43 protein-coding genes and 2 pseudogenes are annotated in these 49478 nt (G+C 66.1%); 20 read left to right on the top strand and 25 right to left on the bottom strand.

Annotated features, from left to right (window positions below):
* Window positions 1-1066: 1066 nt before the first annotated feature.
* Together JTJ31_RS22510 and JTJ31_RS25275 are read right to left on the bottom strand one after the other, a co-directional pair.
* Entirely contained in the window at window positions 1067-1258 is a 192-nt protein-coding gene (locus JTJ31_RS22510; protein ID WP_207540992.1) for a hypothetical protein, read from the bottom strand.
* 77 nt (window positions 1259-1335) lie between these two features.
* Window positions 1336-1896, bottom strand: a complete 561-nt coding sequence (locus tag JTJ31_RS25275) for a cold-shock protein (RefSeq protein ID WP_328805803.1) — start codon at window positions 1894-1896, stop codon at window positions 1336-1338.
* 203 nt (window positions 1897-2099) lie between these two features.
* Here JTJ31_RS25275 and JTJ31_RS22500 point away from each other — a divergent pair, with 203 nt between their 5' ends.
* The 4 genes from JTJ31_RS22500 (at window position 2100) to JTJ31_RS22485 (ending at window position 4677) form a co-directional block, all read left to right on the top strand.
* Window positions 2100-2579 (top strand): response regulator, encoded by a 480-nt coding sequence (locus JTJ31_RS22500; RefSeq protein WP_207540990.1) that lies wholly within the window; start codon window positions 2100-2102, stop codon window positions 2577-2579.
* Window positions 2580-2742: 163 nt separating this feature from the next.
* The gene (locus tag JTJ31_RS22495) at window positions 2743-3141 is read left to right on the top strand and encodes a NucA/NucB deoxyribonuclease domain-containing protein (RefSeq protein ID WP_207540989.1); all 399 of its coding nucleotides are present in this window, start codon (window positions 2743-2745) and stop codon (window positions 3139-3141) included.
* A 537-nt stretch (window positions 3142-3678) separates the two neighbouring features.
* Complete coding sequence (locus JTJ31_RS22490) at window positions 3679-4140, top strand: PEP-CTERM sorting domain-containing protein (RefSeq protein WP_207540988.1); 462 nt, start codon at window positions 3679-3681, stop codon at window positions 4138-4140.
* Between the two features lie 42 nt (window positions 4141-4182).
* Window positions 4183-4677: a hypothetical protein gene (locus JTJ31_RS22485; protein WP_207540987.1), complete on the top strand. Its 495-nt coding sequence runs from the start codon at window positions 4183-4185 to the stop codon at window positions 4675-4677.
* 265 nt (window positions 4678-4942) lie between these two features.
* Here the strand turns inward: JTJ31_RS22485 and JTJ31_RS22480 are convergent, their stop codons facing one another.
* Window positions 4943-5305, bottom strand: a complete 363-nt coding sequence (locus JTJ31_RS22480) for an H-NS family nucleoid-associated regulatory protein (RefSeq protein WP_207540986.1) — start codon at window positions 5303-5305, stop codon at window positions 4943-4945.
* A 313-nt stretch (window positions 5306-5618) separates the two neighbouring features.
* Here JTJ31_RS22480 and JTJ31_RS22475 point away from each other — a divergent pair, with 313 nt between their 5' ends.
* Together JTJ31_RS22475 and JTJ31_RS22470 are read left to right on the top strand one after the other, a co-directional pair.
* On the top strand, window positions 5619-6032 hold the full coding sequence (locus tag JTJ31_RS22475; protein WP_207540985.1) for a low affinity iron permease family protein: 414 nt from the start codon (window positions 5619-5621) through the stop codon (window positions 6030-6032).
* Window positions 6033-6692: 660 nt separating this feature from the next.
* A pseudogene (locus tag JTJ31_RS22470) lies at window positions 6693-7199 on the top strand (nucleotidyltransferase family protein).
* Between the two features lie 213 nt (window positions 7200-7412).
* Here JTJ31_RS22470 and JTJ31_RS22465 read toward each other — a convergent pair.
* From JTJ31_RS22465 to JTJ31_RS22440, 6 genes are read right to left on the bottom strand one after another with little or no spacing between them, the layout of a single operon-like run.
* Window positions 7413-8162 (bottom strand): SDR family NAD(P)-dependent oxidoreductase, encoded by a 750-nt coding sequence (locus JTJ31_RS22465; RefSeq protein ID WP_207540984.1) that lies wholly within the window; start codon window positions 8160-8162, stop codon window positions 7413-7415.
* Window positions 8163-8176: 14 nt separating this feature from the next.
* Window positions 8177-10516 carry a xanthine dehydrogenase family protein molybdopterin-binding subunit gene (locus JTJ31_RS22460; RefSeq protein WP_207540983.1) on the bottom strand — a complete coding sequence of 780 codons (2340 nt, stop codon included), beginning with the start codon at window positions 10514-10516 and terminating at the stop codon, window positions 8177-8179.
* Entirely contained in the window at window positions 10513-11277 is a 765-nt protein-coding gene (locus JTJ31_RS22455) for an N-acyl homoserine lactonase family protein (RefSeq protein WP_207540982.1), read from the bottom strand. The genes JTJ31_RS22460 and JTJ31_RS22455 overlap by 4 nt, the downstream gene beginning before the upstream one ends.
* Window positions 11274-11738: a (2Fe-2S)-binding protein gene (locus tag JTJ31_RS22450; protein ID WP_207540981.1), complete on the bottom strand. Its 465-nt coding sequence runs from the start codon at window positions 11736-11738 to the stop codon at window positions 11274-11276. The genes JTJ31_RS22455 and JTJ31_RS22450 overlap by 4 nt, the downstream gene beginning before the upstream one ends.
* The gene (locus JTJ31_RS22445) at window positions 11735-12598 is read right to left on the bottom strand and encodes an FAD binding domain-containing protein (protein ID WP_207540980.1); all 864 of its coding nucleotides are present in this window, start codon (window positions 12596-12598) and stop codon (window positions 11735-11737) included. The genes JTJ31_RS22450 and JTJ31_RS22445 overlap by 4 nt, the downstream gene beginning before the upstream one ends.
* The gene (locus JTJ31_RS22440) at window positions 12595-13053 is read right to left on the bottom strand and encodes an acyl-CoA thioesterase (protein WP_328805802.1); all 459 of its coding nucleotides are present in this window, start codon (window positions 13051-13053) and stop codon (window positions 12595-12597) included. Before JTJ31_RS22440 ends, JTJ31_RS22445 begins: the two co-directional genes overlap by 4 nt.
* A 189-nt stretch (window positions 13054-13242) precedes the next feature.
* Here JTJ31_RS22440 and JTJ31_RS22435 point away from each other — a divergent pair, with 189 nt between their 5' ends.
* The 4 genes from JTJ31_RS22435 (at window position 13243) to JTJ31_RS22420 (ending at window position 18878) form a co-directional block, all read left to right on the top strand.
* Window positions 13243-14148 carry a winged helix-turn-helix transcriptional regulator gene (locus tag JTJ31_RS22435; protein WP_207540979.1) on the top strand — a complete coding sequence of 302 codons (906 nt, stop codon included), beginning with the start codon at window positions 13243-13245 and terminating at the stop codon, window positions 14146-14148.
* An 80-nt stretch (window positions 14149-14228) separates the two neighbouring features.
* Window positions 14229-15443, top strand: a complete 1215-nt coding sequence (locus JTJ31_RS22430) for an ABC transporter substrate-binding protein (protein WP_207540978.1) — start codon at window positions 14229-14231, stop codon at window positions 15441-15443.
* The gene (locus tag JTJ31_RS22425; protein ID WP_207540977.1) at window positions 15440-16945 is read left to right on the top strand and encodes a class I adenylate-forming enzyme family protein; all 1506 of its coding nucleotides are present in this window, start codon (window positions 15440-15442) and stop codon (window positions 16943-16945) included. The genes JTJ31_RS22430 and JTJ31_RS22425 overlap by 4 nt, the downstream gene beginning before the upstream one ends.
* A gap of 1021 nt (window positions 16946-17966) precedes the next feature.
* Complete coding sequence (locus tag JTJ31_RS22420) at window positions 17967-18878, top strand: LysR substrate-binding domain-containing protein (protein ID WP_207540976.1); 912 nt, start codon at window positions 17967-17969, stop codon at window positions 18876-18878.
* Between the two features lie 3 nt (window positions 18879-18881).
* Here JTJ31_RS22420 and JTJ31_RS22415 read toward each other — a convergent pair whose 3' ends face one another.
* From JTJ31_RS22415 to JTJ31_RS22375, 9 genes are all read right to left on the bottom strand, one after another.
* Window positions 18882-19865, bottom strand: a complete 984-nt coding sequence (locus tag JTJ31_RS22415; protein WP_207540975.1) for a Bug family tripartite tricarboxylate transporter substrate binding protein — start codon at window positions 19863-19865, stop codon at window positions 18882-18884.
* 38 nt (window positions 19866-19903) lie between these two features.
* Window positions 19904-20632: an enoyl-CoA hydratase/isomerase family protein gene (locus tag JTJ31_RS22410; RefSeq protein WP_207540974.1), complete on the bottom strand. Its 729-nt coding sequence runs from the start codon at window positions 20630-20632 to the stop codon at window positions 19904-19906.
* Window positions 20633-20655: 23 nt separating this feature from the next.
* On the bottom strand, window positions 20656-23064 hold the full coding sequence (locus tag JTJ31_RS22405; protein ID WP_207540973.1) for a xanthine dehydrogenase family protein molybdopterin-binding subunit: 2409 nt from the start codon (window positions 23062-23064) through the stop codon (window positions 20656-20658).
* Window positions 23057-23545 carry a (2Fe-2S)-binding protein gene (locus JTJ31_RS22400; protein WP_207540972.1) on the bottom strand — a complete coding sequence of 163 codons (489 nt, stop codon included), beginning with the start codon at window positions 23543-23545 and terminating at the stop codon, window positions 23057-23059. The genes JTJ31_RS22405 and JTJ31_RS22400 overlap by 8 nt, the downstream gene beginning before the upstream one ends.
* A gap of 11 nt (window positions 23546-23556) precedes the next feature.
* Window positions 23557-24444 carry an FAD binding domain-containing protein gene (locus JTJ31_RS22395; RefSeq protein ID WP_207540971.1) on the bottom strand — a complete coding sequence of 296 codons (888 nt, stop codon included), beginning with the start codon at window positions 24442-24444 and terminating at the stop codon, window positions 23557-23559.
* Window positions 24445-25114: 670 nt separating this feature from the next.
* A complete protein-coding gene (locus JTJ31_RS22390; RefSeq protein ID WP_207540970.1) occupies window positions 25115-25786 on the bottom strand; it encodes a dioxygenase family protein in 672 nt (223 codons plus the stop codon).
* A gap of 1091 nt (window positions 25787-26877) precedes the next feature.
* Window positions 26878-27396, bottom strand: a complete 519-nt coding sequence (locus JTJ31_RS22385; protein WP_207540969.1) for a YqhA family protein — start codon at window positions 27394-27396, stop codon at window positions 26878-26880.
* Between the two features lie 50 nt (window positions 27397-27446).
* The gene (locus tag JTJ31_RS22380) at window positions 27447-28610 is read right to left on the bottom strand and encodes a potassium channel family protein (RefSeq protein ID WP_207540968.1); all 1164 of its coding nucleotides are present in this window, start codon (window positions 28608-28610) and stop codon (window positions 27447-27449) included.
* 247 nt (window positions 28611-28857) lie between these two features.
* A complete protein-coding gene (locus JTJ31_RS22375; protein ID WP_207540967.1) occupies window positions 28858-30258 on the bottom strand; it encodes a phenylacetate--CoA ligase family protein in 1401 nt (466 codons plus the stop codon).
* Between the two features lie 116 nt (window positions 30259-30374).
* Here JTJ31_RS22375 and JTJ31_RS22370 point away from each other — a divergent pair, with 116 nt between their 5' ends.
* Window positions 30375-30824, top strand: a complete 450-nt coding sequence (locus JTJ31_RS22370; protein ID WP_207540966.1) for a hypothetical protein — start codon at window positions 30375-30377, stop codon at window positions 30822-30824.
* A 24-nt stretch (window positions 30825-30848) separates the two neighbouring features.
* Window positions 30849-33065 (top strand): PBP1A family penicillin-binding protein, encoded by a 2217-nt coding sequence (locus tag JTJ31_RS22365; protein WP_328805801.1) that lies wholly within the window; start codon window positions 30849-30851, stop codon window positions 33063-33065.
* 131 nt (window positions 33066-33196) lie between these two features.
* Here the strand turns inward: JTJ31_RS22365 and JTJ31_RS22360 are convergent, their stop codons facing one another.
* The 6 genes and pseudogenes from JTJ31_RS22360 to JTJ31_RS22330 all read right to left on the bottom strand — a co-directional run bounded on the left by JTJ31_RS22360 (window position 33197) and on the right by JTJ31_RS22330 (window position 38241).
* Complete coding sequence (locus JTJ31_RS22360) at window positions 33197-33826, bottom strand: hypothetical protein (RefSeq protein ID WP_207540965.1); 630 nt, start codon at window positions 33824-33826, stop codon at window positions 33197-33199.
* A 788-nt stretch (window positions 33827-34614) separates the two neighbouring features.
* A complete protein-coding gene (locus JTJ31_RS22355; protein WP_207540964.1) occupies window positions 34615-35085 on the bottom strand; it encodes a hypothetical protein in 471 nt (156 codons plus the stop codon).
* A 9-nt stretch (window positions 35086-35094) separates the two neighbouring features.
* Window positions 35095-35574: pseudogene (locus JTJ31_RS24845) on the bottom strand (lactonase family protein).
* 35 nt (window positions 35575-35609) lie between these two features.
* Window positions 35610-35765, bottom strand: a complete 156-nt coding sequence (locus JTJ31_RS22340; RefSeq protein WP_207540962.1) for a hypothetical protein — start codon at window positions 35763-35765, stop codon at window positions 35610-35612.
* A 222-nt stretch (window positions 35766-35987) separates the two neighbouring features.
* A complete protein-coding gene (locus JTJ31_RS22335) occupies window positions 35988-37301 on the bottom strand; it encodes an omega-aminotransferase AptA (RefSeq protein ID WP_207540961.1) in 1314 nt (437 codons plus the stop codon).
* Between the two features lie 34 nt (window positions 37302-37335).
* A complete protein-coding gene (locus JTJ31_RS22330; RefSeq protein ID WP_207540960.1) occupies window positions 37336-38241 on the bottom strand; it encodes a GntR family transcriptional regulator in 906 nt (301 codons plus the stop codon).
* 115 nt (window positions 38242-38356) lie between these two features.
* Here JTJ31_RS22330 and JTJ31_RS22325 point away from each other — a divergent pair, with 115 nt between their 5' ends.
* From JTJ31_RS22325 to JTJ31_RS22300, 7 genes are all read left to right on the top strand, one after another.
* Window positions 38357-39475: a C45 family autoproteolytic acyltransferase/hydolase gene (locus JTJ31_RS22325; RefSeq protein WP_207540959.1), complete on the top strand. Its 1119-nt coding sequence runs from the start codon at window positions 38357-38359 to the stop codon at window positions 39473-39475.
* Window positions 39475-41019, top strand: coding sequence for an ABC transporter substrate-binding protein (locus JTJ31_RS22320; RefSeq protein ID WP_207540958.1), 1545 nt, complete (start codon window positions 39475-39477; stop codon window positions 41017-41019). Before JTJ31_RS22325 ends, JTJ31_RS22320 begins: the two co-directional genes overlap by 1 nt.
* Window positions 41016-41960, top strand: a complete 945-nt coding sequence (locus JTJ31_RS22315) for an ABC transporter permease (RefSeq protein ID WP_207540957.1) — start codon at window positions 41016-41018, stop codon at window positions 41958-41960. The genes JTJ31_RS22320 and JTJ31_RS22315 overlap by 4 nt, the downstream gene beginning before the upstream one ends.
* Entirely contained in the window at window positions 41957-42760 is an 804-nt protein-coding gene (locus JTJ31_RS24840; protein WP_236020549.1) for an ABC transporter permease, read from the top strand. The genes JTJ31_RS22315 and JTJ31_RS24840 overlap by 4 nt, the downstream gene beginning before the upstream one ends.
* The gene (locus JTJ31_RS22310) at window positions 42757-44343 is read left to right on the top strand and encodes an ABC transporter ATP-binding protein (RefSeq protein WP_328805800.1); all 1587 of its coding nucleotides are present in this window, start codon (window positions 42757-42759) and stop codon (window positions 44341-44343) included. The genes JTJ31_RS24840 and JTJ31_RS22310 overlap by 4 nt, the downstream gene beginning before the upstream one ends.
* 269 nt (window positions 44344-44612) lie before the next feature.
* On the top strand, window positions 44613-44765 hold the full coding sequence (locus tag JTJ31_RS22305) for a transposase (RefSeq protein WP_207540955.1): 153 nt from the start codon (window positions 44613-44615) through the stop codon (window positions 44763-44765).
* A 293-nt stretch (window positions 44766-45058) separates the two neighbouring features.
* On the top strand, window positions 45059-47326 hold the full coding sequence (locus JTJ31_RS22300) for a hypothetical protein (RefSeq protein WP_207540954.1): 2268 nt from the start codon (window positions 45059-45061) through the stop codon (window positions 47324-47326).
* Window positions 47327-47428: 102 nt separating this feature from the next.
* Here the strand turns inward: JTJ31_RS22300 and JTJ31_RS22295 are convergent, their stop codons facing one another.
* Window positions 47429-47917 (bottom strand): Na+/H+ antiporter NhaA, encoded by a 489-nt coding sequence (locus JTJ31_RS22295; protein ID WP_207540953.1) that lies wholly within the window; start codon window positions 47915-47917, stop codon window positions 47429-47431.
* A 250-nt stretch (window positions 47918-48167) separates the two neighbouring features.
* On the opposite strand from JTJ31_RS22295, the gene JTJ31_RS22290 reads away from it, so the two are divergent.
* Window positions 48168-49478 (top strand): right-handed parallel beta-helix repeat-containing protein (locus JTJ31_RS22290; RefSeq protein ID WP_207540952.1); only part of this gene is annotated, 1311 nt, incomplete at its 3' end.

Raw genomic sequence — 49478 nt, 5'->3', positions numbered from 1 at the left:
GCATCGTAGTCAAGACGAAGGGGAAGCGGCTGACCCATGGCAAGGCTCCGTTGCTCCGCACCTTGAATCAGATCCGGGCCGCGTCGGGGAAGCCCCCTCGTGAGTCAGCCTCACCGAGACTTGGTATAAGTCGGGGTCTGAGGCGTGGCTTGTTGCAGCATTGCTTGGATTACGCATCATTCAGGTGCACTAGAGGCGCGAATTTCATGGCGAAAGCCAGCGTTGAGGTTCAGCCTATTGATGGCCATGGGCGTTCCCGTTGCACAAGCTTTCACTGACACTGACGCCTCCGCGGCTGTCGGAAGCCGAACCCACTGAAGCATCTGGAGATCTATGTCTGACATCGACCATGTCTTCGCCCGTCTGGGCGGAGGAAAGCTCGCTGGCAGCGAGCAGCGCGAAGTCATGAGTATTCCGCGCAAGGGTCACGCGGCTGGCATCCGAGCCGTGGAGGTGGTGCGTTTACCATCCAGAAGCGCAGCTTCGAGTTCAACGTGTTCTGATGGAAACGGTCACAGGGGCCCGGCGCAGACATGGAAAGAGGGGTCTCCCACCAAGTCCATACCCTCCTCACCGCAAGAGCCCGCTGAAGCTGGGAAGAGGGATGCGGTCGCTCACATCATGCCGATGTGGACGCCAACGCCGAATAAATCTGAAAGCGAACCAGTGCTGGCTACGTCAGGCGAAATGGCGCAGCCCATCGAGCCGCTGGCACTGGACCCGCGCCCTAAGCAGCGGGCTGCATCGCGACACGTTGCCAACCCATTTGACGCGAACGACGACGGGGCGAATTGCCTGCGCTGTGGCTATGTTATTGAGCCGATGCGCGATCGACGCGGACTGAGGACCTGCGCGAAGTGTGGATAGTCCAAAGTCCGGCGGAAACGGCACCCACCGCCTAGGGGCACCGTTACGGTAGCCAATGAGTAAGGTTGCTTTGAACTCACCGCGCGCCAGGTCTACTGGCTCAACCTAGCTCGGGCTCGCCTTCCAAGAAGATCACCATGGGACCCTCATCAATCGGTCATGTGGGCCTAGGACGGTGAAATCGGCGCTGGAGCGCGCCTCAGTCGCTCGCTGACCCATCCAGTTTTGCTCTTGCATCCTCAGCGAGATCAAAGCGCTCTCCTGCCGAAGGGGCTGCTGTCTCCCGACCAGCCACGCTCCTTGCCGCACGCTTGTCCGCCTTCGCCGCGGCCTTGGTCTGCTTGGCGCGCTCGCGGTCCTTGCGTTCCATTCCGTAGTTCGGCTTCCGCATCACTGCTCCCCATCAATCGGCAAACATCCCGCCTGGACGGTCTTAGCGTACCAAGGCGTTTCGCTATCCCCGCTCTCCTAATCGGAGGAGATCGTGGAAGCCTCAGGTCCTCTGCGCCCCTGCACGACCTGCATCCGGACGCTTTGCCCCTCGCTCAGCGACTGCAGGCCGCTTCGCTCGAGAGCGGTGGCATGTACGAACACGTCCTTCCCGCCATCCGCTGGCGCCACGAACCCGAAGCCCTTCGCAGGATCGTACCACTTCACGGTTCCCTGCATCTCCTGAGCCTCGCCCGAGGGCGGCATCGAGGGGCGTGGGTCCCTGGAGCGGGGTGGCGGACGCTCTCCGCCACGCGGTGAGGCTCCCTCGGCAACACTGAGCACCTCAGTGACCTGCAGCCCCTTCTGGCCTGGACCTGTCCGGACCCGCAGAACGGCTCCAGGCTCGACCTGCTTGGTGCCGGCTCGCTCCAGGACGCTCGCGTGGAGGAAGGCATCGCCACCGCCGCCCGCGATCTCGACGAAGCCGAAGCCCTTCTCGGCGTTGAACCATTTGACGGTCGCCTCGCTCTCCGGGCCAAAGCCTGCAGGAGAGTAGGCTGACGCGCCGCGGCCGGCATCGCGGGGAGGCGACCACACGCCCCCAAAGCCCTCGTCCTCGGATCGGCCTCTGCCACGGGACTTGCGGTCCCTTCCTCCATCTCGCCTCAAAGCCACAGTTCTCCTCAGGGCTCGTTACCAGTAGCCGGGTAGCCGTGCATGGACCGAATAGGTACCCATGAGGCCCCGGCTTCGCCGTCCACAGCCTAGCAACCTATAGGTTCGTGACGAAGGCGATCTAGATGCCTTGGCATGATTTCGGCCTGAAATCTCAGGAAGCAACCGGAGGCACCACCATATCCCAAATTGGAATGCTGATGCGGCGAGCTATCCTGGTCGTCGAGGATGAGTACCTCATTGCCCGCGATCTGGCTGAAGAGCTGGAACACGTTGGCGTCAAGGTTCTAGGCCCCGTTGCCACGCTCAGCGCGGCTCTGCGCCTTGTCGCGCGCAGTGGGCGCATCGATGCGGCCGTGCTCGACGTGAAGCTGGGGGCGGAAAGCGTCTATCCCGTGGCCGATGCCCTCAGGCGTCGCGGCATCCCGCTTGTCTTCTGCGCCGGCTACAACCGCGGCGCCCACGCCCCCGCCTTTCGCGGCGCCCTCTTGTATGAGAAGCCGAGCGACCCCGCCGCCATACGCGCTGCCTTAGGGATGGCGCGAATGCGGGATGGGTCTCGCCAGCGCTGCTTGGTTGCGCTTCGTGCCGTACGCACCGGTTAGTCACCCGAGCGGGCAGTGATGCACGCACATCGGCTTACCGGGCTGTTTGACCGAAGGCGCTCTTCCGCCTCGTTGAGCTTGACCTACTGCCGGACATAGTTCCTCTCGGGGTTCCTTGGCGCACACTTCAGCGGCGAGGCGGAGCCGCAAGCAGAGCCTGCCCGTGTTCGAGGTCGACGGAAGGGCCGACAGAACCCTCGCTGAGAACATCTGGCATGCGCAGCAGGCTGGCTGGCCAGACGTCCTTACTTACGACCCGGAAAAGGACCAAAACCGACGGAAGCAGGTGATGTCCTGCCCCGAGGGGCACGTTCCGGCGATCAACGGTAAGCGGCTTCACCGCGACGAATACCCATTCTTTTGCACCAAGGAGAACACCTACTCTGCGTGGATTGGGCATTTGGTCGCCGAAGAAAGCCTGTCGCAGGGAGGCCAGCTCAAGGCCTTCCTGCGGGCGAATGGAGTCTACAACGGATACACAAACTTCGAAGACAGCAAAGGCAAGCATTTCAAGTTCGTCGTCAGGGTGAAGAACTGGCCTCCGCCGAAAACTGGCAGGTAGGCCCCGCGACGAGCGTCACTTTGACATTCACGAGCGCATCGCACGCCATCGAGGCTTCGCCGTATTACACCGACCGCACCGGGCGTCCGCGCCCCGGAAGGCGCGGACGCACCCATCACGCCAGGGCAATCCGATCTGTCGCGCCAAGATATATGCAGGAAGCCCCATCAGGCATCATTGCATTTCGGGTCCCGTTTGTGCGTGACTTCTCCTTGCCGGATGAGCTGGGGAGATTTGCATATGTGCTATCCGACGCTTTCACGGCGTGCGCGCCACAGCTGGCTCCTCCTTGCCGCGGCGGTGCCACTGGCGGTTGCCCTTGCGCTCCCGCCTGATCCCGCTCAGGCGGCTCCGGTCATCGGTCAGGTCGACACATTCGAGAGTGGCACGACGAGCGGTTGGTTCGCAGGCCTTGGCCCGTTTGGCCAAATGCCGCCGGTACCACCGCAAGTCGTGGCGGACGGCGGACCTACCGGAGCTGGAGATGCATACCTGCAGCTCACTGCCAACGGCGGCAGCGGGCCTGGCAGTCGGCTCGTGGCTCTCAACGCGGCGCAGTGGGCCGGCGATTACGCGGCAGCGGGCGTGGGCGCCATCGAGATGGACCTCCGCAACCTGGGTGCCGCGGATCTCGTCGTGCGCCTGCTTTTGGAGAACCCAGTGCAGGCGCCGCCGACCGACGAGGCGGTCACGCTCTCGGGGGCGCAACTCCCGGCGGGCGGCGCCTGGACGCGCGTGGTGTTCCCGCTATCAGCGACGTCGCTCGCGCCCACGATTGGAGACCCGACCCAGCTGCTGAGTGGAGTGACGATTCTGCGCATCATCCACAGCGTTGGCGCCGACCAAGCTGACCCGATCGCGGGCGTGCTTGGCGTCGACAACATCCGGGCACTGGCCGCCCCGGTCGCAGTTCCAGAACCGGCGACCGCACTGCTGTTCGGGGTCGGCCTGCTCGGCCTTGGCATGGCACACCGACGCAAGGCCGCGCGCGCAGCCTAGACTTGAGGACAGCGGGGCGACGTGTCGGACAAGCAGCTGTGAGTGGAGCTGAAAAGCCGCGAGCAGCCCTGCGTGCTTGCGGTACGCTCCAACGAGCGCCGGATAACGGAGACGTGGTCGAAAGCGGTAGCAATAACTCTCGCCGGAAGGAGAGAAGCCATGCTGCGGTTGCTAGCTGCCGGGATCCTGCTGACCCTTGTTGCGTGCGCGCCGGACGGCCCGAGCGGGGGTGGCTCTCCCTTCGACGGCATCTACTCGGGGAGCGGGCGCGTCGTCGAAGGGCCGCGGTATTGTGGCGATGCGACCGGCGAGGCAGTGGCGATGGTGGTGAGAGGCGGTCAAGCGCGCATCGCGCTAACGTCGAACGCGATCGAGGGGCCGGTTGGCTCCGACGGCGACCTCAGCGCCCTGCGCTGGAGTGGGCGCGAAACACTCTTCAGGCCTCCCTCGAGCCAAGGACGCATAACGGGCAATGCCTACAGGCTGCGCTACACGCACGACCACTGCACCTACGAGATGGAGGGACGCCGTCGTTGAGCAGCAAGAAGGGTACTGTTAGGGTTCTGCCTGATCAAACGCTTGCTGTCCGAGGCTTCCTCATTCTTGCCGCCAACTACCTCTCTGCCGTCGAGCTTGCGTTCATCATTAGCTTCTGGAGCTGAACGAGGCCGGACTGGGTCCGTCACACGTTTTAGAGCCCTGCCATCACGGCGAACGGCGAGTTTGCTGACTGAGTGCGCCAGGAAACCCTGGCGTTTCGAGGGCTTCCGGGGATCCCCGGAGGCCCTTTCTCTTTCCTGGCTTAACTGCCTCCGCTCCAAAGCTCCCCGCCCGGTCCCCGGTACTTCGGCGCAGGCCCCTCGGATCCGGCTTTCCTGCCAGACCTTCCCCGACCACGGCCGGCCGCCTGGACGGGTTCGCCAAAGAGATCGCGAAGGCTGATGCCCAGATCGGCGGCCTGGCGCTCGATCTCCTCCTTCAGGGATCTCTTCTCGTCCTCGCTCTTCCGCTGGATCAAGCCTTCCGCCGTGCTGATGATCTGGCGCAACTGCCCGACACCCATCTCCTGGAGCGCAGCCATCACTCGGTCGGCGGCTTGTGTGCCTTCGTGTCCCGCCTCGCGCCCGCGCGGCCGGGATTTGGATTCAACTTCATGATCTGACATGGAAATCACTCCTACGCAGAATGCGGCCCGTGTTGTTCAAGTCATTCGAGGCAAGGCTGCAAACTCTCATCCCCCAAATATGGCTGGATTAACACGGGTCAATGTCCGTGTTCTGCTTTGCAGCGCGCCATTGATAAGCCTTGGGCCGAGCTTGGAGATTGGTTTCTTGTGATGGAGCATCATTTAATTCGCTATCATTTTCTGGTCTTTTTCTAGCCGGGGCGTTGGCAATTTGAGAGATGGGGCCCAGTCCGACGATCCATGAAATTGTCGCAAGGTTGACGCCCAATGTACCGAAAAGCGTTCAACGGCCATGGACGTGCAGAATTTTTTTGCGCAGCTCGCGCAGCGCACCGCTCATGAGACCGGACGCCCTTGGGTCTTCTTCCTGGCCGTTGGCACCGTCCTGGTTTGGGCTTTGACTGGACCGATCTTTGAGTACAGCGATGCGTGGCAGCTTGTGATCAACACGGGCACAACCATCGTCACCTTTCTGATGGTGTTCCTGATCCAGAATGCCCAGAACCGCGATACCCAGGCCATCCAGTTGAAGCTGGATGAATTGATCCGGGCCACCGAGGGCGCGCACAATCGCCTCATCGCCCTCGAAGGGCAGACCGATGAGGTGATGGAGGAAGTGCGCGCCGAACTCGCCTCATCCTGCGAGCCCGCGCCCCTCGTCTCGCAAGCCTCTCAAGAAGGTCGGCAGGCTGCTGCCCCGCAGTGACATAACCGCAGCAAGTCTTGAGAGGTCTTTGACGCCCTGCCGAAGCGCTATGGGGCAAGCCTTCTGGCGGATTACGCAAGGCTCAAATCTCCTGCGTCACCGGTAACGGCCTTCTGCAAGGAGGAAGGCGCTGCTGTGGGTGCTGCGCGAGGGGCGCTGGCGCGGGGCCGCGAGCCAGATGTGGGCCTATCGCAACTCGAAGGGGCAGCCCATGCTCGGTCTGCGCCAGCGCCGATGGGCCGACGCGGCTAATGAGCCGGGCATGGACCCCGGTCGAGGCAAAGCGCCGTGCTTGGTCGGAGATCAATCATACGGATGATTGGCAAGCGCTATCTTAATGCCCGCTCGGACACAGCAGTAAACCCTGATCAGCGTCTACTTTTGCGCTCTCTTCACGGGAAGAGTGGAAAGATTCATGCAGATCAAATCGTAAAGAATCTCCGGGGAGGAAAATCGCGTAAATTTAGCTCTTCGCAGCAAAAAGGGCCGGGTGTGGCGCCCGGCTCTAAAGCTTGCCGCAAAACGAACCGAAGCCGTGAGCAGATACGCGTTTTTGTGAGCCCCCTACTCTTAGAGCCTGCTTCAGACTGACGCCGGAACATCCGCCTCCGTCCCTCCGCTGACATTCCCTGCGATCTCCGCTGCCTGTAAAGTCCAGCGATGGATACTGCCGCTCGCGTCAGTTCTGTTCTACGCGCGGATCCGCTCCGCTGGAGGCTCTTGGGTTTGGTCGCTGCCCTTGGCCTCACAGACTGCTGGATCGGGGCGGGCTTCGTCCGTAACGCCGTGTGGGACCATCTGCACGGACGGGCCCCCTTGCCCCCAACCGGCGACATCGACGTCATCTGACACGATACTGTCCAGGCCGACGTGAGCACCGACCGCCAGCTTGAGGTGGCGTTGCGGGCCGCGGAGCCCGCGGCCGCATGGTCCGTGAAAAACCAAGCGCGGATGCACCTACGCAACGGCGACGCGCCCTACGCCTCGGCAGTGGAGGCCATGCGCGGCTGGCCCGAGACCGCCACGGCGGTTACCGCCCGGCGGCGCGGGCCGGACGGCTGCGAAGTCGCGGCCCCCTTCGGGCTTGAGGATCTGCTCGGCCTCGCGCTGCGCCCCACGCCGCGCTTCATGGGCGACAAGCGCGTCGTCCATGAGCGGCGTGTGTAGTCCAAGGGTTGGGTCTCGCTCTGGCCCGGGCTGAGAAGGTATGAGGTGTAGACCCGCTTTCCTCCCGTCTCGGCCATTCGGTCTCCATTCTGAAGCGGGTTCTTGGAGCGAGGACTTCCTGTCAGTCACGTCCTCGAAGTCCAAAGCAGGCGGGGTGCGGACCCCGCTTGTTGCGGCATTCAGCCTTAGAGCATTGCCTATTCGTGGAGGGGCTCAGCCGACCATACTGAAACCGCCACTGACGCTGATCACTTGGCCCGTGACCCAGGCTGCGCCAGGTGAGGCGAGATGAAGGACAGTCGGCGCCACGTCCTCGGGTGTGCCAAGGCGCCGGATGGAGTAGAGCTTCACGAGCTTCTCGCGGTTCGCCTCCAGCCACGCCTTGTCGGAGTGCTGCGTCTCGATGAGGCCAAGGCTCACCGTGTTGCAGGTGGTGCCTGACCGTCCCATCTCCCGCGCCAAGGATTTCATGAGTGCGATCGTGCCGCCGCGTGCCGCCGCAACGATGGCAAGCCCGGACTCCCCGACGCGCGAGCTGTCGCCCACGAGCGAGATGATACGCCCATTCTTGCGTGCCTCGATCATGGGCCCCGCCGCATGGCAGCAGTGGATCGCGCCATAGAGGCACGCGTCGATCTGCGACTTCCACTCTGTGGGGCCGGTCTCGAGAAAGCGCTGCCGAAGGGCGATCCCCGCGTTGTTTACAAGGATATCGATCCCGCCCATCTCCTCCGCCACGCGTCTCATCATGGCCTGGACTGCCGGGTAGTCGGTCACGTCCGCTTGCACAGCAACGGCACGACCGCCCGCGGCAGTGATCTCCCGCACAACTGCCTCGGCCTCCTCGGCGGAGTGGCGATAATTGACGGCAACCGACGCCCCTTCACCGGCGAGCGCCAGCGCGATCGCGCGCCCCACGTCCCGCCCGCCGCCCGTCACGACGGCGACTTTTCCTTTCAGCATGAACTTCTCCTCTCTCAGAGATTCGTGGCGCGGAACAGACGCTCGGCTGTCGCCGGCAGTTCCTGCACGCTGATGCCAAGCGCGTCACTGAGCGCATTGGCGATGGCGGCCGGGGCACCGATCGTCCCGCCTTCACCCATCCCGCGGAACCCGCCGAGGGTGGGCGCTGGGCCAGACTCGACATGGTGGACCAGCATGCGCGGAATTTCGGCTGCTGTCGGGATGCTGTAATCGACGAGGCTCGCTGTCACGATCTGGCTGCGCTCGTCATAGACCACCTCCTCGAGAAGTGCCGCGCCGATGCCTTGTGCCACGCCCCCATGGACCTGGCCGTCCACGACCATCGGGTTGATCATCTTGCCGCAATCCTCCGCCACCACGTACCGGAGGAGCCTCACCCCATATGTCCCGGGATCAACCTCAACCACGGCGAGGTGCGTGGCGGAGGCGGTGGTGCCGAAGTAGGGGTCGTAGGTTTCGGAGGCCTCCAGTTCAGGGCGCGCGTCGCGGGGAAAACGTCCCATCTCCGAGTAGACGGCGCGCGCCACCTCGCGGAAGGACAGGCCACGGTCGGTGCCGGCGACCATGACACGGCTGTCGTGCGCCTCCAGGTCTCCGGGTGAGGCCTCGAGCAGGTGCGCGGCCGCCTCCGTCACCTTCGCGCGCAGCGTCCGTGCAGCGAGCGTCGCGGCGCCCCCAGCCAGCACCGCGGAGCGGCTGGCATAGGTGCCGGTGCCGTGTGGGACTGCGGCACTGTCACCCTGCACAATGTGGATGTCCTGCAGCCGCGCGCCCAGCTCATCTGCGATCACTTGGGCCAGGGTCGTCTCCAGCCCCTGGCCATGCGAGGCGACGCCGAAACGCGCCGTCACCGCGCCCGTGGAGTCCAGCTCGATCCGTGCGGTCTCCGTTCCGGTGTTGATCGGCATGCCAGGCGCGGCGGAGATGCGCGAGCCAATGCCTGTCAGCTCGGCGTAGCAGGCGATGCCAACGCCGACCTTGCGGCCTTCCGCTCGTAGCTTGGCCTGTTCCTCGCGCAGGGCGGCGTAACCACCTGCCTTGCAGGCCGCCTCAAGACTTTCGTGGAAGCCCGACCGGTCCCAGACAATGCCTGAGCCGATTTTGTAGGGGAATTCCTCCGGCCGAATGAGGTTCCGGCGGCGTATTTCGACGGGGTCGAGCCCGAGGCGCGCCGCCGCCATGTCCATGAGCCGCTCCATCACGAAAGCTGCAATTGGACGCCCGACGCCGCGATAGGGGCCGGTTGGCGCCTTGCTCGTCGCGACTGCCCGCACCGACCCACGATAGGCTGGCAGCCGGTAGGGGCCTGGGAGGAAGGACGCGACCTGCACCGGCTCCAGCGCGGCGGTCCAGGGATAGATGGACCCCGCGCCCACGTCGCCAAGGATTTCTGCAGTCAGCGCGGCCAGACCGCCATCTGCGTCCAGACCAAGTTCGGCATCCACGATCTCGTCAAAGCCATGGGATGTGGAGACCAAATCCTCCAGACGGTCCGCGATCCACCCGATCGTCTTACGGAAGCGGCGGGCCAGTGCGCAGACGAGCAGCTCCTCCGGGTAGAGAGATGCCTTGCCACCGAAGCCCCCTCCCACGTCGGGCGCCACCACTCGGATCAGGTGCCCGGGCAAGTCCAGCGCCTCGGATAGGGCGTCGCGAAGGATGCCCGGCACCTGTGTGGAGGAATGAAGGGTCAGGCGCCCGCTGCCCTTTTCGACTTCCGCGAGGCAAGCACGCGGCTCAATCGCAACCGGAGCCTTCCGCCGGAAGCGGAAGCGCCCGCCGACACGGACGGCCGCGCCCATCAGAACCTCCTCCACTGCGCCTCGGCCGAAGACGCGCTCGACGAGGATGTTGGAGGATGTCCCCGGATTGAGCACCGGTGCGTCCGGGAGCGCCGCCGCCTCGGGATCGGAGAGTTCAGGGAGGGGCTCAGCCTCCACCTCGATCATCTCTGCCGCGTCCTCGGCGAGGTAGCGGCTTGTGGCGAGGACTGCGGCAACCGGCTCGCCGACATAGCGCAGCTTGCCCTCCGCCAAGGCGCGCGTCGCCGTCGCCTGATAACGGGGCATGCGGGAGGTGGCGTGGACAGGCTGGAGCGCACCGGCGAGACCGGAAGCGGTCACCACCGCGACAACACCGGGCATGGCGGCGGCGGCCTCGGTGCCGATCCGCATGATGCGGGCGTGGCCGTGCTCGCTCCGCCGGATCGCGAGGTGGAGCGTTCCCGGCCCCATCAGATCAGCGACAAAGCGACCCTCGCCCGTCAGCAGGCGGGGATCTTCCCGCCGCGGGACCCGGCTCCCGACATGCTTGGGGCGCATCTCGGCATTCATGCGTAGCCCTCGGCTCCATGTCGCAGCCCTGGCCATTGCGTCGGGTCGTGGCCGCAGACGAGCAAGGCGCCCTCCGCCTGGAGCGCCCGTGCCTTCGCAAGGCTGGCGCGAGTTGCCTCGGCGTCCAGGTTGTTTCGCGGCACCAGGTCACGCCGCAACACCTCCATCATCGGGACCGCGTCCGTGCCCAGTAGCACCGGGCCGTCGCGCTCCAGGCGCAACAGCGCGCCCATCAGGCCCGGCGTGTGGCCCGGAAAGTGGTGGAGCACGAACCGCTCATCGCCCAGGACGTCATGCGTTTCGCCTGAGACCTCGGTGAAGGGGCGGTCCACCTCCCACTCGGCACGAAGGTACCCCTTGGCCTCGGCGTCCGGCGCACGGGCTGCCGAAAGTTCAGCCTCGTGGAGCAGGAACGAAGCCCTCTGGAACAGCGAATTCGCGCCGGCATGATCCACATGCAGGTGCGACAGGATCACAAGATCCACGTCGTCCGGCACGAGGCCCAGACCAGCCAGGGCGGTGCCGATGTGCGTCTCACGGTCGTGCAGCGGGGTCATGACCCGGCTCAAGCCACCCCACACACCCGTCGGGTCGTCAGGAAGGCGTGGGTTGCAGCCGGTGTCGATCAGGATGTTCCCGCCCTTATGGCGAACCAAGTAGGCCGGGACGGGAATCTCCACCGTCTCCTCTCGCGGCGCATCGGGGATATAGGTTGAGCGTCGCATGCGCAGCCGGCCTACCTCGAGCAGGTGCAGCCTCATGCCCGTGTCCTCGCCACCGCCATGACGGCATCCACGATGTGCTGGTAACCCGTGCAGCGGCAGAGATTGCCTGACAGTGCCTCTCGCACCTCTTCCTCCGTGGTCAGGGGGTGGTTCCGCAGCATGTCTGTGGCGGTCATCAGCATCCCTGGCGTGCAAAACCCGCACTGCAGGGCGTGATGGGCGCGGAAAGCCTCTTGAAGGGGGGAGAGCGCAGCGGGTGTGCCGAGTGCCTCCACAGTCTCCACCGTGCAGCCATCGGCCTGAACCGCCAAGCACAGGCATGAGCGCACGCTCGCGCCATCCAGCAGAATGGTGCACGCGCCACAAACGCCATGCTCGCAGCCCACATGAGTTCCCGTGAGGCCCAGCGGGCCGCGCAGGAAGTCAGACAGAAGCATCCGCGGTTCGGCCTCCGCCTCATGCTGCTCCCCGTTCACGGTGAGGCGGATCGTGGTCATGCCTGTCCCTCCCTTGCGCGGCCCCAGGCCGCCTCGAGCGCCCGCCCGACAAGGACGCCGACCAAGTGGCGGCGGAACCCGGAGGAGGCGCGTATGTCGGTGGCCGGGCGGACTGCGGCCTGCGCGAGCCTCGCGGCCTCGCCAAACGCGGAAGGCGACGAGCCCAGCAGGAGTGCTTCCGCCTCCGGAACTCGCAGCGCGGTCTCATCCACCCCCATCAGGGCGAGGCGTGCCTCAGTGATGCGCCCGTCTGGCCCGGCGCGGAGCAGGGCCGCGGCGCAGGCTGTGGCGAAGTCACCGGCCCGGAGCGCGAACTCCTCGAAGCCCCATCCCGTGCCTGGGCGGAGCCAAGGCAGCCGCACCGCCACCACCATCTCGTCCTCCAGCAGGGCAGTGGTGAGGCTGCCCTGGAAGAACTTCCTCGCTGGGATCTGGCGCTTGCCAGATGGGCCAGCAGCCTGGATCTGGGCGTCCAGCAGCAGGGCGAGCATCGGGTGCTCGGCGGCTGGATCTGCGTGGGAGAGACTTCCCCCAATCGTTCCCCGGTTCCGAATGGCCAAGTGCGCGACATGTCGCATCGCCTCTGCCAGTACAGGGAAACGCGCCGCGACGAGCGGATGTGTCTCGAGCGTGCGGTGGGAGGTGGTGGCACCGATCTCCAGGTGAGTGGGCGTCTCATGAAGCCCCCTGAGGGATTGGATGCGGCCGATGTCCACCAGCAGGGACGGCCGGAGCAGCCGGAAGTTCAGCATGGGCAATAGGCTCTGGCCGCCTGCGATGACCTTGCTGTCGGGGCCCAGAAGCGCGAGGGCCTCCGGAAGGCTCGTTGGCCGTGAATAGTCGAACGGCGGGGGCTTCATGGCGCGGCAATCGTCTCAAAGAGACGGCGCCACTTTGTTGGGAGCCGTGCGGGTCGGCCCGTGGCGCGGTCTACATAGACATGCGTGAAATGACCCTCGGCCACTGCCTCGTCGCACCCTTCACTGAACACTGCGTCGTCGTAGCGGACGGATGAGATCCCGAGCCTCGCAACGCGCATCCCCACGGAAACCGGCTGCGGATAGGCAAGGGGGCGCCGGTAGCGGCAGCCCGTCTCGGCGACGAGGCCGGCGAGTGGGCTGCGAGCAATATCGAGGATGCCCTGCGTGATCAGCCACTGGTTCACGGCTGTGTCGAAGAAGGCGTAGTAGGCGACCTTGTTGACGTGGCCATAGGCGTCGTTGTCCGCCCAGCGCGTGGTGATGTCCACGGAAACGGGAAAATCCAGGCGCCGCGAAGGCTCGGTGGGCACGCGGTCGGTTCGTGTGTCTCCCACTGGCCGGATCCTCCTGACGCTGCCCTGCGCCTGCTTATTGCTTTCATAACTGGACTTGCAGGAGAAGACCACAATCCCTGGGCGATTTCAAGCGCGGAAGCGGCGCGATAGAGGAGGCGGATGATGGATGGCATGGAGGGGGCACGTCCCGACAAGGAGGTTCCCGTTGGCTCAGAGCGCGACTGCGCGATGGCCAAGGCGCTGTCGGTGATCGGCGACACCTGGACTTTTCTTGTGGTGCGCGAGGCATTCTTCGCGGCACGGCGCTTCGGGGACTTTCAAGAGCGGCTTGGCATTTCCCGCACAACCTTGTCCGCCACCCTGGACAAGCTGGTTGAGGCGGGAGTCTTCGCGGCCCGCGACCTTGAGCCTGGCTCGCGCTGGAAGGCCTATTCCCTGACGCCCAAGGGGATAGACCTCTTTCCGGTCTTCCTTTCTCTCCTCGCCTTTGGGGACCGGTGGCTGCAGAAGGGTGTTCCGCCCCTTGCCCTGTTCCACTTGGACTGCCGCAGCTGGTTCGCGCCTCGCACCCTGTGGGCTGAGACGGGACAGCCCGTCCGCGCAGCAGGGATTCGGTTCCGGATCGCTGCTGGCTACTGGCGCCCCGCTGAGCCGGCCACGCGCTCGCGCAGGCCCTGGCGCGACGGCCAGGTGGTCGGCCGCCGCCCCTGCTCTGTGGAACGCACCCTCTCCATCGTCGGGGACCGATGGAGCTTCCTCATCCTCCGGGAGATGTTCCACGGGAACACGCGTTTCGACGAAATCCATCGCAATCTTGGCATCGCCACGAACATCCTCTCTGACCGCCTGAAGACCCTGGCCGCGGGCGGCCTGATTGAGGGCGGCGGGCGTGGCGCATACGCGCTCACATCAGAAGGCGAGGAGCTATTTGGGCCGCTGGCCCTGATGAAAGCCTGGGCGGACCGTTGGCTGATCCCTGAACGCAAGCAGAACCTGTCCTTCGAGGATGCTAGGACCGGGCAGCCCCTTACGCCTCAGGTCGTCTGCTCATGTTGCGGAAGGCCGGTTTCGGCGCGACGCGTGCGATACGTGACCGGCTATTCGCTGGAAGGGGCTTCCGACAAACCCGCTTGATCGTGGAAGTCCCGTTATGCAAGTCTCCGTCCCCGAAGAGGGGTGGCCTGCAAAAGACCCCGCAGGGAAGGAGACCGTCCATGACGTCGAGCATCACCCGCCGAACCCTCGGGGCAGGGGCCTTGAGCCTCACTGCCCTGCCGGCCCTGGCGCAGGGCACGGGCCCAATCCGGATCGGCGTGCTGACCGACATGTCCGGCCAATTCTCGGACCAGGCGGGTGAAGGTGCCGCGACGGCGGTGCGCATGGCGGTGCAGGACCATGGCGGCCAGCTGCTGGGGCGGCCCGTCGAGGTGGTGGTCGCCGACCACCAGAACCGCCCCGACATCGCCGTCAGCCGTGCACGAGAATGGTATGACCGCCACGACGTCCACCTCATCGCCAATCTCATCAACTCGGCGGTGGCCCTGGCTGTGACCAGCGTGGCGCGGGAGCGTGGCCGCATCGCGATCGTCAATGGTTCAGGCTCGTCGCGACTCACGAACGAAGGATGCACACCAAACAGCATCCACTACGCGTATGACACGGTCGCGCTCGCCCGTGGCACGGCCACCACCTTGATGCGCGAGAACCGGCAGAGCTGGTTTTTCCTCACCGCGGATTATGCCTTTGGCCACGCGCTTGAGAGCGACACGATGGAGGTGGTCCGGGGCCTGGGCGGGCGCGTCGTCGGCGCGGTCCGCTATCCAGTGGAAAGCCCCGACCTCTCCTCCTTCCTGTTGCGTGCCCAGGGCTCTGGCGCCCAGGTCGTCGCTATCGCTGGCTCGGGGACGGTGTTCATCAACGCCGTGAAGGCCGCACATGAGTTCGGCTTGCGACGCGGTGGGCGCCAGACCGTCGTCGGGCTGTTGACCTGGCTCCCTGACGTGCATGCGCTGGGGCTTGAGGTCGCGCAGGGTATGGTGCTGACGAACGGCTTCTATTGGGACCGCGATGAGGAGACGCGCGCGTGGGCGCGCCGCTTCTTGGCCATCCGGAACCGCATGCCGCACATGGGCGACGCGGGCGACTACTCCTCGACCGCGCATTGGCTGCGCGCGGTGCAGGCGGAAGGCACGCTTGACGCGACCGCCGTGATGCAACGCATGCGGGAGACCCCCATCAATGACTTCTTCGCCAAGAATGGCCGCATCCGCATGGACGGGCGGATGGTCCACGAAATGTATGTCTATGAGGTGAAATCGCCCGGCGAGTCGCGTGGTGCGTGGGACTACTACAAGCTCCGAGCGACTGTCCCGGCAGAGGAGGCGTACCGGCCCCTCTCCCAATCTGCGTGTCCCCTGGTGCGTGGATGATCCGCACAGACCTGATCGCTCCAATTCCCGTCCTTCTCGAGCGCCAGGCTCTGAGGGAGGGCGGGCGGACCGCCTTCGTCGACGCGTCGCGAAAGGTGACATGGGCCGACCTGACGTCGCGCAGCGCGAACCTGGCCGGGCACCTCGTGGCCCGCGGGATCACTGCCGGCGAACGGGTCGCGCTGTTGCTGCCGAATGGGGTCGCCTGGGTTGAGGCAGCCTGTGCGGTGCTGCGCGCCGGCGGCGTCCTGGTGCCGATCAGTCACGACTCAACACGACCCGAGATCCTCTACCGGATCCAGGACGCCGGCTGCCGAGGCGTCATCGTCAGTGACGCGCGCGCTTCCGAGGTCGAGGCGATGCGGGGTGAGTGCGCGACGTTGGAGTTCGTCCTGGACGAGGCATCCTTCGTCCGCCTCGCTGGTCAGGCGAGTGTTTCACCTGACGTCGCCAGGCTCAGCGAGGTGGCTTTCATCGTATACACCTCAGGCACGACGGGGCGCGCGAAGGGGGTCGTTCTCACGTTGCGGTCCATGTTGTGGATCGTCGCATCCTGCTGGGCGCCCATCCTCGGCCTCTCGCAGGAAGATCGTTTCCTGTCGCCACTGCCGCTCTTCCACTCCTATGGGCTCAATCTCACCTTCCTTGGGACCTTGGCGACGGGCGCCGAGACCCGACTCATGGAACGCTACGGGACGCGTGAGGCATGTGCTCTCCTTGAGGAGTGGGAGCCGACCTTGTTCGCTGGCGTGCCCACCATGTTCCATTACCTTCTCCAAGGTGAGATCGCGCCACGCGCACCCAAGCTCCGCCGTTCCGTCTCGGCAGGCGCCATCCTGCCGGCGGCCCTCTGCCGTGCATGGGAGGAGCAGGTGGGTTCTAAGCTCCTGGACGGGTACGGGATCACTGAAACGTCTACGATGGTCACGATGAACTGGCCCGATGGCGGCCGGCCCGCGGGATCGTGCGGCCTGCCCGTGCCGGGCCTGTCAGTGCGACTGCTGGACCCCGCCACGGGCGAGGATGCTGCGCCGGGTGCAGAAGGCGAGCTTGTTGTGAGAGGGCCTAACCTCATGCTCGGCTACCACAACAAGCCGGCGGAGACTGAGCAGGCCCTTCGGCGCGGCTGGTATCACACGGGTGACCTTGCGCGCATGGATGCGGATGGTTTCCTTACCATCACCGGGCGGCTGAAGGAGCTGATCATCCGAGGGGGACAGAACATTGCCCCGGCTGAGATCGAGGAAGTGGCTGCACTCTTTCCTGGGGTGCGCGACTGCGCCGTGATCGGGGTTCCGCATGCCCTCCTCGGCGAGGTGCCGGTCCTCTTCATCGCGGAGAAGCCAGGAGAGACGGTGGAAGCAGACGCACTGCTGGCGCATTGCCGCGAGCAACTCTCCTCTTACAAAGTCCCGGCCGAGATCCACGTTGCGGAGGAAATCCCCAGGACCGGCTCAGGCAAAATCATGCGCTTCCGGCTGCGAGAACTCTTGCCTGCCTGAAGGTCAGAACTTCAGGCATCGTGTTCGGGACGCCGCTGCACCGTGGCCATGACCGCGGGTCACTCCCGATCATGGCAGGGATGGGCGGTTCCGACATGGTCTCACGAACCTCGGGCTATCGAGGACAGGGCCGCCCGAAGATCAGTGACGGGCCAGCCACTGTCACGGAGGGCCGCCCAGACCCTCGGCCAGCTCGCCCACGACCTTGCTGCTCGCTGGAAAATCGGACCCAACCGGGAAAAGGGCACCATACCTGCCGCATACTGGAAGATCGGAACCCACCGCAGGGGGATTGGTCTGCGGCCTATCCACAGGATACGGCCGTGCCATCTTCTCCATGCATGGCTGTCTCCACGCTTCCCGCTAATTGCGGATGCGAGTGCTCGGCATCGCCTCCTTGGCCGCAGCAGGGCGGAGAGGCGAGGCTAGAAGAAGTCGCTACGGCGCGCAGTCCTGGCATAAGCCAAGGTTACGCTGTGCGACCTCGGCTCGGACTGGAGCGGCCGAGGCAGCCAGAAGCGTCAGCGTCGTCAACAGGGCAGGGGAGGGCCACGTCCGTGCATGGAGCCGCCTGAGATGACGAATAGCCAACTCCCGAAGATCTCTCTGAGGCAGTAACGGCATGGCAGCGACTCTATAACCGAACTCACGCACCCAGCGAGCTTTGCGGTGACGGAAGCATAAGTGTGGCGCAACGGGCTTTGCGCACCGCACGACTTCCCGCTCAGTCTGAATTCATGTTTTCGCATGCTCACCTATCGGAAGCTGAACCCAGCATTTCACAGTGTCGGAGCTACTGGGCATTGCCGCCTCTCATCCGATAAATACCCTGCTTCCGCAAAACTGGATTTTCCGCGAATACCAGGCTGGAGCAGCCCCAACGCGAACTGATCAGCAGGTGGGAGCGGCGTTCGCATCGGCGTCTGCTCCGCCGGGTCCAATGTGCGCAGCTTGAGCCAGATCGTGGCCGGACAGCCCATGCTTGCGCTCTATCCTGCCACCTTCGAGGGATGGAGGTTTCGTGACGCGCCGCCTGCCACCGCTCAATGCCATCCGCGCCTTCGAGGCTGCGGCGCGCCACGTCAGCCTGACCAAGGCGGCGGCGGAGTTGGGTGTCACCCATGGCGCGGTGAGTCGGCAGGTCACCCAGCTTGAAGCATGGCTGGGTGTGGCGCTCTTCCACCGCCGCAATTCTCAGCTTGTGCTGACCGACGCGGGCGCGGCGCTTCTGGCCGATTCCACGGCGGCGCTGGATCGGTTGGCCCTGGCGGCAATGCACGTGCAGGACCAGGCTTCGCCCCGCGCTCTGCACGTCAACGCCCCGCCCACCTTCACCATGCGCTGGCTCATTCCGCGCCTTTCCGGCTTCCAGCGCCGCCGACCGGGGCTCGAGGTGCGGATGACGACCTCCCTCAGCCCGGTGCGGTTCGAGGCAGAGGGATACGACATCGCGATACGTGGCGCCCAGGCGCCACTGACCGGCTGCGTCTCCATCCCCTTCATGACTGAGCTGATCCTACCGATCTGCCACGTAGACCTCGCCGAGCGAAATCGCCTCGCGAAGCCGGAGGCCCTGGCTGGGCAGACGCTGATCTCCTACGCCACCGAGCCCTATGCCTGGGCGGATTGGTTAGCAGCGGCAGAGATGCCCGAGCTTCGCTCCGCCGGCACCTTACGCTTCGAGCAGATGTACTTCGCGCTGCAGGCAGCAGCCGAGGGGTTGGGCGTGGTGCTGGTGCCGGCCTTCCTCGTCATGGACGACATCCTGGCCGGACGGCTCTGTGCGCCCTTCGGCGCGCGTGCCGCGAAGCGGCGCCGCTATTATGCGAATGCCGCCCACCACACGAAGGCAGTGGACGGGTTCATCGACTGGCTCCTCCGGGAAGGGAGGGAAACCGAGCAGGCAATGGAGGAGTGGGCGCGGGATGGCTGAGCGCTATTCCAGGACCGTGCCGCTGCGGCGCACGACCTCGCCCCAGTCATGGAATTCCTGTTTCATGAAGGCCTGCGCCTCGTCCGGGTCCGAACTGTAGCGCGGTACCGCGCCGAGGCCGATGAGACGCTGCTCGATCTCCGGCACGCGCATGGTGCGGTTGATGGCTTCATGCGTGGAAACGAGGACCTCGCGCGACACGCCGGTCGGGTAGATCACCATGAGCCAAGTGACGGCCGTAAAACCGGCAAACCCCTGTTCACCCAGCGTCGGCAGGTCCGGCAGGACGGCGAGACGCTGCCCAGTCCCAGCGGCAAGGGCGCGGAGGCGGCCGGATTGAATGTGAGGCAGGGTTGACGCGACCGTCTCCAATGCCACCTGCACCGTGCCCGACATCACATCCGTCACGCCGAGCGCGCTGCCACGATAAGGCACGTGAGTGATCCGCATCCCCGCGCGGCGCTTCAATTCCTCCATGGCGAGGTGCGAGACGGTGCCATTGCCTGAGGACGCGTTGGTGAGCCGGTCCGGATTAGCGCGGGCGTATGCGATCAATTCCTGCAAGTTGCGCGCGGGAACGCTCGGGTTGCAGACCAGCACGAAAGGCAGATCCGCCATCAGCCCGGCCGCGTCGAAATCCCTCAGCGTGTCATACGGAACGGAACGATAAAGATGCGGGTTGGTCGCCATGGCCGACATGTGCGCGATCATCATCGTCGTGCCATCGGGCGCGGCGCGGGCGACACTGCCTAGAGCGAGGCTGCCACCTTGCCCAGGACGATTGTCCACGATGTAGTTGTCGCGCGAGCCAGCGCCCAGGCGCTCTGCGAAGATGCGGGCGACGAGATCCGTTGCCTGCCCGGCCGGGAAACCCACGACGATGCGGATGGTGCGGCCGGCTGGCTGCGCGAGGGCCGCCGGCGCGCCCAGCCCGCCCAGTGCCGCGGCGGCGAGGAGACGCCGCCGGGGCCAGTGGATCTTGGTCATGTCGTCCTCCTGGTTGTTGTTTCTTGAGCGCGCCGTGGTCAGTGCGCTTGCTTTTTCATCGCAGCGGCGGTGTTCACCATTGAATGCAGCGAGCGCGCGTAATCCACCGCGCCCTGGTCGTCCATGCGCGGGGCAACACGCAGGTATTCCTTGAGACCGAGGATCGCAGGACGCGGGCGGGCGAGCACGACTTGGCAGAACCTCTCCACCTCCGCCTGCAACTGCGCCTCAGGCACCACATCGGAGACGATGCCGTATTCGAGGGCGCGCTGGGCGGTGATGAACTCCGCAGAGTAGGCCATGCGGAGGATGGCGTTGCGGTTCATGCGATCGTACACGGCCGACATCACCATGGTCGGCATGACGTTGTGATTGATCTCAGGGATGTTGAAGGTCGCGCTGTCGGCGGCGAAGGACACGTCGCAGAGCGCCGCAACGGCGAGGCCGTAGCCCATAGCGCGGCCGCGCAGCGCTGCGATCACCGGCACCTGTGCGTTGCGGATCGCCTTGTAGCTGTTGAAGACGCCATCGTATTCGGGACGGCGGGAATAGGCCTCGGCCGCGGGCGGGCCCGGCACGTCGCGCACGCGTCCCGTGCAGAAATCCGCACCTGCGGAGGCGAGGAGCACCGCGTCCGAAGTCTCGTGCGCCTTCAGCAGCGCCTCGGCCATCGCGGCGGCCATGCTGTCCGTCGTGCCGCAATCCTTTCGGTTCAGCGTCACGCGCAGCAGGCGCCCGTCCTGTTCAATCTTCAGGGCCTCGGTCATGGCTTCTTCCTCTCTTCGGATGGTCATTCGGCCGCTTCGCGCGCGGGCGCGGCGGGCGTGGCTTCGCGCAGGGCGCGCCAGATGGCGGCGGGCGTCATCGGAAGGGCGTCAATAGAGGCGCCCGCGGGCGCGAGGGCGTCGTTGATCGCGCTCGCAATGGCGGCGGGGCCGCCGAGGTAGCCGGCCTCCCCCGAACCCTTCTGCCCAAACTCGGTCAGCGGGGACGGCGTGCAGTGGTCCACGATGGTGATGGACGGCACTTCCTGTGCGGAGGGCAGCAGGTAGTCCATGAAGGAACCCGAGACGAGCTGGCCCTCGGGCGAGAAGGCAAACTTCTCCATCAGCGCGGCACCTAGACCGTGTGCGACACCACCATAGGTCATGCCGTGCACGACATCGGGGCTGATCATCACGCCGCAATCATGGCCGACCACGTAGCGGTGCAGCGCCACCTTGCCCGTCTCCGCGTCCACGGAGGCGAGGACGATGTGGCACTCGAAGGAGTGGCAGGGGTACATCTGCACCCGCCCATCCGCCGTAGGGATCATGCCGCCGGTCGGCACCTCCCAGACGAACTTCTCCTGCAAGCCCGGCTCCATCCCCTCCGGCAGGTTGTGGAACTCGCGATGAGCGATCTCGACCAGGCGGCTCCAAGCGATCTGACGCGAAGGGTCGCCGCGCATCACCGCGTCGCCATCCTCCCACTCCAGCGCCCCTTCCGGTGCCTGGAACTGGTGCGCGGCGATGGCAAGCATCTTGGCGCGGATGCGCTTCGCCGCCCCCGCCGCCGCCCCGCCCAGCATGATCGCCATGCGCGATCCGACCGGGCTGTTGGAGGGCAAGGCGTTCAGTGAATCTGCATGGATGACGCGGATCGTGTCTGGCTCGCGCCGCAGTACCTCGCCCACCACGGTCGAGACCAGCGTCTCGTGCGCCTGGCCGGAGGTGGAGGTGCCCATCACCGCCGTGACGGCGCCGTTCAGATCCACGCGGACAAGGCAGGAATCCATCCAGGTCGTCGTGGTGTTCTTGGGATTGAAGAGCGGCTCGAAGGAGGAATTGCCGCCGGATGGCTCCAGGCAGGTGGACACGCCGATCCCGGCGAGCTTGCCCTCTGCACGCAGCGCATCACGTTGACGCAGCAGCTCGTCATGGCCGGCAGCCGCGAGAGCCTTGTCCAGCACCGTCGCATAGTCGCCGCTGTCGTAGCTCGTGCCGGAGGGGATCAGGTAGGGAAAACGGTCGGCGGGGATGAGGTTGCGGCGGCGCATCTCCACCCGATCCATGCCGAGGAACCGCGCCACTTTGTCCATGCCCGTCTCGATTGCGTAGTTGGTCGGCGACTGGCCGAAGCCGCGGACAGCCTCCTGCGGCGTCTTGTTGGTCATCACCGAGACGGCGTCGTAGACCACGCTGTTGATGATGTAGGGACCGACGATGGCTCCCACTGGCTTGCCCAGCTGGAGCGGCGCACGGCCGGAATATGCGCCCACGTCGTCCACCGCGCGCATCTTCATGGAGCGCACGACGCCATCGCGTCCGAAGGCCATGGCGACTTCGAAGATGCGGTCCGGCCCCTGCATGTCGCCGCCGCGCATGTTCTCCAGCCGGTCTTCCAGGAAGCGCACCGGGCGGCCCAGCCGGCGCGCGAGCCATCCGACGAGGACGGTGTGCTTCAGACCGCGCTTGACGCCGTAGGAGCCGCCGACATCCACGTCGTAATGCACGCGCACCGCGTTGCCCGCCAGGCGCAGGGCACGCGCCAGCTGGTCGGGGAACTTGGGCATCTGGATGGAGGCCCAGACGTCCAGGATCTCGGTCGCGTCGTTCCAGGCGCAGGTGGCGACGAAGGTTTCGATCGGGACCGTGGAGGAGCGCGCCCAGCGCACTCGGTAGGAAAGGGTGTGCTCGGCGGCGGCGAAGTCCTCCTCAACCGGGCCCCAGGTGAACTTGCGGTTCCAGATAATGTTGGAGCCGTGGGCAGGGTGCACCAGCGGCGCCTCCGGAAGCAGCGCCGCTTCAGGGTCGACGACATGCTGGGTCTGCTCGTACTCCACCTCGACCAGCTCGGCGGCGTCCTCGGCAAAGGCGCGGGTTTCGGCCACCACGGCGACCACCCACTCCCCGGCGTAGCGCACCACGCCGCGCGCCAGCGGAAAGCGCGTGACGGCGGGTGCGTCCACGCCGGGAAGCATGGGCTCAAGCTCCCTGTTCATCTCGTCGCCGGTGATGATGGCATGGACCCCAGGCAGGGCGAGTGCAGCGTCAGCGTTTACCGAGAGGATGCGCGCGCTGGCATGCGGGCTGGCAACGATGGCGACGTGCAGCAGGCCCGGAAGCTGAATGTCGGCGGCGTACCGGCCCTGGCCCCGCACGAAGCGCCGGTGCTCGACGGCGCGTCGGCGCTTGCCGATGTAGCGGAACTCAGCCATGCGCTGCCTCCTCCTGGCCGGAGGCGAGCTTCACGGCGTCCACGATCTGCTGGTAGCCGGTGCAGCGGCAGAGATTGCCCCCGATCGCGTCGCGGATCTCCTCCTCGCTGGGCTGCGGGTTGCGCGCGAGGAGGTCGGTGCAGGCGATCAGCATTCCCGGCGTGCAGTAGCCGCATTGCAGCGCGTGGGATTCGAGGAAAGCGTCCTGTAGTTTGGACAACTCGCCCCGCGCGGGGGCAAGTCCCTCGACGGTGGTGACGGACATACCATCCACCTGCGCGGCGAAAAGGCAGCAGGCACGCACCGGCGCGCCGTCCAGCAGGACGGAGCAGGCGCCGCAAATGCCGTGCTCGCAGCCGACATGGGTCCCGGTGAGGGCAAGATGGTCGCGCAGGAAGTCGACCAGCGTGGTGCGCGGCTCCACGAAGGCGCGGCGCACTGTGCCGTTCACCGTGATCTCGACGGAAATCGGGGCGGTCATGGCGGTTCCCCTTAGGCGGCCAGGGCCGGCGTGGCAGCCGAGGCGGCACGCAGCAGGGCGCGGCGCAGCAGCACGACTGCGAGATGACGGCGGTATCCGGCGTCGGCGTGCATATCCGTGCCGGGCTCGGAGCGGGCGGCGGCTTCCTCCGCGGCCTCCTGAGCTAGGGTCGCGGTGATGCGGCGGCCGATGAGGCGCTGCGCCAGATCCGGGAAGGCGAGCGGCGTGCCCGCGACCCCGCCCAACCCGATGGTGGCGCGGCGGCAGGTGCCATCGGGGTCCAGCTGGATCTGACAGGCGGCCGAGGCCATGGCGAAGTCGCCATGCCGGATCGCGACCTCCTCGAAGGCGCAGGACACGCCCGCGCCGGCCCACACCGGCCATTCGACGGCGGTGAGGCATTCCGCCTCGTTGGCGGCCGTGAACATGGGGGCGACAAAGAACTCGCTGGCCGGCACGCGGCGCTCCCCCCCGTTCTGGCTCCGCAGCACCAGCGTGGCGTCCAGCACGGCAGCAGCGAGGGGAAGCTCGGCCGATGGGTCGGCGTGGACGAGGCTCCCCCCAATCGTGCCGCGATTGCGTGTCTGCACGTGGCCAACCCAGCGCAGCGCCTCGGCGATGAGGGGGACAGAACGGCGCAGAGCGACGTCGGCCTCCATGTCGCGCTGACGGGTAATCGCACCCAGCGTCACGTGATCTGGCGCGTCGTGCCGCGCCTTCAGCGCGTCGAGCCGATTGATGTCCACCAGCACCGAAGGCCGGGCCAGGCGCATCGCCATCATTGGCACCAGGCTCTGCCCGCCCGCGATGGGCTTGCAGTCGCCTCCATGCCGCGCCAGCAAATCCAGCGCGTGATCCAGGCTCTCGGCGCGATGGAACGTGAAGGGCGCGGCCTTCATCGCCACGCGTCCTGGACTGGCCCTCGCCGCATGCGGGCATCCTCCGAGTGTATCGTTGGTAGGCGGCATAGGGCGGCACGGACTGGCGCCGCAAACCACTCTTTCTCACAGGTCGTGAGAAAAACTCACACTGCTTGCGAAGCGCCGCCAGAAAGGGGTATCGCCCGCTGCCCTGAAATCAGGCGAATGAGCTATGGCCGATCTGGGTCGTTCCGGCGCGCCAAAAACTCTCGTTGCTACAGAGAGTCGGAGCGGGTGAGTCACCTGGAGACAAACTACCGAACGCGGCGACTGCCATACGCACTCGACGCCTCCGACCGATCCGAGAGTAAATGCTTCCTTATGGCCAACATGCGGCTCGTGTGGCGCATGGCGCCAAGACAGGCATGCAAACTCCCCCGTTTGGTCCAGATGCTCAATGCATTGTTGGAATTGTTCTGAAGGGCTCGCGCTGGCGCCCCGGCAGATACAAGGACTGTCCCCTGCCGTGCCCGAGGCGCCTGTAGCCTATCCCGGCGGGGCCTATGCCAGCCCCCCGCCTCTGGAGTACCTCTAGGCCCGGCTGAAGAAATGGCGCACGGCTGCTACCCGTTACGACAAGACCGCACGATCCTTTCTCGGCATGCTCTGTCTCGCCGCCGCACTCGGCTGGCTCAGGCGCTAACGCACCTTAGAACATTACAAGATCGCGTTCGGTCAGCAGTGCGCCCTGCTCAATGCGATCGGCGGGGGCAAAGTGCATCAGCATGGCCTCGCGCTGGCGCAGGTCGCGTACAGAGTTGAATAGGCTGTCCCGCTCATTCTGCGGCTCTCCGGCGACGTACAACTGAGTCACAAACGGCTCGGGCCAGCCCGCAGCCGAGACGAGGACGTGGATGTGCGGTGTACGTCCCGGGTAGTGGACCGGCTTGATCGTGCGGAAGGCAAAACGGCCATCTGATCCGACCACCATCCGCCCACGTCCCTGGAACCCGGCGTCTCGCACGCCTCGCTGATCGCGCGGGTGTCTGTAGAGGCCATTCACGTCAGCTTGCCAAATTTCGACAGTCGCTCCCGCTATAGGTTCGCCGGTCGACGCCACTACGCGGCCTCGCACATGCGTGACAATGCCTTGAGCTGCCGCTTCGGCGCCCCTGACACGCACGAGATCGTTATCTACGTCTCCGGACCAGTCTAACGGATAGTAGGGACCGGTGCTCTGGCGCGGCGTTGGGACCAGGGGGAGGCCCTGCGCTGAGGCGCCAAAATTGCCTCGCGTCCCAACAAGAGTAGTTGCGATGGAGGCGGTGCCCAGGGCGACCCTACGTCGGGAAAGAAGATAGGGTGTATGGAGCAATGACATGGAAGCCTCCTTGGCGGCCAGTTCAGGCTCGACCCGAGCGTTAGCAGGAGGACCAATGCTTTACTCTGCGTCGCCGTAGAGCGAGTGACAAAGTGTGACTTGCCGCAAGCAGGCCTCCGTCGGCGGCCCCGGCACCGGCCATCGCTCATCGGTTCGCACCGGATCGCTTCCGCAAAAGCAAGCCAAACGTCACGATCCGCCTCAGGTTCAGGGGCGGACGGACACTATGTTGGTGTCCGGGTCGCTCGCCATCGTTCAGTCAACGGCCGCTCGTGCTGGTAGAGCCTGACGGAAGAGCAGCGTCAGCTTTGCCCTCGTTGAAGGTCTCTGACGTCCGCAGGTTGTTGCTCCGGCACCAATTCCGCGCGGCTTCGGCGGCCAAGCGGCCCCAGGCACAGTCCTTTAGACCTACATAGGTGCTGGTCCAGATAGCCGCGTCCTGGGATCATCTGGATTTCGGTGCGGGTGAAGTCGCGGATTTCGTAGTCCCTGTCGCCTTGTTGCGCGCTGGGCCCTGCGACGCCATGATCGTAATCCCCACCAGAACGAACCGCTTCATCCTGAACGCCTCTACCGTGGTCGGCGGGTGCGAATTGGTCTCGACGAAGCGGCGGTGATACGTCCTACCCGTCTGACACATCGGGGCGGTCTGAGTCATGCGCTGCAGCCAATGTTCTCCGGCTTCGGGCCTCCTCGGCCAGGGCCCAGGGCCGGCAAGCATCTCAAGTTACTCGCCTCGGAGGAACGGCCCTCCAACACTCTAGGCAGTGCTGGCTGAAGTCCCGACGGCCGTCGCTGTTGTCCGCGGGGCACTCGCTACGCGAAGGCGAATCCAAAGCTGATCGACCTTTTCGGTCATCGCATGGCACTCGCGACTGACCAGGCTATGCCTCGCCGCCACCTGCGCTTCGTCCTGTAGGCTGGCGGCGAGCTTGGCCTGAATCCGAAGGTACTCTGCTGTTCTAATGCCCATTTGCACCGAGGGTCTAACGGAGGGTGCATCCTCAGCGCATCAAACAAGTTCCGTAAGATTTCAAGGCAGTTTGGCGCGTTTAGGCTGCAATGCCGGGCCGGCAGGATGGCGGCTCGCGTCACACCCTTTCGTTCTTGCCGGCATCTCCATGGTGCATGCCCAGGCGGTCCAGGATGCCGAGCAGCACGGCACCCACCAAAAAGACCATGTGAATGACCACCCGCCAGAAGATCGCCGTCTCGTTCTGCGTCTCGGCCTGGAGAAAGATCTGCAGCAGGTGAATCGAGGAGATGGCCACCATGGCCGTCGCCACCTTGATCTTCAGGTTGCCATGGTCCGTGCGCGACACCCAGCGCATCTCCTGCTCGTCCGCCTCGCCCTGCAGCCGGTCCACCAGGCTGTCATAGGAGGATAGCGCCACCATCACGACGAGCGAGGCAACGAGGACGCTGTCGAGCAGGTGAAGCACGTCGATGAGCAGGTCCGCCTCGCTTCTCTGCCAGAGCTCTATGGTCAACTCCCAGAGCTTGCCCAGGAAGCGCACCGCAAAGAGAGCGAGGCCCCACATGAGGCCGAGAAAGAACACAATCAGGAGGAAGCGTCCGGCGAGGATGAGCTTGGCGAGCGCGAGCAGCATAGCTGATCCTCGATGTCGGGTAGCGGTACGAAAGGCCGGTGGGTGCGACGTCATGCATCCTCGCGCATGCGGTCGGCCTCTGCAGCGGCGCGCGGGTCCTGGTCCCCGGTCAGCTCGTCCCAATCATAGCCGAGGCTGCTGGCAACGATCTTCAGGTCCCCCTCCCAACGCGACCGATGCTCCAGATAGGCGCGGATGGCGACAGCCGCGTCCGGCCGCTCAGCAATGCCGGCCTTGGCGAGCCGGGCGCGCGTCCTCGCAATCCGGTCGGCCAGATCGTTGCGCTCGACGTTCACCGTCCTTGCCGGCGAGGCGCGGCGCCGCAAGCCAATCGACACGGCAACCTCGCCGAGCGCATGGAGCGCCGTTTCCTCCAGTGCGGTGAGTGTCGGGTGGTCGCAAGCCTCCGGGTAGCGGTCGGGGTCGGGGAAGGCGCGGAGCACGGCGCCGATCTCCAGGGCCACGAACAGCATCCGTGGCAGGCCGTCATGGACCTCGACCGGATGGAAGTACTGCGTCACCGGATGCTCGACCTGGCTTTCCAGCACCGCCTGCAAGGCGCGGGCCGCCTCCGCGAACACGTCGTCGAGGCCGACGAACTCGCCGTTCCGGTGACGGCGCGCCAGAAGTGCGGCTGCGGCGTCCGGACCGCGCCCTGCTTCATGGAACAGAGCGAGCGCTGCCGCCCGACGTCGCTCCAGCGCGCCGTTGACGGTCAGGAAGTAGGCAACGGTCAGCGGAATGGCCACGAAGCCAGTCCCGGCCTCTGCCAGGGCGACCAGGCGCATGAGCGTGACGCGGGGGACGATGTCGCCATAGCCAAGCGTGGTCACGGTCACGCCGCTGAAGTAGATCGCCTGGAGCCAAGCCGGCGCGTCTTGTGCGCCTTCATCCACGCGGAAGCCGTCCGGCATCCAGGGCAGGTAGATGCAGGCGAAGCCGAGGCTGAGCACTCCCATGAGTGCGGCAAGCAGCGTCGGGAGCAGCAGTGGCCCAACGCGATTCAGCGCCCGGTGCCGCCGCTCGCGCGGCAACCGGCCCGTGGCCGCGAGAGCCACCCTCCAGGCGAGGCGGCTCAAGGTCTCGGCGAGCGGGCCAGCCCGCGCTCGCGCATGCAGCACGGTCGCATACACCTCATAGGCCGCAAGGAAGAGCAGGGCGCATCCTATGAGACAGGCCAAGGCGGCGTAGAGCGAGGACAGGGGGCCTCCCACCTATTGAGGAATGCAGGGCTCGGCAAAGCCTCAGAAAGGCTACGCCAAGCAACGAAACAGAACGCAACGTTTTTGCGCGCAGTTGCGCCAGTTCTCTATGATCCAGCTTGATGCGGTGCCGCATTTCAAGAGGAGGGCGGCCTGTACTCCTATGTGATTCGCGGCCGGCCCCATCGCCACGGCAGGGGTCGGTGCCGCGAAGCGCTTGCCGGCTCGGTGTCGAAACTGGACGCTGCGTTGGATCCGATCACGGGACCTCGCATAAGAAATCCTCGAACTTCCCTGCAGCTGAGCGCGGCAGTTCGCTCAGAAAGGCGAGATCAACACGGAACGCCTCGCCGAACTTCGCCTTTGCCCATCGAGTGATCGCATCTTCCTCGGCCTCGGAAAGCGGCTGCGCCACGACCAGCCGCAGCTCAAGCCGGTCGATCGCTCGCTGGACGATCTGGTAGCCGCGAAGGGGCGGCGCCGCTTCCGTCATGGCTTGGAGGTCGGAGGAGGCGAGCAGGGGCCAATGCCGGTCTCCTTTTGGCAGCACCAGCATGTTCTGGGTCCGACCCAGTATGCGCCTCAGCACGGGAAGCCCGCGTCCGCAGGAGCACGCTTCTCCCACCTCCGCGAGGTCGCCAATGTCGTAGCGGATCAGTGGCATGGCGAGGTTGTGCAAGGGCGTCACCACGACGCGGCCGACCTCTCCTGGCCCGCAGGGCTCGCCGTCCTCACGCAAGACCTCAAGGAACACGCCCTCCGCCTGGACATGGTAGTGCTCGTGGTCCGGACACTGCAGCGCGAGGTAGCCGGCCTCACGCGTGCTGTAGATATCGACGAGCGGCACGCCCCACGCGGCTTGGCAGGCTTCCCTTACTCCCGGACGCAGGTTTTCCGAGATCGTGATCACCTGCCGCAGCCGCGTCGGCCGGACGCCGCCTGCTCGGCACGCCTCGGCCAGCAGCCGCGCGATGGAGGAATGCGTCAAAAGGTAGTCGGGATCGCGTCGCAACAGCCACTCCACCTGCTGCTCGATCGGCGTGGTGATGTTGAGCGCGACAAGAGGCCCCGTCGCGAACACGGCGTCAGTGGAGTAGCCCCAGGATGGAGCCGTGGTGCCGTCCGGCCAGAGCGCCTTGCCTTTGCCGCTCTCACGGATGGCCGCGAAGGTGCCCCCGAGGTCACGCCGGTGCCAAAGGTGATCGCGGACGGTGAAGGCGCTCCAGATCAACTCCCATAGCTGGCTTCGCACCGAACGGATCGGGCTGCCTGTCGAGCCGGAGGTATAGATCTCCCGCCATTCGCCATGCCCCGCCGGAAGCCGCTCGGCCAGCATCGCGCCCGACGCATCCGCCGCCTGGATCTCCTCGCGGCGGAGGATCGGGATCTGACGCCACGCCTTCTGCCAGTCCTCCGTCTGCGGAAGTTGGGCGAGGCCCCCGGCCAGGCGTTCGCGGTAGAACGGAACCTGGGCCGCGGCGTGAGCCAGGAGCGCCGCGAGTTGCTCCCGCTGGCGCAGCAGCAAGCGGTCGAGCGGCCACCATTGGCTCTGTTCCAGCTGGAACAGCACCGACAGCAAGGCCGCGCCGTTGGCAGCTGGGATGGCCGGCCACGAAATGCCCGGAACGGCGGACAAAACCGGGCTTTCGGCTGGGGGCACCTCTGTCTCCTGTCTGTGGCTTCGTGCTGGAGAAACCCTCCAATGAACTCTGCGTTTGGTGAAGGCGAGGTCGTGGGCCTTGCACGCCGGCACGTCTTTGCCGGGCGGAGGAGGTCATGCGGTCAGTTCTCATTACGGCGGCGATGCTCGGAGTGGTGCACCTGACCGTCCCGGTCGCAGCGGCACCTGTTGTCCTTCCAGTCTCCGATGAGGACGGGGCCGATGGCGGACGAGGCGTGCAACTGGTGCGCGCTGGCGGAGCTTCCTTCCTGCCACCCGCCGATGCGCGCCAGTCGCCGCTGGTGGCTGTTGGTGAAGGTGGCGAAGGCGGGCGCGGCAGAGGTCGACGTCGGGGTTATTTCCGCGACGGCTACGGCTATCGCGAATACTACCAGTACCAATACTCCCCGCCGGGTTACTACGCGCCTCCTCCCCCTCGGCCGCGGGTCTACTACTACACGCCTGCGCCGCCACCGCCGCCGGCCTATGGTTATTATGCCCCAGCCCCCCGCTACGCTCCGCCCCCGCCGTCCCCCAGGGGAGGGTGGGTCGATCCGGCCTGGTGAGGCGCGCGTGAGCCGTGTGACACGGTGAGCGCGGCCACCAAGGACAACACCGGATCTCCCCCACCGGCCCCCCGCCTGATGCGGGCATTGCACGCGATCGCGGCGCCGCTGCGGTTCCTGTTCCGGCCGGTGGTTCTCGCTCTCGGGCTTGTCATAGCGCTGGGCAGCGCTGTGGCTCTGGTGGCTTGGTGCCTGCTGGCACTGCCCGTGGATGGCGGCATGGCCGCCCAGCCCGGTGCGAACGCCTCCCTCGTCCTTGAGACCGGAACCGGTGACGTGTTCGCTGCACGCGGCACGCTCCGGGGCGACCCGATCCAGGCCGACCGGCTGCCGCAGCCGCTTGCGGACGCGGTGGTGGCAATCGAGGACCGTCGCTTCCGCGACCATGCCGGCTTGGATCTGCGGGCCGTCTTCCGCGCGGGCCTGCGGAATGCGACGGCCGGCCGCACGCGCGAGGGCGGCAGCACCATCACCCAGCAGCTTGCGCGCCTGCAGTATCTTTCGGCCGAGCGGACGCTGTTGCGCAAGACACAGGAGCTATTGATCGCGCTTTGGCTTGAGCGGCAGCTGTCGAAGGACGAGATCCTCGCCCGCTACCTCAGTAGCGCCTATTTCGGTGCGGGTGCCTGGGGCGCGGACGCGGCGGCCCGGCGCTATTTCGGCAAGGCCGCGGGCGAGCTGACGCTGGCCGAGGCGGCAATGCTCGCGGGCCTTATTCGCGCCCCGTCACAGCTTGCCCCCACCCGCAACATGGAAGGCGCGCGACGCCGCGCTGAGCTTGTCCTCGCCGCCATGGTCGAGACGGGCCGTGCCTCTCAGGGCGACGCGGACGCCGCGCGTGCCAAACCTGCCGCGCTGCAGGCGCCGCCCGAGATGGCGGCCGGCCGCGGCTGGTTCGCCGATTGGGTGGAAGCCGATGTCCGTCGACTTCTTGGCCCTGTGCCGGTGGATCTCGCCGCGCGGACGACGCTCGACCCCGAATTGCAGGATCTGGCCGAGCGCGTGGTAACAGACTTCCTGCGCCGTGAGGGCGATCGCGCGAGGGTCGGGCAGGCGGCACTCGTCGCCATGACGCATGAGGGAGCGGTGCTCGCCGCCGTGGGCGGCCGCGACTACGCAGATACCCAGTTCAACCGCGTCACGCAGGCCCGCCGCCAGCCCGGCTCGCTTTTCAAGCTGTTCGTCTATGGGGCCGCGCTGGAGAACGGCTTCAACCCCGACAGCCCCGTCGTGGACCGGCCGGTACGCATCGGCACCTGGGAGCCGCAGAACTTTGGCGGACGGTTCCGCGGATCGACGACGCTTCGGGAAGCCTTCGCGCAGTCCATCAACACCGTGGCGGTGCAGCTCTCCGAGACGGTGGGACGCGAGCGCGTGGCCGATGTCGCAAGGCGTCTTGGCCTTCGATCCGAGCTTCCTGCGGTGCCGAGCGTGGCGCTTGGCACCGCCGAGAGCACGTTGCTGGAACTCACCGGCACCTTTGCCTCCGTGGCGGCAGGGCGCCGCGTGGATCCGCATGTGGTCCGGGCTGTGCGCGCCCGCGACCGCGCCCTCTACACGCGGTCGGAGCCGACAGGCGAACCGCCCTTGGCCCCGGCAGTGCGGCAACAGTTGCTCAGCCTACTGGTGGGCGCGGTGCGCGAGGGCACCGGCCGGACGGTCCGGCTGCAGATCCCGGTGGCGGGCAAGACCGGGACGACGCAGGAGCACCGCGACGCCTGGTTCATTGCCTTCACGCCGGACATCGTCGTGGGCGTCTGGGTCGGCAATGACGACAACACCCCCACCAACGGCGTCACGGGCGGCGAGCTGCCCGCGCGCATGTGGCAAGCCTTTGTCGGAGAGGCCAGCCGGATCAGGGTGGCCGCGCCCCCCGCCCCACAGCCAGCGGCCGCTGCGGCGCCGCCTGCTCCGCCTGCGGCGCCAGCGCTGCGCGGCCGTGTGAGCGTGCTGGACACTGCCACGCTGCGGGTGGGTGGGCAGGTCGCGCGGCTCGCTGGCGTGATTGGGTTCGGAGGCGAGTACGCCCGCGACATGGCCGTCTATCTGGCGGGCCGCGAGGTGTCCTGCACGCCGGCCGCCGAACGCCCGGGCTACCACAACTGCCGCGCAGGCGACCGGGACTTGGCGGAGGTGGTGCTGTTCAATGGCGGCGGCCGCGCGGAAGAGGATGCACCAACCGTCCTGTTGGAAGCCGAGCACCGGGCGCGCTCCATCGGCCGCGGCATCTGGGCGCGCTAGGGCTGCGTGGCGTCCATGCCCCGTAGGCGATGTTTTGGGCGCAGTCCAGCGCGTCCAACCGCGCTGGAGACGCCCCAGGCCGCATCCACGTCGCCGCTCGTTAGTCCACATCCCGGTAGCGTAAATCTCGTCTAAGGCGCAGCAGGTTGAGGGCCGGATATGGGCATGTGCCCCTCGCGCCTGATTGCTGCCATAACCTCCTGAGCAGTCTCCCTCACCGCGATATCCGTATTGAAGCGAAGGCCAACCATGACGATGGCCGCGCGTGCCCCAGCAGCATGCCGTTCGTTGGAGTCGCGGACGAGGACGATCCTGTCGAGCGCCAGGTAGACGCGGCCGTGGTTCAGATCGGTCAATGTCACCAAGCGCTGGCCAGCACTGCGGAGGCGCCGGGCAAGTGCCTCGGCTGGCTCAATGGTTCGCTGCTGGACCCAGGCCGCCGTATCGATCGTGGTGAAGTTCTCGACCCGTCCCACTCGTACGACCTGCGACGTAGCGAGGTGCACGGGAGCGCGGCCTTCTGCAGGAACGATCTCGATGAACCCACTTGGCGACGCATTGCTCGGTGGGTCCGTCTGGCTTTGGGCCTCCGCAACACGTCCCACAGCCGCCGAGAAGAGAATGGCGGACGCAGTCAAACCGGTGATGAACACCCAATCGGCAGCTCGGGGGTAGGGCTTATAGGCCATGGCAACGCTTTGCTGGTTGAGGTTTCCCGGCTCCAGGCTGCGCTGTGACCAGCACCACAGCGGCAGAAGCACTCATGTTGTCCTCGGACCCAGATTCGGCGGCCACCGTCATCCGAACGGCTCCTGCGTGTCGTGCACAGCAAGCTTCTTCATTAAGTTGCCATTATGAAAAGGCTGCGTCCAAGGTCGTGGGCGATCATCTTGTCCTGTCGCCCCGCGACCATGGCTGAAATGGTGTAGGCAGCCCACACTGGCGATCTCAGGAACTAATGGACCATGGTGGAGCGACAGTGCCACAACTGACGCGCTCAGGCCACGGCCGCGCCCTCGCTCCGTGTTCGGGGAATGCCCGCGGATCTTCCGTGAAACGCTTCGGGTTCTTTAGGGTGACCAAGTAGTCGCCGTCGGCAGGCTGATCCTGTGGTGAGCCATATCATGACAGTCATACGTGATGTTGTCGGAGAGCACGCGCCCCGCGAGTTGCACACAGAGGCGGCAGGCGAAATCCTTCGGGTTCATGGGGAGGCGGGGGTTCGGCCACGGCCCTCGAAATAGCTTCGGACGTGAGGAAAGCCGGAACGCGGCCGGGATGGCGGAGACATTCACCACCCGCCCCGCTGCCACTTCGAATACAGTATGGCGGCGACCCGGCCGGGAGACGGGCCTAGCGCCTCCCAGTTGAAAGCGCTGAAGTCGGACTAGCGGGCGATCTTCGCGACCGCAACGCGTCGAGCAGGCAGTGGACTACCTGCGCAAGCGGCAGCCCGCCGCGGAGCAGGAACGTCGGCTGACGATATTCCTGAGGCGACGATCGACGAAGCAGCCAGAGCATCATCTTCGGCGGGGTCTTCACATCCCGCTCATGCAGGAAAGAAATGGTTCCAATGTCCCTCTTGCAGGGAAAAACTGCCCTTTTTCAGGAACTTCGCAAGGACACACGCTCGCGGTGAGGCATCGCAATCCCCATATGCGGAATGTGCCACGGCACGCAGGAGAATGTGATGTTTGAGGTAGTTCTTGTGGGCGTCGTCATGGGCACTCTGGCCTATGGCTTCATGACCCGCGTCGCTTTGAGGGAGGCACGTCTGCCTGATCCTCGCCAGCCCGGCCTCGACGGCTGAGGCTCTGGAAACACCAGAAGGCCCCGCCGAAAGGCGGGGTTTTTCTTTGCGCAACCGCCAGGCCGGGACACGTCCGGCCCGGAACTGCAGCACCTCCGTCGCCGCGGGCGCGTCGACGTTGAAATTGGCTCCTGAGTTGCGGGCCAAGGCCGGCTCCAGCACCGCGATGCGCTTCTCGTCGCCCGAGATATGTATGGCGACGACGACCAAATCGTCCCCTTACTGATTCAGCGCCGCTCTCGGCGAAGCTCTTGCGAAAGGGCTCGCTGAAGGTCCACTCGTAGCTTCCAGCCGGCAGGCCGTCACCGTGGAATCCCTCTCGTTCAGCGCATAAACGAGGCTTCCGTTGGGATGCACCACCGTGTGGCGCGGCCCCGCAACCTCCCGTGCCTAGACGCGCCTTTGGGAGGTCGGCGTCAGCGCGCCGGTGGTGCGATCGAGGTGGAAGGAGAAGATGCAGTCTACCCCCTTATCGTGCACGAGCACGATGCTGCCCGATGGCGTGAGTGAGACGCCGTGCGGCTTGGCAAAGGGCTGCTCGGCTCGATGCGGACCCGGCTCGCCGGTCGGAGGATAGAGCTTGGGACCGCTGGCGATGCGGCCACTCTCGGGATCAACCGGCAGCACCGCGACGGCCGAGGGGAGGTGGTTGGCCACGTGCAGGAAGCGGTCATTGGCTGACAGCGCGAGATGAACCAGATTGCGGCCTTCGGCGCTGACGGGATTGCGGAAGGTCAGCGCCCCGCCGCGCCAATCGCGAAAGAGGAGACATCCGAGCCGTCACCATGCACCGCGTAGAGGAAGTGTTGCCGTGAGTCGAAGGCGAGGAAGGAGAGGTTCACCAGGCCAGGAACGCGCTGGAGGTGGACCCAGCCTCCCTCGGCGTCCACTGGAAGACCTCAAGACCCTCGCCCCGCGCGTCGCGGTCTCAGGCGTGCGGAAGCCGACATAGGCATGAAAGAGCGGTTCGCTCATGCTGCGCTCCTTCCTGCGACTTGGCCGCCTTCTCGCGGCCCGCACTCGTCAGGTGTTCGTTCAAAATCTGTGCTGCGGCAGCGCGTTATCTCCTGTGGAAGACCTCACTGGCGTTCTGAATACTGAAGTGACGTAATTCAGGCGGCGCGAAGCGCAGCCCGGAGGGTGTCGACGATCTTGCCGATCTCGGCAGGAGATATGACCAGGGGCGGGGATAAGACCAATGTGTCTCCTGCCGCCCGAACAAGGACCCCGTCATCAAAGCAGCGGTCCGCAATGGCTGAGCCGAGCGTTCCCCCGCGTGACTCCAGCTCGATGGCGCAGAGGATGCCGGCGGTGCGGATTCCACGGACGAGCGACAGGCCGCGCAAGTCGTGCATGGCGTCGGCCCAGGGGCCGGCAATCGCCGCCGCCTGCTCGAACACGCCTTCGCCCTGGTACGCATCCAGCGCTGCGAGGCCCGCGGCACAAGCCAATGGGTGGCCGGAATAGGTGTAGCCGTGGAAGAGTTCGATCGCATCCGGTGGTCCGGCCTTGAAGGCTTGGTACACCCGGTCGGAGACGATGGTCGCGCCCATCGGGACCGCGCCGTTGGTCAGACCTTTGGCGCAGGTGAGGATGTCCGGGGTCACACCAAAGGCCTGCGCCGCGAAGCAGCGGCCCATGCGGCCAAACCCAGTGATCACCTCGTCGAAGATCAACAGGATTCCATGCCGGTCGCAGATGGAGCGCAGCCTCTCCAGATAGCCGCGCGGCGGAGGGTAGACACCCCCCGAGCCCGTGACGGGCTCCACGATCACGGCCGCAACGGTGGAGGGATCGTGAACGGCGAGCAGTGCCTCCAGCGCGTCAGCGTAGTCGGTCCCGATCTCCGGCTGCCCGCGACAGAACTCCATCCGTTCGGGATCGTAGGGGAGCGGCAGGTGATACACCTCGGGCAGCAGCGGTCCGAAGTCGCGCTTGTGGCGCGCGATCCCGCCGACCGAGAGGCCGCCGAAGCCGACGCCGTGATAGGCCTTCGCACGGCCGACCAGCTTGGTCCGTCCGCCTTCGCCGCGCATGCGGTGATAGGCGCGCGCCACCTTCAGTGCGCTGTCCACCGCCTCGGAGCCGGAATTCGAGAAGAACACATGGTCCAAATCCTCTGGCGCCGCGGCGGCCAGCCGCTCTGCGAAGGCGAAGGCGCCTGGGTGGCCCATGCGGAAGGAGGAGACGAAGTCCAGCCGGCCAGCGGCCTCTCGGATCGCTTCCGTGACGCGCGGATGGGCGTGACCGAGATTGACGCACCAGAGCCCCGCCATGCCGTCGAGCACGCGGCGCCCGTTGGCTTCGATATAGTGCGTCCCCTCCGCGCCGACGAACATCATCGGCCGGTCGCGGAAGGCGCGCGCGGCAGTGAATGGCATCCAGTAGGACTCACTGAGCACGTTCGCTCGCTTGTCGCACGTCATCGGGCATTCTCCAGGTGGGTGCAGTCGAGCCGGCTCATCGTGTGGCGCGCAGCACCGCAAGCCTTTCGCCAAGGGCGGCCGCGACTTCCAGATGCGCGCGAAGAGCCAAGGAGGCCGCCTGCTGGTCGCCGCGTTCCAGCAGGTCGAGGATGGCGAGATGCTCGCGCGTGCTCCGATGCACGCGCTCGGCACCGAGGTGCCAATCATAGTTCATGAGGCGCCGGAGCCGGTTGTGCTGGTCCGCGGCCTGGACCATGAAGCGATTTCCCGATCCGGCGACGATGCCGTGGTGGAAGGTGGCGTTCAGCTCGAAAAATTCCACCGCGCGGCTGTCATTCCAGGGCTGCTCCAGAAAGGCTCGATGGCCCTTGCGCATCTCGGCGAGGAAACCATCGGGCAGTCGGTAGCCGCCCTCAAGCAAGGCGGCGGGCTCCACCACCATCCGGAAGCGATAGGCCGCCGCGCTGTCCTCGGGAGTTGCGAGGCTGGATGTGAAGCGCCAGCCGTGGCCACGCTTGCGCGTCACGATGCCGAGTTCCTCAAGCCGCCGCAGGGCACGGGATAGGTCGCCACGGGCTGCCCCCGTGTGGCGTTGCAGTTCGGCTTCCGACAAGTCATCCGGCAAGCGGCGCGCGACGCGGTCCCGCGCGATGCGCACCATGAGGGCAGCGACGGCGTCCTCTTCCGCCGGCAGGGAGGTTCGGGCGTCGCGCAGGATGATCGTGCGCCCGCGGGCCTCGACGTTACCGGCGGCCGCCAACACGGCCAGAGCGCCGCGGATGGGAGTTCGAGAGACGCCCAGGCGCTCGGCCAGCTCTTCCTGCCGCAACTTCGTTCCTGGCTGGGCACCGTCCTGGAGCAGGAGGTCCAGCACGGCGCGAGCGAGGTCCTGATGCAGCGGCGTTGCGGTGTGGGATGCGGGGGGAGGTTTTGAAGACACCGGGGGCTTCCGGAATTCCCTTGCCGCTCGTTTCATGGGCCCGTAACGTATTTTGCGCAAGCATAATCCAAGATCGGGGGGCCAAGAATTGGTCAGCTCAAAAGCTTCGCCGCAAGTGCCCTCGCCGCCACCGCTGATCGAGGTCTCTGGGCCGCCGCGCGAACGTGGGCGGCAATACGGGGAGAAGGCGGCCTCCCGCATTCGGCGCGGCATCGAGCACTATTCCGAGCAACTCGGCGCAGATGGGCTCGACTGGCCGGCCATTCGTGAACTGGCGCGCGAGTTCGAGCCGAGCGTGGCGCGGTTCGACGCGGACATGCTTGAGGAGATGCGCGGCATTGCGGAGGGCGCCGATGTGGAGCCGGCCGCCATTCTGCTGCTGAATGCGCGTACGGAGATCCTCAAGCTCGCGAAGCGCCGGCGCGACCCGGATCCGGATGGCTGCACCGCCGTCGTGGTGCTGCCGGGCATCGCGGCCCAAGGCAAGCTGATCCAGGCGCAGAACTGGGACTGGAAGGCCGAATGCGCTGAGACTGCGGTCGTCCTGAAGATCCGGCGCGAGGACGGGCCGGACGTGCTGACCTTCACCGAGGCCGGCGGCTTGGCGCGGAACGGCATGAACGCCGCAGGGATCTCCATCACCGCGAACTATCTGGAAAGCGACCGCGACTACCGGAGCGCTGGCGTGCCGCTCGCGCTGATCCGCCGCAAGGCGCTGATGGAGCCGATGCTCGCATTGGCAATGCGGACAATCTACTGCACGCCGAAATCTGCCTCCAACAACATGACGGTCAGCCACGCGGAGGGCGTCTGCATCGACTTTGAATGCGCTCCGGACGAGAGCTTCCAGGTCCATCCGGAGAATGGCCTTCTGGTGCATGCAAACCACTGGCAAAGTCCGGTGGCCCTCTCCAAGCTGAAGGACACGGGGGTCGTCAACACCCCCGACAGCCTGTATCGCGACCTCCGCGTGCGTGAGCTGCTGGGCGGCAAGCGGGGCCGAATCACGCCCGAGGACGTGAAGCTCGCCCTGTTCGACGAGTTCCAGTGGCCCTGGTCGGTCTGCCGGCCGCCGCGGCCAAACCTCTCGAACAACCTGTCCGCCACCGTGGCGCAGGTGGTGATGACGCCCGCGGACGGCGTGATGGAGGTGGCGATGCTGCCTGCCCTCAACCGGAACTTCACGCGCTACACCCTCCCGATGGACATCAAGGCCGCAAGGAGTGCCGCGTGATGCTCCATGTCCTCGCGCTGGGCCTGGCTGCCCTGTTGTGCTCGACGCCGGTGATGGCGCAGGAGACGCTCCTGCGCACGCGGCTGAACTCCGATATCCGTTCGACCGATCCCGGTACCAACCGTGACGCCAACACGGACGCCGTGGTGCAGCACGTCGTCGAAGGGCTGGTCGCCTATCGCGAGGACACATCGATCGGCCCGCTTCTGGCGGAGCGCGTGGACCAGAGCGAGGATGGCCGCACTTACACCTTCACGCTGCGCCAGGGCGTGCGCTTCCACAACGGTGCGGTGCTCACCTCGGCGGACGTGAAGTTCGCCTGGGATCGCTATATGCGGAGAGAGACGAACTGGCGCTGCCTGCCAGAGTTCGATGGCCGCGGCGCGGCACGCGTGACGGCGGTCGAGACGCCTGACCCGCTGACGGTGGTCTTCCAGCTGGCGGAGCCGTCGGCGCTGTTCCTTGCCAACATGGCGCGCGTGGATTGCGGCGGCACGGGCATCTGGCACCGCGACTCCCTCAACGCCGATGGCAGCTGGCGGACGCCCGTGGGAACCGGCCCCTACCGGCTCGGCGAATGGCGCCGCGGGCAGTTCGTGGAACTGATGCGCTTCCCGGACTACGTCGCCCGGGTCGGCGAGCGTGACGGCTACACAGGCAACAAGGCGGCCTTCGTGGACCGGATCCGCTGGTTGATCATCCCCGATGCCGCGGCGGCCAAGGCGGCGCTGCTGTCGAACACCATCGACGTCATCCCCGACATCAACTCGGAGGATCTGCCCGAGTACCGGGCAAGGAGCGATATCCGCACATCCTCCACCCAGACCATGGGCGTGATGGCCCTGCTATTCCAGACGCGCGATCCGCTGCTGCGCGACGTCCGCCTCCGCCGCGCCATCGCGCTGTCCCTCGACCTCCCAGAGATGGCGCGAGCACTCTCTGACGGGCATTCCGAGTACAACCCCTCCATCATTCCGTCGCGGAGTCCGGCGAATGGCGAAGCCCAGCGCGAAGGCTACCGGCGCGACCTGAATGAGGCGCGCCGCCTGCTTCGCGAGGCCGGCTACCGCGGCCAGACCATCCGCATGCTGACCACGCAGCGGTACAGTTCAGTCTTTGACGCGGCGGTCATGGCGCAGGCCATGGCCAAGGAAGCAGGGATCAACATCGAGTTCGATGTGCTGGATTGGGCCACGCTGTTGGACCGCTACACGCGGGGCGACTACGCCATGATGGCGTTCACCTACTCGGCCAGGCTCGATCCCTCGCTGTCCTTCGAGATGGTTTCGGGCCCCAAGGACGCGCAGCCGCGCAAGACCTGGGACAACCCCGAGGGCCTCGAGAGGCTGCGGGAGAGCATGCGCATCTCCGACCCTGCCCGTCGGCAGGCGCTGTTTGACGACCTGCACCGGCGCTTCATCGCGGACGTCCCAATGATCACCCTCTACAACGACGCGAATATCGCGGCGTTCCGCGCCAACGTCACCGGCTTCCAGACCTGGCCTACGGGCCAGCCGCGCTTCTGGGGCGTTCGCGTGCGATGATCGGCTACGCGGTGCGTCGTCTCCTTGCGGCGATCCCGACGCTCCTGCTGGTCGCGGTGTCCGTCTTCCTGCTGATGCGTGCCATCCCAGGGAACCCAGCGCAACTCATGCTCGGCGATGCGGCGGGACCGGAGGAGGTGGCGGCGCTGCGGCAGTCCCTCGGTCTTGACGCGCCGCTGCCGGTCCAGTTCCTGGCCTGGGCCGGCATGACGCTCTCGGGCGATCTGGGCCGCTCCATCACCAACGCCCAGCCGGTCCTGCCCCTGATCATCGAGCGGTTCCAGGTCACGGCGCTCATCGTGCTGGTGGCGGTCGGTCTGGCGGCGCTCATCGCCATTCCACTCGGGATGTTGGCCGCCTGGCGGCAGAACCGGGCGCTGGATTTCGCGATCGTGTCCTTTGCCACGCTTATGCTGTCCATCCCGTCCTTCTGGCTGGGACTGATCCTGCTGCTCGTCTTCGGGGTCTGGCTGCGCTGGCTGCCGGTGGTCGGCTTCGTCGGCTTCACCGAGGACCCTGCCGCTGCCGCCGTCTACGTGATCCTGCCCATTCTCACGCTGGTGCTGGTGGAGACTGGGGCCGTGGCACGCATGGCGCGATCGGCCACGATCGACGTGTTGCGCCTCGACTACATCTCCCACGCAAGGGCGAAGGGGCTGTCGGAATATCGCGTGCTGCGCCGCCACGCACTGCCCAACGCCATGGCGCCCACCCTGACCTTGATCGGGCTGGTGCTCGGAAACCTGCTCGGCGGCATTGCCGTGATCGAGACGGTGTTCACCCTGCCGGGGCTGGGCCGGCTGCTGGTGGAGGCGATCTACCAGCGGGACTACCCGGTGGTGCAGGGGGTGATGCTATTCGTTGCGCTGGTCTACGTGGTGGTCAACCTGCTCGTGGACTTGCTCTACCCTGTCTTCGACCCACGGGTGACGGCGGAATGATGTTGCGCCCGAATCTCCTGGTCGGTGGCACGCTGTTGGCCGGTATCGCAGCGGTCTCGGCCATTTCTTGGTTCTGGACGCCGTTCAATCCGCTCGGGGTGAACCTGCGGCGGCGACTTCGGCCGCCCGACGACCTCAACTGGCTCGGCACGGACGAGTTTGGTCGCGACGTGCTGTCCCGCCTCATGGCGGGCGCGGCGACCAGCCTCACCGTCGCGGTGACGACCGTGGCTGCGGCGTTGGTGCTCGGAATCCTCATCGGTCTTGTCGCTGGCTTCTTCCGTGGATGGGTGGACCGGGCGCTCATGGCGGTGAACGATGCCCTGCTGGCCTTCCCGGGCATCTTGCTGGCGCTCGGCCTGCTCACCGTGATCGGCCCCTCGAAATGGGGAATCGTGCTGGCTCTCGGCCTTGCCTACGCCCCGACGGTGGCGCGGGTGGTGCGCAGCAGCGTGCTGTCCCTCCGGGAACGGGAGTTCGTCGAGGCGTCGCGCGCTCTCGGGAACTCCGAAGCCTACACGCTGTGGCGGCACGTGCTGCCAAACTGCATCTCCCCGCTGACGGTGCTGGCCACGACGATGCTGGGCTGGGTCATCCTGTCGGAGAGCGCGTTGTCATTCCTCGGCCTCGGTGTCCCGCCTCCGGCTCCGACCTGGGGCAACATGCTCGCTGCGGCCCGGCCGTTCCTGGAAAGCGCGGCCTGGCTGTCAGTTGCCCCTGGCGTTCTGATCGCGGCGAGCCTGCTGGCCACGAATCTGCTGGGCGACGCGCTGCGCGACATTCTGGACCCGCGGACGTGACGCCGCTCCTCGGCGTCCGGGGCCTTCGCATCGGTGCGCCGCCGGGTTTTGTCGCCGTGAACGACATCTCCTTTGACGTGATGCCGGGAGAGATCCTGGCGGTCGTCGGCGAGTCCGGCTCGGGCAAGACGGCAACGGCGCGCGCCGTCATCGGCCTCTTGCCGCCGGGCCTCGAAGTGATGGGCGGCAGCATGGAGTTTGCCGGTGCGCCGCTCGGGCCCGCGGAGATGCGCCGCCTGCGCGGACCCGGGATCGGCATGGTGTTCCAGGAGCCCATGACGTCGCTCAACCCGGCCCTGCCGATCGGGGAACAGATGGCGGAAGGGCTCGCGCTTCATGCACGGCTGGGCCGTAGCGAGATCTCCGCGCGCTGCCACGCGATGTTGCGGCGGGTCGGCATCGCCGACCCCGATGCCTGCCTTCGTGCCTTTCCTCATGAGTTTTCCGGCGGGATGCGCCAGCGGATCATGCTGGCTTCCGTGATGTTGCTGCGCCCGAAGCTCCTGATCGCCGACGAGCCGACCACGGCCTTGGACACGTTGACGCAGGCCGAAGTGCTGGACCTGATGGTCGGGCTGACGCGGGAGGAGGGCAGCGCCGTCCTGCTCATCACCCACAATCTCGGCTTGGTCGCGCGTTATGCCGACCGCGCGGTGGTCATGCGCCGCGGGCATATCGTGGAGGAAGGGCCGGCACGGCAACTCCTTGCCATGCCGCGCCATGACTACACGCGCGCGCTGGTGGACGCGCTGCCACGCCGCGGCCCTCCAGCGGCGCGCCGGCCGCCGTCCGAGCCTCTGCTGAGGGCGGAGGATCTGACGGTGGACTTCGCTGGCCGCCGGCGCCTCTTCAGGCGGGAGCGCCGGGTGCAGGCTGTGAAGGGCGTGGACCTTGCTGTGCATCCAGGTGAGTCCGTGGCGCTGGTCGGCGGCTCGGGCTCGGGGAAGACCACGCTTGGCCGAGCCATGCTCCGCCTGGTGGACCCGTCAGGCGGGCGCATCGTCTTCCGCGGCGAGGACATCACCCGTCTTCGCGGCGCCGCCCTGCTTCCCTTCCGCCTGGACTGCCAGATCGTCTTCCAGGATCCGTACTCCTCACTGGACCCGCGTATGCGAGTCGGGCAGATCGTGGCCGAACCGCTGCGCCACGTGGACGGCTTGACGGGAACCGAGCATACGAGGCGGGTCGAGGCCATGCTCGACCAAGTGGGCATTGGCGGCCTCGGCCGGCGCTACCCGCATGAGCTTTCCGGCGGTCAAAGGCAGCGCGTCGCCATCGCGCGTGCGCTTGTTCGGGAGCCCGCCTTCGTGATGGCGGACGAGCCCGTGTCGGCGCTGGACATGACGATCCAGAAGCAGATCTTGACCTTGCTGCGGGACCTGCAACGCAAGCGGGGCTTCGCCTGCCTCTTCATCTCACACGACCTTGCCGCGGTCGGCGAAATCGCCGACCGGGTGACCGTGATGAAGGACGGGCGCATTGTGGAGGAGGGGCCGCGAGATGCCGTGTTCGACGCTCCACAACATCCCTACACGCGCGCGCTGCTTGATGCCGCACCGCGGCTGGAGGCTGTGCCGGCCTGACCGGGCTTCCCTGCAGTGCCTTGTGCTGCGGGAGACGTAACAAACTTGGCCTCAACCACAAGAAGCAGCACCCCTCCTGCTTGTCACCAATGCTCCCTGGTCCGGTCACTAAGCGGTCTGGCCGATGGCACCGTTGGTCGGGCGAGCAGGTCCGAGCCCATCGGTAGCCCGCCGCAGACTAACAGCGTCGGCTTGTGATGTAGCCGCTGCGCAAGCCGAGCAGGAATGCGACGGTGTGCGCCACGGCGACCGCATTCGGATGGGCGGCCATGGCTTCGGGAACGGGGCTGGATGCGCCCTACCTGACCTTGCTGGCCAAGGATGCGATGCCGCGTGAGCACCCGCTGCGGGAGGTGTTCAACGGGCTGCGATATGTGGTCCGCCATGGCCTCGCATGGCGGACCATGATTCAGGCGGGGTGATACTGTTGGCCATACGCGTGGCCGGTGAGATTGATGCCGAGCGACGTAGGGCAGTCCGCTGACAAGTCTGCGCCGTCCAGAACAATCTTGTTGCGCTCCAGCAGCGATCGGCGGAATGCTCCATTCCTCGGAATTGAAGTCGGTATCTTCGGACCGGAGATCTGCGCGGCGCGCCTGATCGTTCCCGCATTCGGTCACGCAGCGTGAGGTCGCGGGTATCCGTGCGCGCACGCCACGTGGCTCGCTCATTTGCACGCCGCCTGCGGTGCGGAGCAAGGCAGAGGGAGACGTCCATGCCCGATTTCGACCAAGGCGATCTCGACGCACTCGCCGCCGCGTTGCTGCGGCGCCTTGGGCTCCTCTCCGGTCCCCTGCCACCGGCAGGCCCTACTGGCGTGCCCGAGCCGCGCTTGCCGGAGCTGCTGCCTTTCGACAGGCCGATGCCCGAGCTGTACCGGCCGGCTCGACTGGCGATCCAAGGCCTCGAAGTCACACAGGCTACGCAGTATTTCGGCTCCAGCTTCGGCGCCGACAACTCCATTCCCATGGTCGCACTCAAGCCGATGGTGGTGCGGGCCTATCCCTACGCCATCCCAGGGCTCCTCACTGGCGACACGCTGTCCGGTCAGCAGGTCACGGGGGAGCTGGTGCTGAGCCGCTGGGGCAAGGAGGTGTACCGGACCGGGCCGACCCGCTCAGGTGGTGCGCGCTTAGGCCGGCGCACCGAACTCGACCGCACCCTGTGGGACAGGGAGGATGATTTGTGGGTGGGCTCGCGGGACGGGCTGTCGATGACGCATCTCCGCGGCAACCCACCGCTGAACTTTCTTGTCCCGGCTTGGTATCTCCGCGCGGAGCAGACGGTCGCCACGGTGCGGCTTTGGGTCGCCTCGGCGCCGGGCGTCACCGCTGATGCCTCGCTGCGGCTGGACGTGCTGAACGTCGCCGCGCCCAAGGTCGCGCTGGTGCGCATCAAGTGGGATAACGGCATGGGCACGGTGGTCACGCCGGCCGACGACGACATGCTGGGCACCTTGCGCCTGGCCGAGCGCATGCTGCCCTTTCCGTATTTCGAGGCCAACATCCTCACGCTGTCCTACACGCGCAGCGGCAATTTCGGGGCGACCGTCAGCGCTGGCGGGTGCAACGCCCTGTGGGACGAAATCCTGAAGCGACTGAAAGAGGCCCGCTTCTGGACGCAGCTGTTTCAACTCGCGGACATCGTCATCGGAATCGTGCCGGCGGCGGGCTTCCCGACCGGGCAAACCACGGTCAACACGGGCTGCGGCAGCGGGGAGGACGGGGTGGGTGCCTTCTTCGCGGGGCAGGAGATGACGACCGCGCACGAGATCGGCCACATCTACCAGCGCCCGCACGTCCATGTGCCAGGTGACCCGAAGAACGACCCAGATTATCCGAAATACAGGAAGGGCTTCGACCGATCGATCGGCGAGGTCGGGCTGGATGTGGGGCTGTCGCCGCCGACGCTCTACGACCCGGCGACGGCGATCGACGTCATGGCCTACACGACGGCAGCGGGGGAGCCGCAATGGATCTCACCCTACACCTACTCAAAAATCCTTGAGGCGAGGTCGCTTTATGCCACTGTCCCGGCCGACCCGCGTCGGGTTCGGCCCTGGTTGATCCTCACCTTTCAACTGGAACGCATGGCCCGGGGCGGACGCACCGTCGCGTTGGAGAAAGCGATCCGGCTGGACGCACCCGGCGGCATCACCGCGGCCGCAGGCCAGGACGAGAGCCCAATCTCGATTGATCTCCTCGACGCGGATGACCGGATCCTGGCGACGCATCATGCCTACCCCATCCGCTCCGAGCCGGGCAGATGCGGATGCCACGGTGGACGCGGCGGAGTTCCCAAGGGACGTGAACCCTTCCTCAGCTTCGTCGAGGCGATTCCGTTGCCTGAGCGAGAGGTGGCGCGCATCTCCTTCCACACCGGAGACGCACCGCTGCTGGTGGTGGAGGCCGGCGATCCGCCGTACATCGCACTCGTCGGACCCGAGCAGCAGGAGGACGGGTTGCATCTGCGCCTTGAGGTATCGGGCAGCGACGAACGCATCTCCACCGTGATCTTGTTCACCGGCGACGGTGGAGAAACCTGGATCCCGGTCGCCGAGGATCCGCCGACCGATGTGCTCTTGGTGATCGACCCGGCGCAACTGCCTGGAGGCCAGCGCTGCCGCTTCCGCGCGGTGGCGACGGCCCGTCTCCGCTCGGCCACCGCCGAAACGGGGGAGTTCGAACTGCCCCGGCGTGGCCGTGGCCTCTTTGTCCGGGCGGAGGCTGACCCCTGCGCGAGAGGATGGGTGCGTTTGCATGCGCTCATCGATGTGCGCGGCCTGGGCGCGGTGCCACCCCAGGATGTGCGATGGGAGTCGGACCGCGACGGCGATCTGGGGCAGGGCTTCGAACAGGCGGCACGGCTGTCGGACGGGAGGCATGTCATCTCGGCCTCGATCCCCGACGGATTGGGCGGCAGGGTGACGGAGCGGGCCATCATCATCGTGGGTGGCCGTCCGCCGCAAACCTTGCCGGGCTAGTGGACGGCGCCTAGCGGAAGAGCCTCTGCCAGGACGCTCGCTGATCGGGCATCGCCGTTCGGCATCACTCAGCGACGGCGCGCACAGTGGCGGAATCGGCGCTCATCGAGCGGCTTGACGGAGTTCGGCTCGTTGCCCGTGCCGAGCAGGCCGATACCTTTCCCGCACGGATTGCTGGCCAGCACGCCCATTGGAAGGGCGGTGCAGAGAGCCTCGGCGGACGGCTAGGCTAGGATCGCTTTCAGGCGACAAGCGGGCATTCTCACCTGATCCCGCAGCCTGCCGTGACGGCGTTCCTGGCCAGTCCTGAGGAGCCACGCGGAGCAACGCGTAAATCAGCAAGCCGGAAATCATAGAGCCTGCTTTAACGCCGATCTTGGCTTTCGCCTGGAGGATCCGGCCACCGGGGAATGCCAGCACGGTGATGAACAGGCTCACGGTGAAGCCAATGCCACAGAGCAGCGCCGCTCCCAGCATCTGAAGCCGGCCCGCATAGGCCGGCATGTCCGCCAGCCCGAGACAGATGACGAGCATGGAGTAGTCGGGCTCGCCCACCTCCTTGCCAACCAGAAGCCCCAGCGGACGGGCCAACCCTCAACCGCAGCGCTCATGCTCGTCGCAACAGGATCAAGCGCCTCGGTTGGTACAGCGAAGCTAGCGTCGCATCGCAGTCAAATATGGCCGAGAGGCGGAAAACTATCCTGTGGGCATTACCCTCGTCTCGCTCAAGACCGAGTGAGACGATCGAGCTCGCATGCCTAGGAATTCTACGGATTGTCGCAGCGTTCGAACCTGGCTGAATGGCCGCTCTTCATTTCGTGAGAGTTCGGGGGGCCTGAGAATGGCGAATTTGACTGTTGGGCAGGGCAAGCAGTTCTCGACGATTTCTGGCGCAATCGCTGCGTCACGGGACGGGGACGTCATCTCGATCGATGCCGGCACCTACACGAACGATTTCGCCACCATCAACACGAAGATCACCCTCGAGGGCGTGGGCGGCATGGTGAAGATGGTGGCCACGGCGGCGCCGCCGAACGGCAAGGGGATCCTGGTCACCAACACCGACGTCACCATCAACGGCCTGGAATTCACGGGCACCAAGGTGCCGGACGGGAATGGGGCCGGCATCCGCTATCAGGCGGGCCACCTGACCATCAACAACAGCTATTTCCACCACAATGAGAACGGCATTCTCGCCAACCCCAATACGGCGGGCAGCATCACCATCCGCAACTCGGAGTTCAGCCATAACGGCAAGGGGGATGGCTACACCCACAATCTCTACGTCGGCAAGATCGGCTCGCTGACGATCGACAACAGCTACTTCCACGATGCGGCGGTGGGTCATCAGATCAAGAGCCGGGCTCTGGTCACCACGATCACCAACTCGCGCATCGCTGAGGGGCAGGGCAACGGCTCCTACAGCATCGACCTGCCCAATGGCGGCCAGGCGAAGATCCACAACAACATGATCGAGCAAGGGGCACGCACCGGAAACCCGGTGATGGTCTCCTATGGGGTGGAGGGCGGCCTCCATGCGAGCAACAGCCTCGAGATCAGCGGCAACACGATCTCGAACCTCCTCGGCTCCCCGTCGGCAAAGTTCCTGTGGAACGCGACGACGGTCACGGCCACGGTGAGCAACAACAGTGTCTTCGGGCTGACCTCCAGCCAGTATGGCAGCGGGGCGATTGCCTTCTCCGGCATGACCGTGCTGACCACAGCGCCCGTGCTCGACAGCTCCTCGCCCTGGGCCACCACCGCAGCCCCGGCCCCCGAGCCGGCGCCAGCGCCCGCTCCGGGGCCTGCGCCGAGCCCGGTGGACCCCTCCGACGTGACGGGCACCACCGGCAACGACGCCATCACGTTGCTGGGCAGCGTGATTGGGGCGACGGTGGACCTCGGCGCCGGCAATGACACCCTCACCCTGTCCTCGGCCGGGCCGAACACGCTGGTGGTCTTCAATGCCGAGGTGATCAAGGGCGGAACCCAGGCCGACACGGTCATGCTCGGCGCCGCCATCAGCGGCGCGACCATCGACCTGGGTGCAGGGCGTGACACGCTGCGCCTCGCCAATGGCTCGAACCAGGTGACCGTGGCGAATGTCGAGGTCGTCCAAGGCGGGACGGGGGCGGACATCGTCACCTACTCC

This window comes from Sabulicella rubraurantiaca, from assembly GCF_017355885.1.
In the GTDB taxonomy this organism is placed as follows: Bacteria; Pseudomonadota; Alphaproteobacteria; order Acetobacterales; family Acetobacteraceae; genus Roseococcus; species Roseococcus rubraurantiacus.
This window is presented reverse-complemented; position numbering and strand designations above follow the sequence as displayed.

Coding starts and splice junctions, on each gene's coding strand:
- JTJ31_RS22480 (WP_207540986.1), bottom strand. CDS start 5,305: ATGTCAGATCATGAAGTTGAATCCAAATCCCGGCCGCGCGGGCGCGAG.
- JTJ31_RS22450 (WP_207540981.1), bottom strand. CDS start 11,738: ATGACCACGATCCGCCTCACCGTGAACGGGGAGCAGCATGAGGCGGAG.
- JTJ31_RS22320 (WP_207540958.1), top strand. CDS start 39,475: ATGCTCCATGTCCTCGCGCTGGGCCTGGCTGCCCTGTTGTGCTCGACG.
- JTJ31_RS22500 (WP_207540990.1), top strand. CDS start 2,100: ATGCCTTGGCATGATTTCGGCCTGAAATCTCAGGAAGCAACCGGAGGC.
- JTJ31_RS24840 (WP_236020549.1), top strand. CDS start 41,957: ATGATGTTGCGCCCGAATCTCCTGGTCGGTGGCACGCTGTTGGCCGGT.
- JTJ31_RS22510 (WP_207540992.1), bottom strand. CDS start 1,258: ATGCGGAAGCCGAACTACGGAATGGAACGCAAGGACCGCGAGCGCGCC.
- JTJ31_RS22465 (WP_207540984.1), bottom strand. CDS start 8,162: ATGCTGAAAGGAAAAGTCGCCGTCGTGACGGGCGGCGGGCGGGACGTG.
- JTJ31_RS22395 (WP_207540971.1), bottom strand. CDS start 24,444: ATGAAGGCCGCGCCCTTCACGTTCCATCGCGCCGAGAGCCTGGATCAC.
- JTJ31_RS22410 (WP_207540974.1), bottom strand. CDS start 20,632: ATGACCGAGGCCCTGAAGATTGAACAGGACGGGCGCCTGCTGCGCGTG.
- JTJ31_RS22315 (WP_207540957.1), top strand. CDS start 41,016: ATGATCGGCTACGCGGTGCGTCGTCTCCTTGCGGCGATCCCGACGCTC.
- JTJ31_RS22460 (WP_207540983.1), bottom strand. CDS start 10,516: ATGAATGCCGAGATGCGCCCCAAGCATGTCGGGAGCCGGGTCCCGCGG.
- JTJ31_RS22415 (WP_207540975.1), bottom strand. CDS start 19,865: ATGACCAAGATCCACTGGCCCCGGCGGCGTCTCCTCGCCGCCGCGGCA.
- JTJ31_RS22445 (WP_207540980.1), bottom strand. CDS start 12,598: ATGAAGCCCCCGCCGTTCGACTATTCACGGCCAACGAGCCTTCCGGAG.
- JTJ31_RS22430 (WP_207540978.1), top strand. CDS start 14,229: ATGACGTCGAGCATCACCCGCCGAACCCTCGGGGCAGGGGCCTTGAGC.
- JTJ31_RS22335 (WP_207540961.1), bottom strand. CDS start 37,301: ATGACGTGCGACAAGCGAGCGAACGTGCTCAGTGAGTCCTACTGGATG.
- JTJ31_RS22455 (WP_207540982.1), bottom strand. CDS start 11,277: ATGAGGCTGCACCTGCTCGAGGTAGGCCGGCTGCGCATGCGACGCTCA.
- JTJ31_RS22405 (WP_207540973.1), bottom strand. CDS start 23,064: ATGGCTGAGTTCCGCTACATCGGCAAGCGCCGACGCGCCGTCGAGCAC.
- JTJ31_RS22400 (WP_207540972.1), bottom strand. CDS start 23,545: ATGACCGCCCCGATTTCCGTCGAGATCACGGTGAACGGCACAGTGCGC.
- JTJ31_RS22390 (WP_207540970.1), bottom strand. CDS start 25,786: ATGTCATTGCTCCATACACCCTATCTTCTTTCCCGACGTAGGGTCGCC.
- JTJ31_RS22475 (WP_207540985.1), top strand. CDS start 5,619: ATGGACGTGCAGAATTTTTTTGCGCAGCTCGCGCAGCGCACCGCTCAT.
- JTJ31_RS22305 (WP_207540955.1), top strand. CDS start 44,613: ATGGCTTCGGGAACGGGGCTGGATGCGCCCTACCTGACCTTGCTGGCC.
- JTJ31_RS22370 (WP_207540966.1), top strand. CDS start 30,375: ATGCGGTCAGTTCTCATTACGGCGGCGATGCTCGGAGTGGTGCACCTG.
- JTJ31_RS22300 (WP_207540954.1), top strand. CDS start 45,059: ATGCCCGATTTCGACCAAGGCGATCTCGACGCACTCGCCGCCGCGTTG.
- JTJ31_RS22425 (WP_207540977.1), top strand. CDS start 15,440: ATGATCCGCACAGACCTGATCGCTCCAATTCCCGTCCTTCTCGAGCGC.
- JTJ31_RS22435 (WP_207540979.1), top strand. CDS start 13,243: ATGGCCAAGGCGCTGTCGGTGATCGGCGACACCTGGACTTTTCTTGTG.
- JTJ31_RS22385 (WP_207540969.1), bottom strand. CDS start 27,396: ATGCTGCTCGCGCTCGCCAAGCTCATCCTCGCCGGACGCTTCCTCCTG.